Genomic DNA, 54651 nt, shown 5'->3' with positions numbered 1-54651 from the left:
GACGCTGCCAACATCGCCCGCCTGCTGCGGGAGCTGGAGGGTATTCCGGAGGAGGAGAGGCAAGCCCGTTTCGTGTGCGTCCTGGCCCTCGTGGGTCCCCGGGGGGAGAGGTTCCTGGTAAGGGAGGAGTGCGAGGGACGGATAACCGGGGAGCCGCGGGGGGAGGGCGGTTTCGGCTACGACCCGGTCTTCGTTCCCCGGGGATATTCCCGCACCATGGCCGAGCTGTCCCTGGAGGAGAAGAACTCCTTGAGCCACCGCGGAAAGGCCCTTCGACGCCTGCGGGAGCTCCTGGAAAGGGGAGAACCCTCCTGGCTCTTTTTCACTTCCGCTTGATCTTTACCAGCCTTCGCGCCCGGAGGAGCGGGTGAGGGAATCCGTTCCCTGCTCCGGGCAAAAAAATGGAGCGGGAGACGGGCCTCGAACCCGCGACCTAGAGCTTGGAAGGCTCTCGCTCTTCCACCTGAGCTACTCCCGCCCGCATGCGGCCGGAGGATTCCGGCGCAACTAATTTTATCATAACCCTTCGGCGGGGAAGGGAGAGGTTCTCCGGGTGGCAGGGGAGGATGCAAGGAGGGTCGCGTTCGAGGTTTAGGGTTCAGCAGCGATCCCCTGGCCACGGAAGGCGGGGCCCTCATGCTCGCGAAGGGTCTCAGGTGGAGCGAGCCGGGAGCCTCAGGGTTGGACAAGGCTCCACGGTGGGGGATGGGAGAGTTTCCGGTCTCGAAGCAAGGCATGAAGGGGCGGTGCGTTCGGAGTCCCAGGATCGCTAATGGCCCTGCGGGACGGCGTGAGGAGTCCTGCATGGATCGGGGAAGGTGCGGGGGAGGACCTAGAATCGCGGGAAAGGATCGAACCGGAAAGGGGAGCCGACCCTCGTCGTCCCCGCAAGAGGAGTATGCTCGCCCGGCGGCAGGGTCATTCGGGGCCAGGCGCACGGTTCCTTGGGGAGAGGACAGGGACCGCGTGGGAACGCGAAAGGCGAGACCAGACCTTAAAGGCGCCGGGGGTTACTGCTATAATCAACCCGTCGGGGTGTGGCGCAGCTTGGTCAGCGCGCATGCTTTGGGAGCATGAGGTCGGCGGTTCAAATCCGCCCACCCCGACCAGATTTTAACGGGCTTCATGCTCTCTGGACTGGAGCGCGGCGTGGGAGGGTAGCGGAGGAAGGGGGGATAAGGGATGTTGGTGGAGAGGGGCTGGTTCATTCCCACCCTGCAGTTCGGTCCCCACGACGTCTTCCTGGTTGAGGATTGGGAGGACACCCCGGTGGGACCCTATCGTGCGATCTTCCATTTCACCCCGGACGATTTCCGCACCCTCTACGTGAGCGGAGAGGAGAGCGGGGACCTCGTCTCCGGTATCCACCGCTTCGACCGCCGGGTGGTGACCCCCATCGTCTCCCGCCGTGTGGATGGACGCTGGGTGATCGAGGCGGACACGGGCGAGCGAGGGGAGCTGAGGATGGAGGTGGAGTACGGGGAGACCATGCCCCTCCGGGTGGTGAACTCCATCGCGCCGCGCATCCCGGATGGGGTGGCCCGCAACCCGCTCTACTGCCGCCTCCTGCCGCGCCTTTCCGCTCCCCTGCTGGGAACCGATCCCGGGCAGAGGATCGCCGGGGTCACCGAGCTGGGGAGGCGCAGCCGTTTCCGGCTCCACCGCATCTACAAGGTCACCGGGGCCCGGTGCGCCTGGGATGGCCGGGACCTGGGACCGCTGCGCGATTGCCTCTACCGTCATGACATGGGAGACTTCCGGCCCACCTCCAGGGCCGTGGTTAGCTACCTTGAGTTGTACGTGGACTAGGACGAAGGCGGGAGGACAGCCCGGGCGACGCCCCCAGGCCGGAGACGGGAGCCCTTGAGATGACCGCACCTTACCGCGAGGACATCGAGAACATATTCCATTACGTGGGCCTGGTTCTCATCGCCCTGGGCCTGTGCATGGCCGTTCCCCTGGTGGTTTCCCTGGTGGCCGGCGAGTGGGCGAGCGTGCTGGACCTCTTCATTACCCTCTGTATCACCGTGGGGTGGGGAACCTCCTCTTCTTCCTCCTTCGCCCCCGGGGCCGCATCACCTGGAACCAGGGGCTGGTCATCGTAGCCCTCTCCTGGCTGGCAGCCATGCTTTTTTTCCGCCCTGCCCCTGTATTTCAGCGGCCATTACGCTTCCTACCTGGACGCCTGTTTCGAGTCCATGTCCGGGCTGGCCACCACCGGCCTGACCCTGGTCCACGACCTGGACCACATGGCCTACGGGATGAACCTCTGGCGCCACCTGATCATGTTCCTGGGCGGCCAGGGGATCGTGGTGCTGGTGGTCTCCTACTTCATGGCCGGCTCCAGCGCCGCCGCCCAGCTCTACACGGGGGAGGGACGGGAGAACATCCTGCCCAACGTGGTGGAGAGCTCGCGTTTCATCTGGAAGGTAAGCCTGGCCTACCTGGCGGCGGGAATCCTCTCCCTGGGGTTGTGTCTCCTCCTCCAGGGGATGGCCCCGGTGCGCTCCTTCTTTCATGCCGCCTGCCTCTTCATGGCCGGCTTCGACACCGGCGGGTTCACTCCCTAGGCGCAGTCCGTCCTCTACTATCACAGCCTCCCGGTGGAGCTCATAACCATGATCTTCATGGTCCTGGGGATGCTCAACTTCTCCGTGCAGTACGAGGTATGGAGCGGAAAGTTCGGGGAGCTCCGGCGCAACATCGAGACCCGGACCCTCACCCTCACCCTCCTGGTCACCCTGGGGCTGGTGCTGGCGGGACTCACCCTGGCCGGTACCTTCTCCGGCTTCGCCTCCGACCTGCGGCGGGGAGTCTACCAGCTGGTCTCCGCTCACAGCGGGACCGGGTTCATGACCGTGTACGGTCCCCAGATGGGAGCCAGGTGGGGGGACCTGGCCTCATCGTGGCCATGGGCCTGGGAGGCTGTTCCTGTTCCACCTCCGGCGCGGTGAAAGCCATCCGGGTAGGAATCATGGGGAAGGACATCAAGCGCCGTGTCCGCAAGACCCTCTCCCCCTCATCGGCGGTGGTGCTGGAGCGCTTTCACCACATCCGCGATTACACCCTCAACGAGGAGCTGGCCTCCACGGCCTTCCTGGTTACCCTCCTTTACCTGGGCCTGTATTTCCTGGGCACGGTGGTGGGGCTCTTCTACGGGTACGGGCTTACCGCCTCCGCCTTCGAGTCGGTCTCCGCGGCGGGAAACGTGGGACTGACCACCGGGCTCACCTCCTGGACCATGCCCGCCCTGCTCAAGGTGACCTACATCTTCGAGATGTGGGCGGGGAGGCTGGAGGTGCTGGCGGTCCTGGCCATGTTCGTTTTCCTGCTCCGCTTGGGGAGGAGGAGATGAGATGAAGAGGGCGCTGCGCTTGCTTGTGCCCCTGGCGCTCTGCACCTTCTGGGTGCTTTTTCTCCACCCTTCGGCGGCCCTGGGGGGCGTGCCGGAGGAAGTGAACAGCGGGACCCTCCTCCAGGAATGGGAGAGGTACGACGGGCAGGAGGTCGTCTTCCGGGGGGAGGTGGTGGGTGACGTCATGGTGAGGGGGGAGCACGCCTGGGTGACGGTAAACGACGACCATTACAGCCTCAACGCCCTGCACGAGGCGGGAGAACTGCGGGGGGCAACAGCGGCATCGGGGTATGGTTGCCGGCGGAGGAGGCGGAGAAGATCGGTCGCCTGGGAAGGCACGGCAGCATGGGGGATACGGTGGAGGTACGCGGCGTCTTCCACGCCGACTGCGCCGAGCACGGCGGCGACTTTGACATCCACGCCTCGTCCTTGACCGTGCTACAGCCCGGAAGGGAGGTGGATATCTCCCCCGACGCGGAAAGGTACTACGCCGCGGCCCTCTCCCTTCTTTTCCTCCTTTTAACCCTGCTTCCCCTGGCCCGCAGGAGGACGGAGGAGAGGCGCAGCGCGCGCGCCCTCCTTGTGGAGCAGGAGGAGAAATGACGGCCCCCGCGTCTCCCTTTGCCGCTGGTGACCGGACCCGCGGGGTTCCGGGCTGGCGGGATGGGGAGGGAGCATGCGGCTTACCTCCGCGGACAGGACCATAAAAGGGATGACTTTACCGCCTTCCCTGGTCCGAACAGGATTTGGTGAAAAAAATGGGGTGAGGGACGGGACTCGAACCCGCGACCTCTGGGGCCACAACCCAGTGCTCTGCCGATTGAGCTACCCCCACCGCCGATTTCTGGCACGCCTGGGAGGACTCGAACCTCCAACCCACGGATTAGAAGTCCGTTGCTCTATCCATTGAGCTACAGGCGCGTGTTTTCAAGGAGCAAGGTTATTATAGCAACGGCGCACGTTCCGCGCATCGCCCCCGGCCCCCCGGAAAGGCGGATTTATTGCCTTGTCACCTTGCCTGTAGTAGCATGATTTACGCCCCCGAAGACGGGCGAGAGTGGCGGAATCGGTAGACGCGCTGGACTTAGGATCCAGTGGTTCAGACCGTGGGGGTTCGAGTCCCCCCTCTCGCACCAACCATTTAACGTCCCCCACCGGGGAGTGGAATTTTTCCACCCAGAAGCGGGGAGTAAGAGGACGTCGCCCGACGAGGTTCGTGTCCGGAGGAGAACGAGGAAGGAGCGTTGGGGAAGTGACCGTAAAAGCCGAGATGGAGGAAGTGGAGAAAAACAAGGTACGCATACGGGTGGAGGTTCCCGCCGAGGAGGTGAGCAGGGCCATCGATCGCGCCTTCCGTGATATCGCCCGCGAGGTCTTCGTTCCCGGTTTCCGCCGGGGGAAGGTCCCGCGACGCGTGCTCCAGGCCAGGCTGGGCATGGAGCCGGTGTACGAGGAAGTCAAGCAGTCCAACCTACCTGATTATTACCGGGAGGCCCTGGAACAGCTGGACCTCGAGCCCATCGCCGAGCCGGAAATCGACCTGGAGGAGATCGAGATAGAGGAGGGTAAGCCCCTCTCCTTCGAGGCGGTGGTGGAGGTGCGGCCCCGCGTGGAGCTCACCGACTACAAGGGAGTGGTGGTGGAACGCCCCGACGAGGAAGTGACCGAGGAAGAGGTACAGCGGGCCCTGGACAATATGCGGGAAAAGTTCGCCCAGCTGGAGGTGGCCTCGGGCAAGGCGCTGGACGACGGGGATTACGCCCTCATCGACTTCGAGGGCACGGTAAACGGGAAGCCCTTCGAGGGGGGTTCCGCCAAGGACTTCATGCTGGAGATCGGGACGGAGAACATCTGGCCGGAATTCAACCAGGAGCTGCGTGGCAAGCGCAAGGGAGACATCCTGGACATCAAGGTGAAGATGCCGGAGCAGTTCCCGCAACCGGAGATGGCGGGGAAGGTGGCCAGCTTCAAGGTCCTGGTCAAGGAGGTCAAGGTAAAGAAGCTCCCCGAGGCCGACGATGACTTCGCACGGGAGGCCAGCAGGTTCGATACCCTCGAGGAGCTCAGGGAGGACATCCGCAAGCGGCTGCAGGAGATGAAGTCCGAGAGAGCCCGGGAGTCCGTGCGGTTGCAGGCCCTGCGCAAGCTGGCCGACGGCCTGGAGGTGGAGATACCCCGCCGCATGGTGGAGGACTACGTTCAGCGCCGCCGCCGGGACCTTGAGGCGCGCCTGGCCACCCGGGGTATCTCCCTGGAGAGCTATCTCAAGGCGGTGAACTACACCGAGAAGCGCATGGAGGAGGAGTTCGGGGAGGAAGCGGAACGCCTCATTCGCAACGAGCTGGTGCTGGATGCCGTGGCCCGGGCCGAGGGGCTCCAAGTCAGCGACGAGGAGCTGGAGCGGGAGATCGAGAGGCGCGCGGAGATGCTGGGACTGGAGCCGGAGACCCTCCGCTCGGCCATCGAAGAGAGGGAGGGCCTGGAGGACTTAAGGATCGACCTGTTGCGGGAGAAGGCCCTTCAGTTCTTGGGCGAACATGCCGTCTTCGCGGACCAGGGGGAGACGTCGCAGCTGGAGGCGGAAGTCTCCGGGAACGAGGGGAATGCCGGGGAAGCGACCTTGGAGGCGGGAGGCGGGTCCCCGGAGGAGGAAACTTCCCCGGAGGAATAGCTATCCCGCTGTTGGCTCCCGAGAGGCCCCGCGGATGGGTGTAGATAACGGTGGTTCCCGGGGCCGAGCCGACTGCATCGCGCTGGAAATCCTCCGCATGGGTCAAGGGGCGGGGCGTTGGTCCCGGGGGAGGATGGGACCGGAAAGCGTCGGGTATAATAATCCTGGAGTATGGAAAGCTCCTCCCCGGTGTCGAGGGGAGGAGACGCGGTGGGTGGGAAGGTTGGGATACCCGGGGTTTCCCACCCCCGACGTGGAGAGAACTAACCTGGAAAGGAGAGGTCGAGTAGACATGGCCACCAGCCTGATACCCATAGTCATCGAGCAGACCAGCCGGGGAGAGAGGTCCTTCGACATATACTCCCGGCTACTCAAGGACCGTATCATCTTCCTGGGCACGGAGATCGACGACCACGTGGCCAACGTGGTCATGGCCCAGCTTCTGCACCTGGAATCCGAGGACCCGGAGAAGGACATCCACCTGTACATCAACAGCCCGGGAGGGATAGTGACCTCCACCCTGGCCATCTACGACACCATGCAGTACGTGAAGGCCGACGTTTCCACCATCTGTATCGGACAGGCGGCCTCCGGGGCGGCCCTCCTGCTGGCGGCGGGGGCCAAGGGGAAGCGGTTCGCGCTTCCGCACTCGCGGGTGCTCCTGCACCAGCCGGCGGGCGGCGCCAGCGGCCAGGCGGTGGACATCGACATCCACGCCCGGGAGATACTCCGGCTGCGGGATCTGCTGGACAACATCCTGGCCAAGCACACCGGTCAGCCGCTGGAGAAGATACGGGCGGACACGGACCGGGACTTCATCATGACCGCCTATGAGGCCCGGGATTACGGGATCATCGATGCGGTCATCGAGCGCAAGGAAGAGGAGGATTCCAGGACCAAGTGAGCCCGCAGGACCGCGGCCGCAGCGGGACGGGCAAGGGTGGAGCCTGGCGGGCGGGGGGCGTTTCCGGATGTCCCCGGGACGTAGGCATGATGAAGCGAGCTCGCTCGCGGCCCGAGCGCCGGCGTGGTCCGGCCCGGTTGCTTCCGGCGGGGAGCATGTCCTACATAAGGAGGAAGATAAGGGCGGAGGAAGGGCGTGGTCATGGTGTAGGGACGGCTCCGGGACGGAGAACGGGATTTCCCCGGTGCCGCTTGCGGAGGCTGATGTCGGAGGGGGTTAAGGAAAGCGGTCCGGAAGGCGATATAGAAGGCGATGTATGGACGGGACCGACGTCCTTCAGGATAAACATCAGGAGGAAGTGGTTACATGGCCAAGTTCGGTGAGGGCGGCGATCTCCTGAAGTGCTCCTTCTGCGGCAAGAGCCAGCGGCAGGTGAAGAAACTCATCGCCGGCCCCGGCGTGTACATCTGCGACGAGTGCATCGACCTGTGCAACGAGATCATCGAGGAGGAGCTGGCGGAGACCCCCGAGTTGCGCCTGGAGGAGCTCCCCAAGCCGGCGGAGATCTACGCCTTCCTCAACGACTACGTCATCGGGCAGGAAAAGGCCAAGAAGATCCTCTCCGTCGCCGTCTACAACCACTACAAGCGCATCCAGGTGGGGGCCTACTCCGGGGACGACGTGGAGCTACAGAAGAGCAACATCATCCTCATCGGGCCCACCGGTTGCGGGAAGACCCTCCTGGCCCAGACCCTGGCCCGGGTGCTCAACGTCCCCTTCTGCATCGCGGACGCCACTACCCTCACTGAGGCCGGATACGTGGGGGAGGACGTGGAGAACATCCTCCTCAAGCTCATCCAGGCTGCGGACTATGACGTCAAGCGGGCCGAGACGGGCATCATCTACATCGACGAGATAGACAAGATCGCCCGCAAGTCGGAGAACCCCTCCATCACCCGGGACGTCTCCGGGGAGGGGGTGCAGCAGGCCCTGCTCAAGATACTGGAGGGCACGGTGGCCAGCGTGCCGCCCCAGGGAGGGCGCAAGCATCCCCACCAGGAGTTCATCCAGATCGACACCACCAACATCCTCTTCATCTGCGGTGGGGCCTTCGCCGGGCTGGAGAAGATCGTGGAGAACCGCATAGGCAAGAAGGGCATCGGGTTCGGGGCTGACCTGCGCAAGCGGGAGGAGAAGGACATCGGGGAAATCCTGGAGCAGGTTATGCCCGAGGACCTCCTCAAGTTCGGCCTCATCCCCGAGTTCGTGGGACGCCTGCCGGTCATCGCCGCCTTCCACGGGCTCTCCGAGGACGACCTCATCCGCATCCTCACCGAGCCCAAGAACGCCCTGGTCAAGCAGTACAAGAAGTTCTTCGAGTTCGACGGGGTGGAGCTGCGCTTCACCGAGGGGGCCCTGCGCGCCGTGGCCCGCAAGGCCATGCAGCGCAACACCGGGGCCCGGGGCCTGCGGGCCATCCTGGAGGAGTGCCTCCTGGACGTCATGTACGAGCTTCCCTCGCGCAATGACATCATCCGCTGCGTGGTGACCAAGGACACCATCGAGAGGGGAACCGAGCCCACCCTGGTTACCTCGGCTGGCGATTACAAGGACGAGGAGAGCGCCTGAGTTTTCCACCCACTCCCGCCCTGTCTCGCCTATTGCCCCGCCGCGGATCGCGATCTCCTGTGATCACCATTTCCAAAAGCACGGAAAGAAGCGACGACTGGTTAGCTTTTTCAGGATTAACGGTGGTGGAGATCGGGGACGTCTTCCTGCGGTACCTTCCCGGGAAACGGGGCGCGCAGCAGGGGGCTGGAACGCAACTCCTCCAGGGCGTCCAGGATGCCCTTCACCGTTTCCCATTCCAGGCATGAAGTGCCCGGATCAGGACTTGGCGCGGTGTTTACCGATGAAGCGGGCGGCGCGCAGCAGGGGGCTGGAACGCAACTCCTCCACGACGTCCTGGATGTCCTCCACCGATTCTCGAATCCGGTTTACGGTCTCCAGAATGGAGCTCGCGCGCCGCTCCAGGCCCTGCAGTTTCTCGGACAGCTGGGAGGCCATCTCGGAGAAAGAGGCGGCCCAGGCCCGGTAGTCGTCGTAGGCGGCGCTCAGGGTGCGATAGACGAGGAAGGCGGAACGGACCAGGAGGGCGAGGTCCAGGAACCCCGTCCCCAGGGCCACCAGGAACACCACCAGCGCGGCCTTGCCCATGGAAGCACCTTCCCTTTCATATCGGTTAGTGGTCAAAGAATAGCCCACTGCCTCGCCCGCCTCGAGCCTGCCAGCCGACGCTTCTCCCTTTTCCTTCGGGTGGTCCATCAAAGAAATATGCCGATATACCAAGTGCCTCTGTTACGTCCACCGACCTTTCTCCCTTTTCCTGCGGGTGGGCTATCAAAAGGATATCCCGCTGACCTCGTCGCCACAAGCCTTGGAAATAAGGAAGAAACGGTTGCCGGTCCACCCTTCTTTCCACGACGAGGCCTCTCCCTCGTCTTTCGCTCTTACTTCCTGAAGGGAATACATTTGTGCCACTCCCTCCTCCGGTTGCCCTTATCTCCCGCCGGCCCTGATGCCCCGCGCCCGTATCCCCCCGTGCCTCGATATGGCCCGTGGTGCACTTGTGATCCCTATATCCCCAAGTTCCGCATGCCCTCCTGTCACGCGAGCCTTGATGCCCCGCGCCCGCCCCGCCCGCGCCGCAATATGTCCGATGGCCCACGCATATTCCTCATAACTCGGCGTGCCCCCACCGCGCATTTTAAACGGCGTGGAACCTGACGACACATGGTCCCTTGCATATATAATGTCTCATATCGCCGGAAACCGCGGCGGGGGTCGGAGCTCGAGCGGGTGAGCTTCCTGCCCGGGGCGAGGAGGCCGGCCCGCTGTAACGGGAAGGACGGGGACTGGAGGTGAACTGAGGGTTGTCCGAACGCAGGACTGGTGAAGTGGAGGTGGACATCCCCAAGGCCTACGAGCCAGCCGAGGTGGAGTCCAGGTGGTATGCTTTCTGGGAGGAGCGTCGCTACTTCCACGCCGAGCCCAACCCGGAGAAGGAACCCTTCACCATCGTCATTCCGCCTCCCAACGTCACCGGCTCCCTGCACCTGGGACACGCCCTGAACAATTCCCTGCAGGACTTCATCATCCGGCGCAAGCGGATGCAGGGCTACGAGACCCTGTGGCTCCCGGGCACGGACCACGCGGGCATCGCCACCCACGCCGTGGTGGAGCGCCTCCTGGCCGAGGAGGGGACCACCCGTTGGGAGATCGGGCGGGAGGCCTTCCTGGAGCGGGTCTGGCAGTGGGTGGAGAAGTACGGGGGGACCATCATCCAGCAGCTCAAGCGCCTGGGGTGCTCCTGTGACTGGGAGAGGACGCGCTTCACCATGGACGAGGGATGCTCCCGTGCCGTGCGCGAGGTCTTCGTACGGCTCTACGAGGAGGGCCTCATCTACCAGGGATACTACATCGTCAACTGGTGTCCCCGCTGCCTCACCGCCATCTCGGACATCGAGGTAGAACACGAGGAGGTGGAGGGGAAGCTCTGGTACATCCGCTACGACCTCAAGGACTCCGACGAGTACTTCTACGTGGCCACCACCCGTCCCGAGACCATGCTGGGAGACACCGGGGTGGCGGTGAACCCCCGCGACCACCGTTACCGGCACCTGGTGGGGAGGACGGCCATCCTGCCCCTTTTAGGGCGGGAACTTCCCATCATCGCCGACGATTACGTGGACCCCGAGTTCGGCACCGGCATCGTCAAGGTCACGCCGGCCCACGACCCCAACGACTTCGAGATGGGAAAGCGCCACGGTCTTCCGGAGATAAACATCTTCACCCCCGAGGCCCGGGTGAACGAGAATGGGGGGCCTTACGCGGGGCTGGACCGCTACGAGGCCCGCAACGCCGTGGTGCGGGACCTGGAGAGCATGCACTACGTGCAGAAGGTGGAGCCCCACCTGCACGCCGTGGGACACTGTTACCGCTGCCACACGGTTATCGAGCCCTACCTTTCCAAGCAGTGGTTCGTGAGCATGAAGACCCTGGCCGAGCCGGCTATCAAGGCGGTGGAGGAAGGGAGGACGCGCTTCATCCCCGCCCGCTGGGAGAAGATCTACTTCGACTGGATGTACAACATCCGGGACTGGTGCATCTCACGCCAGCTGTGGTGGGGGCACCGTATCCCGGCGTGGTACTGCCGGGAGTGCGGGCAGGTCATCGTGGCCCGCGAGGATCCGGACTGTTGCCCGTGCGGGGGCGAGCTGGAGCAGGACCCGGACGTCCTGGATACCTGGTTCTCCTCCGGGCTGTGGCCCTTTTCCACCCTGGGGTGGCCGGAGGACAACCCGGACCTGCGTTACTTCTATCCCACCTCGGTGCTGGTCACCGCCTTCGACATCATCTTCTTCTGGGTGGCGCGCATGATGATGACCGGGCTCCACTTCATGGGGGAAGTCCCCTTCCGGGAGGTATTCGTCACCGCCCTCATCCGGGACGAGTCGGGGAAGAAGATGAGCAAGTCCTCGGGGAACGTCATCGACCCCCTGGAGATCATCGAGCGCTACGGGGCGGACGCCCTGCGCTTCACCCTGGGGCACATCGCCGTCCCCGGCAGGGACGTCTTCCTCTCCGAGGAACGCATCGCCGGTAGCCGCCACTTCTGCAACAAGATATGGAACGCCTCCCGGTTCGTGCTCCTGAACCTGGGGGACTTCCACCCCGGGGAGGTAAGGGAGGAGGACCTCGAGCTGACCCTGGCCGACCGCTGGATACTCTCCCGCCTGGCCGGGCTCATCGGCACGCTGGACGAATATTTCGACCACTACAACTTCAGCGAGGCCTGCCGGGCGCTTTACGAGTTCTTCTGGAGCGACTTCTGCGACTGGTACGTGGAGCTCTCCAAGCTCAGGCTCTACGGGGAGGACGAGGGAGGTAAGCGCACCGCCCGCTACGTGCTGTGGACGGTCCTGGAGCAGGCCCTGCGCCTGCTGCACCCCTTCATGCCCTTCATCACCGAGGAGATCTGGCAGCGGTTGCCCCACGAGGGGGAGTCCATCGTGGTGGCTCCCTGGCCGACCCCCAGGAAGGAGCACCTGGACCCCGGGGCGGAGGAGGAGATGTCCGTTTTGCAGGAGGTTATCACCTGCCTGCGCCGCCTGCGCTCCGAGATGGGGGTGCGCCCCAACGCCCGGGTGGAGGCCCTGCTGGTCCCCATCCTGGAGGGCAGGAAGGAACTCCTCCTCGAGCACGAGGAATACGTGACCTCCCAGGCGCGCCTCTCGTCCATGCGGGTGGTGGAAGCCGTGGAGGATCCTACTTCCTACGCACGGGGGCTGGCCGCCGGGGTGGAGGTCTTCATCCCCCTGCGGGGAGAGGCCTTCCGGGAGGAGGCGGAGCGTCTCCGGCGCGAGATCGCCCGCCTGGGGGAGGAAGCGCGGCGCCACCAGGCCAAGCTGTCCAACGACCAGTTCCTGGCCAAGGCCCCTCCCGAGGTGGTGCAGAAGGAACGTCGCAAGCTGGCCGACGTGCGCCTCAAGCTGGAAAAGCTCCGCGAACAACTCAAGTTGATAGAATAAAGAGAATAAAGGGGTCAGGTCTTGAATTTTGATACCCCCCCGGGTATATGTGGTCCAGTTGCTTTGACTGTCCGTTGCGATCCTTTGGCGGTTGACTTTAAAGGTTCGAGAGGGATGTGGCTCAACAATTGCCACGTCATCTGTTATAAAAAGCAATTACTTTATATTTCTATAAAGGTCGAAGAGAAAAATTCGTTATTCGATTGGATACCCCCTGGGGTATCAAAATTCAAGACCTGACCCCATGGATTTTCGGGAGGCGGAGGCTTATCTGGACCGGCGGGCGAGGTTCGGCATCAAGCCGGGCCTGGAACGCATAAGGCTTCTCCTCTCCAGGCTGGGCGACCCGCAGCTGGTATTTCCTTCCATACACATCACCGGCACCAACGGGAAGACCTCCACGGCACGCATGGCGGCGTCCATCCTGCAAGTGGGGGGGAGGAAGGTGGGGCGATACACCTCCCCGCACTTGCAGAGCGTGACCGAGCGTATCTGCGTGGACGGGCGCCCGATAACGGAGCGCGAGTTCGCCTCCCTCCTGGAGAGGATCATCCCCGCCGTGGAGGAGACCGACGCCGAGACCGGTGATCCCCTGACCTACTTCGAAGTCACCACGGCCATGGCCTTTCTGCACTTCGCCCGCCGCAAGGTGGACGTGGGGGTCATCGAGGTGGGGCTTGGCGGGAGGTGGGACGCCACCAACCTATTGAGATCCTCCGTCCAGGTGATCACCAGCGTAGCCTACGACCACGTGGCGGAACTGGGGGACACCCTGGAAAAGATAGCCTTCGAAAAAGCGGGAATCATCAAGGAAAAAAGTACGGTGATCTCCGCGGTGGCCCACCCGGGGGCCCTGGAGGTGGTCGCCACCACCTGCGCGGAGAGGGGGAGCGACCTCAAGCTGTATGGAAAGGACTTCCAGCTGATCTATCAGTTAACCTACGGGGTGGAGACGGAGAGGATAGGCCAGGTGGTGGGGATACGGGGCCTGATGCGGGAGTACGCCGACCTCTTCCTTCCTCTGCTGGGCGAACACCAGGGCGTCAACGCCGCCTGCGCCGTGGCAGCCTGCGAGGCCTTCGCCGGCTCTCCGGCGGAACTCTCCGCGGACGAGGTGGCGGCGGGACTCCGCCGGGTGACCTCTCCGGGCAGGCTGGAAGTGGTCTCCCTCCACCCCCTGGTCCTCCTGGACGGGGCCCACAACCCGGACGGGGCGTCCCGGCTGGCCCAGGTCATCCGCAACGATCTGGATTATGACAAGCTGGTGCTGGTCCTGGGCATCCTGGAGGACAAGGACATGCGGCAGATGCTGAAGGTACTCCTCCCCCTGGCGGACACGGTGGTGTTCACCCAGAGCCTCGAGGAGAGGGCCGCCCCAGCGAGGAAACTGGCGCGCATGGCCCGGGAGATGGGTTACGACGGCGTGGTGGTGGAGGACATCGGCGAGGCCGTGAAGTTCGCTCGCACCCTGGCCTCGGTCACGGACATGGTGTGTGTCACCGGATCCCTGTACACGGTGGGGGAGGCCCGCGCCGCCCTGGGGCTTCGCCCGGAATAGCCCTGCCCCGACCCGGCATGGCCCGAGCCCGCAATGGTGTAATATATCTCCCGGAAATCTCCAGGCGTGATATACCATGTCCCAAGGCGAGGCCGGCGGAAGGGGAAAAGAGGCCTGGATGGACATGGAGGTTTAAGCGGCTTAAACGGGAGGAGAAGGGAGGAGCTGGTTTTTCTGCAGGACTTCATGCCTACCGGGGGAGAGCATTGTCTGGAGCTTCATGGAAGGAGAACGGAGGAATCAAGAACATGGCCGTGGAGAGGACCCTGGTATTGGTGAAACCGGACGGCGTGGAGAGGGGCCTGGTGGGGGAGGTCATCTCCCGCTTCGAGAGGCTGGGCATGCGCATCGTGGCCCTGCGCATGCTCCGGGTGGACGAGGACCTGGCCTCCAAGCATTATGCGGAGCACGTGGGCAAGCCCTTCTACCCGGAGCTGGTGGCCTTCATCACCTCCGGGGAGGTGGTGGCCATGGTCCTGGAGGGCGAGGAGGCCATAGGGCTGGTGCGCAAGGTCATGGGCCCCACCAATCCCGTTGATGCTCCTCCGGGCACCATCCGGGGGGATTACGGGGTGGAGATCACCCGCAACATCGTGCACGGCTCGGACGGCCCGGAGAGTGCCGCCCGCGAAATAAGCCTCTTCTTCCCGGAGCTTACCTGACGGCCAGGGGAAGGAGAACGCCTCGGCATGCGGGAAAAAGCGTCGCCTACGTAACGGTCACCATGCCGTTATCTGCCGGTAACCGCCCGGGGGGAAGGCCGGACCCGGAGAGCCCCTGACGGCCGCCCCGGGGATGTTACCGCTGCGTGCGGGGGCGTGTGAATCGGGAGGGACATGGGGAACCAATCTGCCGGTTCGAGCCAGGGAAGATCCCGCCGCGCCCGAGGGAGGGGGAACCGCCCGGCGCGGACCCCCGTCATTAAGCTTGGCGACCAGCACTCCCGCTCCGCCGCGGGGGCGGGGGAAGGAGAACCAGGCCCTTGTGATAAAATTATTAGGATGATGAGCGCGACGCGAAGCGGCCTTCGGGCCGTTAAAAATATGCCGGAAAGGTGAGTGCCATGTTTTCCTCGTGGGAAATGCTGGGAAGGGACATGGCCATCGATCTGGGGACGGCCAACACCCTGGTCTACGTGCGGGGTAAGGGCATCGTCCTCAACGAGCCTTCGGTGGTGGCCATCAATACCTCCAACGGAGCCATACTGGCGGTGGGAGCCGAGGCCAAGCGCATGATCGGGCGCACCCCAGGCCACATCGTGGCCGTCAGGCCCCTCAAGGACGGGGTGATCGCCGATTTCGACGTCACGGAGAAGATGTTGCGCTACTTCATCCAGAAGGTCCACAAGAGGCGCCTCTTCGCGAGGCCCCGCGTGGTGGTCTGTGTGCCCTCGGGGACCACGGGGGTGGAGCAGCGGGCGGTGGAGGAGGCCTGCATCCAGGCGGGAGCCCGCGCGGCCTACATCATCGAGGAACCCATGGCCGCGGCCATAGGGGCGGGCTTGCCCATCCACGAGCCCACCGGGAACATGGTGGTGGACATCGGCGGGGGGACCACCGAGGTGGCGGTGATCTCCCTAGGGGGCATCGTGACCAGCGAGTCCATCCGCGTCGGCGGCGACGAGATGGACGAGGCGGTGGTCAACTACATCAAGAAGGAATACAACCTCATGATCGGGGAGAGGACCGCCGAGGAGCTCAAGATCCAGATCGGCTCCGCCTTCCCCATAGACGACGAGATAAACGCGGAGATAAGGGGACGGGACCTGGTCACCGGCCTGCCCAAGACCATCGTGGTGCTGGCCGAGGAGATAAGGGAGGCCATCGAGGAGCCCGTCTCCGCCATCGTGGACGCGGTCAAGACTACCCTGGACAAGACCCCGCCCGAACTGGCCTCGGACATCATGGACCGGGGCATCGTGCTCACCGGTGGAGGGGCGCTGCTCACCGGCCTGGACGAGAGGATACGCCACGAGACGGCCATGCCCGTGGTGGTCACCGCCTCCCCCCTCTCTGACGTGGCCATAGGTTCGGGGAAATGCCTCGAGGAGTTCGAGATTATGAAAAAGGTGCTCATCTCCTCGTCCCGGCATTGAACCGGGGATGAGAGATCATGCTGGAAAGACGCAACCGCAGACAGCGATTTCTCATCGTCATTCTCATACTGGTGTGCATACTTCTGGTCACCGTCTACTCCCGCGAGAGCGAGAACGGCCTGCTGCACCGCCTGCAGCGTTTTTCCATGGACGTCATCTCCCCCCTGCAGAAGGGGATGAGCAAGGTGCTGAGCCCAGTGCGCGACGGCATCGGCTTCCTGGTGGACCTGGGGCGGGCCCGGGGAGAGAGGGACCGCCTTAAGGACGAGGTAAGGCTTCTGGAGCAGAGGGTCCACGAGCTGGAAGGGATGCGGCGCGAGAACGAGGCCCTGAGGGAGATGATCGCGGTCAAGGAAGCTTACCCGGAACTGGAGTTCCTGGTGGTGGAGGTTATCGGGGCCAGCCCCGACGCCTGGGAGCAGACCATCATCATCGGGGCGGGATACGATGACGGTCTGCAGGAGTACATGGCCGTGCTCAGCGAGGACGGGAGCCTGGTGGGCAGGATAATCACCTGCACGGCGAAGTCCTCGATAGTGCAGCTGATCACCGATGAGAAAAGCGCCGTGGGAGCCAGGCTGCAGCGCAACTCGGAGATGGGCATCCTGCGCGGGGAGGGCGGTGGAAGGGTGCACCTCGAGCTCCTCAACCTGGAGGCTGACGTGCGCACGGGCGACGTGGTGGTCACCTCGGGCATGGGGGGCACCTGCCCGGCGGGCATACCCATCGGCACGGTGACCGAGATAGGGGAGAAGCAGGCGGACCTATCGGTAGGAATCATTATCCAGCCGCGGGCCAACATGACCCGCCTGGACAGGGTCATGGTGGTGATCTCCCCGAAGCCTACCACCGCACCGGGAGTCGCCGAAGGGGGGAGCGGGATATGATAACCGCCCACCGCCGGCTGCTCTTTGCCATCATCATCCTGGTGGCTCTCCTCCTCCAGGTGGCGGTAGCGGGGGAGATAAGCGTGGGGAGTGTAAAGCCGGACCTCCTCCTCACGGCCACCATCTGCTGGGCCCTCTTCGAGGACCCCACCCGGGGAGCCCTCTTCGGGTTCTGGGGCGGCCTGCTTGAGGACGTCTTCACCACCGCCGTCCTGGGGGTGGGGGCCTTCGCCAAGACCCTCATCGGCTATTTCTCCGGTGAGCTCCGGCAGCGCGTGGTCTCCAAGTCCGTGGTCTGGCCCATGCTCATCGTCTTCGCGGGCACCCTCCTCCACGAGCTCATCAAGTTCGCCGCCTGGACCATGGTGGGCCTGGAGCAGAGACCCCCTCTGAACCCCGGGGTGGTCTTCGGGCTGGCGCTGTACAACTCCGTGCTCACCCTGGCCGTCTATCCCCTGCTGGGAAGGTTTGCCGGTCGCGAGGAAAGGGAGATGATGTTCCAGTGAGGTGGGGTCGCCATGCCCGTTAACCCGCAGCAGAAAGGAGCCATGGTCCACCGCTATACCCTTTTCGTCATGTTCATCGGGGTCATGGTGGCCGTACTGGTGGTCAGGCTTTGGTTCCTGCAGGTAGTGCAGGGGGACCGCTACCGGAGCATGGCCGAGGGCAACCGGGTGCGGGAGGTCCCCCTGGAGGCCTCCCGGGGCAAGATACTGGACCGCAACTACCAGATGCTGGTGGGAAACCGCTGGGCTCTCTCCATCTTCGTCCTCCCCACGGAGTTCGAGAAGCTGGAGGACAAGGAAGGTGAGGCCGCCCGCCTGGGAGCCATGCTGGGCATGAGCGGCGAGGAGATCATGAAAAAACTCCAGGGCGAGGGCGTGCAGCCGCACAAGCCGGTGCTCATCAAGAAGGACGTGGACCCCGAGGTCTATTTCTTCATCCAGGAGAGGCAGGCGGACTTCCCCTGGGTGTTCCCCGAGAAGATGCCGGTCCGCGAATACCCTGATGGGGACGAGAGCTTGGCGGCCCACGTTCTGGGGTACCTGGGAGAAATTTCAGAGGAACAACTTAAAGTGCTGAAGGACAAGGGTTACAAGGCGGGGGATATCGTGGGGACCTCGGGGGTGGAGGCCTACTACGAGGATATCCTGCGGGGGGTGGATGGCAAGCTGATCATGGAGGTGGACGCCCGGGGCAGGCCTCTCCAGGAACTGGGGAGGGAGGAGCGAAACCCGGGGAAAACCCTGGTCCTCACCCTGGACAAGGAACTCCAGCGGGCGGTGGAGGAGAGCCTCCGGCAGGGCATGGCCCAGGCACGCACCTACTTCGACCGCGAGCGGGGCAAGAACTACGTGGCCCCGGCGGGAGCGGCGGTAGTCCTGGACCCCCGTACGGGCGAGATACTGGCCATGGCCAGCGAGCCCACCTTCAACCTGGAGGATTTCGTGGGCGGGATTGACGAGGAGGAATGGCAAAGGCTCAACGACCCCCGCAACAACTATCCCCTGAACAACCGGGCCATCGTGGGACAGTACCCACCCGGGTCAACTTTCAAGGTGGTCACCGCCATGGCCGCCCTCCAGGAGGGGATGGTGAGCGCTTATTCCCCCTTCTTCTGCGGGCACGTCTTCAACCGGGGGGAGTTCGCCCAGTTTCCCAAGACCTGCTGGGGTACCCACGGCTCCATCAACTTCATGAGCGCCATCATCCAGTCCTGCGACGTGGTCTTCTATGACCTGGGATACGCTTTCTACGAAAACCGCAACCGGGAAGGTTGGGTCACCCGCCTGCAGGATTACGCCGTCCTGGCCGGGCTGGGCAAGCCCACGGGCGTGGACCTCCCCAACGAGTTCGAGGGACGGGTCCCCACCCCGCAGTGGAAGTGGGAGTTCAATCAGGGGAACCCGGACTACCAGCGCTGGTATCCCGGGGATACGGTGAACATGGCCGTGGGGCAGGGAGACATTCTGGTCACCCCCCTGCAGCTGGCCAACCTGTACGCGGCCATAGCCAACCGGGGCCCATACTTCCGGCCCCACGTGGGGAAGGAGATCCTCACCTACCTCGGGGAGACGGTGGAGACCATCCAGCCCCAGCAGATCGGGGATATCACCGATCCCGACAACGATCTCGGCATCCACGTGGACAAGGACAAGTTGGACGTGGTGCGCAACGCCCTCACCGGGGTGGTAGCCCGGGGAGGAACGGCTGCCGGGGCCTTTGCCGGCTTTCCCATCAAGGCCATCCCCGTGGCCGGGAAGACGGGAACCGCCGAGGTCCAGGGCAAGCAGCCCTGCGCCTGGTTCGCCTGCTACGCTCCGGCCAACGATCCTCGCTACGTGGTGGTGGTGATGGTGGAGGAGGGCGGCCATGGAGGCCTGGTGGCCGCTCCCATCGCCCGGCACATCCTGGAGTATATCTTCGGCATCCCGCGGGGACAGCCGGAGGTCACGGTGACCGAGTGAGGAGGGGGTAGAGGAATTATGCCAACTCGGCTGGGAAGGGTCCTGGCCCCCAAGGTTACGGAGCGGAGGAGGACCGACGAGGTAGCCCGCCGCTTGAGCGGGATGCCCATCCGCCACGTGGACTGGTCCCTCCTGGCGGTTACCCTTTTCCTGGTGGCCTTCGGGATGCTCGTCCAGTACAGCGCCACCCGGGGGGACAACCCGGACAACCCCACCTATTACGTTTTACGCACGGCCCTGAATTTCCTGGTGGGCCTGGTGGTCATGGGCCTCATGCTCAGCTTCGACTACCGCCGCCTCAAGGTGGCCACGCCCTTCATCTACGGTTTCTTCCTCCTCGCCCTCCTGGTGGTCTTTCTCACCGAGGAGGCCATGGGGGCTCAGCGCTGGATAACCCTGGGACCCTTCAGCTTCCAGCCCTCCGAATACTGCAAGCTGGTGCTCATCCTGGTCCTGGCCAACTACTTTTCCGACAACAAGGCGGATCCGGAGTCCCTCCGCAGCTTTGTCGTCCCGACGCTCTGGGCCCTCCCCTTCATGTTCTTCGTCTTCCTCCAGCCCGATCTGGGAACCACCCTGGTGCTGGCGGCCATCCTGCTGGGCATGCTCTACCTGGTAGGCTGCCGCATGCGCTACTGGCTGGGTTTCGTGGGCCTGGGGGTCCTGGGGTTCACCCTGGGGTTCGCCTTCCACCTTTTCCACGACTACCAGGTGGAGCGCTTCACGGCCTTCCTCAAGCAGGGGAGCAGCATCCAGGGGGCCGGTTACCAGCTCATGCAGTCCAAGATAGCCATTGGATCGGGCCAGCTGGTGGGAAAGGGGCTCTTCAAGGGCACCCAGACCAACCTCAAGTTCATCCCCGCCCACCATACCGACTTCGTCTTCGCCGTGGTGGGAGAGGAGCTGGGGTTGATCGGGGCCTTGCTGCTCATCGCGGCCTTCTGTTACCTTCTCTGGAGGGGGGTGCGCATCGCCAACCACGCTCGCGATTTCTACGGGACCATGATCGCCTTCGGCATCGTGACCATGTTCGCCTTCCAGATCATCGTGAACATAGGCATGACAATAGGGATCATGCCCATAACCGGTATCCCTCTGCCCTTCATCACCTACGGAGGATCGAGCCTCATCGTCAACCTGGCGGCCGTTGGCCTGCTCACCAACGTGTACATGCGGAGGTTCTCCCAGATATAGGTATGGCAAAAAATCCCATCTCTTTCGAAGGGTGGGAATTTCCTCCCGCGGGAGCAAGGAGGTCGCGGGATACGGGTAGGTCAAGGCGAGGATGGAGGAGGTCATGTCCGAGGATTCAAGTCCGCAAGGCGCTTACCGCTCGGGGTTCGTGGGCATCATCGGCCGGCCCAACGTGGGAAAATCCACGCTGCTCAACAACCTCATGCATCGCAAGCTGGCCATCATCTCCGAAAAGCCCCAGACTACGCGCAACAAGATCCGCTGCATACTCACCCGGGACGACGCCCAGATAATCTTCGTGGATACCCCGGGTCTGCACAAGCCCCGGAACGCCCTGGGGGAGAGGTTGAACAAGGCGGTCAGGGAGACCCTCTCCGAGGTGGACGTGGTGGTCTTCATGCTGGACGGGACCCAGACCATCGGTAAGGGCGACTTGTTCATTGCCGGGGAGCTGTCCGGCCTGGAGACCCCGGTGGTGGCGGTGCTCAACAAGATAGACAGGTTGAGCCCCGAGCAGGTGGAGGCCCAGCTGGCGGTGGCGGAGAACCTGGGGGATTTCGAGGACGTCATCCCCCTTTCCGCCAAGACCGGCGAGAACGTCCACGCTCTCATCGAGAAGATCGTGGAGCTGCTGCCGGAGGGCCCCAAGTATTACCCTGATGATATGATCACCGACCAGCCGGTGACCTTCATAGTGGCCGAGCTCATCCGGGAGAAGGTCCTACAGCTCACGCGGGAGGAGGTCCCTCACAGCGTGGCCGTGGTGGTTGAGGAGATGGGTAAGCGGGAGGACGGGGAGATAGTGGACATCCAGGCGGTCATCTACGTGGAGAGGGATTCCCAGAAGGGCATCATCATAGGCAGGGGGGGCCGCATGCTCAAGGAGATCGGCACCCGGGCACGCCGGGAGATTGAACCCCTGTTAGGAGAGAAGGTCTTCCTGCAGCTCCAGGTCAAGGTGGAAAAGGACTGGTCCAAACGGCCCCAGCTGGTGCGCAGGATGGGCTACTGATACCTGCACAGGATAAGAGGGAGGCCATGGAGGAGAGAAACCGGGTTCTGGGCGAGACCCTCAAGGACCTTCTCGCGGAGGGGAAGATGGGGGCTGCCCTGGCCCTTCTAGACGGGCTACACCCCGCGGACGCCGCGGAGGTCCTGGAGAGCGTGCCCTACGAGGACCGGATGCGCATCTTCCGTTCCTGGGACGCCGAGGATTCCTCGGAGGCGCTCCTGGAGATGTCCGAAGAGGAACAGGTGAGGGTGGTGGAGGGGCTGGCCCGCAACCTGGCCGTGCGCATCATCTCCGAGATGCCTCCCGACGACGCGGTTGACCTGCTGGCCGACCTTCCCCCCAGGTTAAGGGAGTCCATCCTCTCCGGATTGAGCGCACGGAAGGCCGGGGAGCTGCGTCGCCTCCTGGCCCACGGGGAGCGCACGGCGGGAGGCCTCATGACCCCCGAGGCCATGCGCCTGAGCCAGGACCTCACCGTGGGCGAGGTGCTGGAGAGGCTGCGCGAGGCGCCGGAAAGCGTGGAGATGATCTATTACGTGTACCTGCTGGACGAGCGGGAAAGGCTGGTGGGGGTCACCTCCCTGCGCGAGCTGATCGTCGCCGACCCGGAGGAGCCGGTCTCCCGTATCATGCACCGCGATCTCATCACCGTGGGCCCCGGTGAGGACCAGGAGAAGGTAGCCGCCCTCATCGACCGCTATGACCTGCTGGCCGTCCCGGTGGTGGACGAGGAGGGGAGGCTCCTGGGGATAGTCACCGTGGACGACGTCCTGGACGTCATCGAGGAGGAGGCCCAGGAGGACATCTACAGCCTGGTGGGGAGCTGGGAGACGGAGGAAGGAGCGGAAAGGCATCCCCTGCTGGTCCCCTTCCTGGGCAGGCTGCCCTGGGTTTTCCTCGCCCTGGCTCTGGAGGTCCTGGTGGTGGGGGGCATTCTGCGGGGTTTCTCGGAGGTGCTGAGGAATCACCTGGCCATCATCTTCTTCATTCCCGCCATCCTGGCCATGGGAGGGACGGTGGCCCTGCAGAGCGCCACGCGCGTGACCGTGGACCTCCTCCAGGAGGGAGAAGGGCGGCGGTACGTGCGGGCCGTGGCGAGCGAGGTGGGCATCGGTCTCCTGGTGGCCGCGGCCTCGGGAGGGATAATCGCCGTGGTGGCCTGGTTGATGCGCGAGAACGCCGCCCTGGGAACTGCGGTGGGTCTGGCCATGGCCTGCACGGTTCTCTCCGCCGCCCTGCTGGGGTCCTCTCTTCCCCTGCTCCTGAGGAAGATGGGCCGCGATCCCTCCAAGGCCTCCGAGCCGCTGGTGGCCACGCTCATGGACGCCGTGGGGTTGGCGGTCTACCTCCTGGTGGCCATGGCTTTGGTATGAATGGGGGTGCGAGATGCCCGGAGCGAAACGGGAGGTGACCAGGGAAGAAGTCCTGGAATTGTTTCCCAGTGTGGGGCATCTAACCTACCTCCTGGACGCCACCCTGCTGCGGCCGGAGGCCGATGAACGTGAGTACCTGAGCTTCTTGCGCCAGGCGGCGGATGCGCGCTTCCGGGCCGTTTTCGTGCCCCCTTACTACCTGCCCATGGCGCGCATGGAGCTCCGGGGAAGCGGTGTGGTCCTAGGGGCACCCCTGGGGTTTCCCTTCGGTTACCAGTCCACCGACGCCAAGAGGGCGGAGGCGGTGTTCGCGCTGCAGCAGGGAGCCGGGGAGCTGGACATGGTGATCAACATCTCCGCCCTCCGCTCGGGAAGGTTGGAGAGGGTGAGGGAGGACATCCGGGGCGTGGTGGAGCTGGCGCGCCGTTACGACGCCGGCAAGGGGGAGGGCCACGTGGTGGTGAAAGTGATCCTGGAGACCTGTTACCTGAGTCGGGAGGAGATGCGCCTCGGGGCGCTGCTGGCCAGGGAAGCGGGGGCCGATTTCGTGAAGACCTCCACGGGCTTCGGGCCCGCCGGGGCCACTGCGGATGATGTCCGCTTCCTGCGGGAGGTGGTGGGGCCGGGCTTCGGGGTCAAGGCCAGCGGGGGGATACGCACCCTGGCCCAGGTGATGGAGATGGTGAGGGCCGGGGCCAACCGGATCGGGACCAGCGCGGCTTATGCCATCCTCCAGGAGTACCTCTGGATCTATGGGGTCAGGTCTTGAATTTTGATACCCCGGGGGGTATGTGGGGCGGGAGGCCGCCTGCCAGCCGTATCGCCCTTCTACCTCTTCCGGGGAGGCCGGGGTTAGTGGTCTCGTTCGCCTGGGATCCCTCTTTCTTCCGAAAAACCGGTGGTAGTGGTCTCGCTCGCTGAGACGCTCGCTCCGACTGACCGCTGGCTTTCATGGATGTGCTGTTCTCCCTTGGAGTTCCTTCTTCCGAGGGGCCGGGGTTAATGGTCTCGCTCGCTGAAACGCTCGCTGCGACCAAACACCGGCCCCTTGGGTGGGGTGAGTCGCCGCGAGAATTCCCCCTTGCGGCCTCTTATGGTGCAGCGTGCCCGCTCGCCGGAAGAAACGTTCCGGACGATCCGGTTGGCTCCAGCGAAGAGAAGTGGGTATGTATGAGGAGAGATGGTTGGTGGGTAAGTGCGGTTTGGGGAAAGTTCCCGATAATCCCTACGGATAATAACCATAAATATAAAATATAAAAGAAGTGACCCCAAGTAACCTTTGGTACATCCCTCCGAGCTTCCCTTCCGGCCTCACCTTCCAGCTTACGCCTTCCGGTTCCTCCTTCCGGGTCCCCCGGCTGGACTTCCCTCCAGCTCCTTGGGGTCAAAGTAAATATACCACTATGGTATTAGAGGGTCAATACCCTTTTACCTGGGATTTTATAGATCTTCCCTCGTCGGGGGATTTCGACGACCTAACACTCGGGGAGTATCCAGGAAATAGGGCAGCCATTTACCGGGGAGTTGCCCATGCCACGCTCCACACGGCACGTCCCGCCTCTTTTGTGAAGGTTCGACTACCCCGGGAATCCGCTCCACCGTTTGGGCTACTGTGCTCAACCGGAGGCCAACCTTACGGGTTAGCGAGCGGACCCGCTCCGCGCATCTTTCCCTCCAGGTGCTGGAGGACGATCTGCCGCGACCGCAGGCGCAGTTCCAGGACGCTCTCCGCGTAGGCGAAGGATACCCTTAGCGCTTCCAGGACCAGGCGGGGAGGTTCCTCGAACCGGGCCACCGCGGCCATTTCCGTCCCTAGGAGGCGCCGCATGAGTTCCAGGCCCTGCGTGCTGAGATTGAAGGTTCGGGAGGAGCCCCCCGCGCACTTGGCGCAGGCGATCCCCCCCTCGGAGGGGTCCAGGCGCCAGGATCCCGTGGATGCCTCCCTACCGCAGTGGAGGCAGCGGTCCAGGTGGGGCCGGTATCCGATGAGCGCGCAGGCCTTCAACTGGTAGGCGGCTAGCAGGAGGGCGCAGTCTCTCACCTCGCCCTCCAGCACCCCGAGGGTCACCCGCAGCAGGTCGAAGAACCTGGGGATGGCCTGGTTTTCCCGCAGGGACCTCTCCGCCAGCTCCAGCATGGCCTCCCCGCAAAGGTACTTCTCGTAATCGGAGCGCAGCGGGGCGTGGGCGTGGACGGTGTCCGCCTGGGTTACCGTGTCCAGGTTCCTCCCCTCGTGGAGGACTATCTTGAGGTGGGTGAAGGGTTCCAGCCGGGCCCCGAAACGGCTCGCGGTGCGCTTGACCCCCTTGACCACCGCCCGGCGCAGGCCGTGCCCAGCGGTGATCAGGGAGACGATTCGGTCGGCCTCCCCGAGGTCATGGGCGTGCAGGACGATGGCCTCATCCTTGAGGGTGGCCAACGGAAACCCTACTCCTCGCGGATGGCGCCGAAGCGCCTTTCCCTCCTCTGGTAGTCCCGGATGGCCTCCGCCAGGTGGCGACGGTCGAAATCCGGCCAAAGCACGTCGGTGACGTATATCTCGGTGTAGGCCAGCTCCCAGATCATGAAGTTGCTGATGCGCATCTCCCCGGCGGTGCGGATGAGGAGGTCGGGGTCCGGGAGGTCCGGATGGTAGAGGTAGGAACGGAAGCGCTCCTCGTCCACCTCGGCGGGGTCCACCCTGCCCGCCGCCACGTCGGCGCTAAGCGCCCGGACGGCGTCCACCAGCTCGGCCCTGCCGCCATAGTTGAAGGCGATGTTCAGGGACATCCCGGTGTTGTCGCGGGTCAGCGCCACGGCATCGTCGATGGCCTTGAGGGTGGAGGGCGGGATGCGGTCCCGCCGTCCCAGGTGCCTGATGCGGATGTTCCGCCGGTGAAACTCCTGTACCCTGTTGTTGAGCAGGTTGCGGTTGAAGCTCATGAGGAACCGGACCTCGTTCTCCGGGCGGTTCCAGTTCTCCGTGGAGAAGGCGAAGAGGGTGAGGGCCCCGATGCCCCACTCGGAGGCGGCCCGGACGACGTCGGTGATGGACCTCTCTCCGGCCTTGTGTCCAGCGATGCGCGGCAGGTCGCGCATCTTGGCCCAGCGGCCGTTACCGTCCATGATGATGGCAATGTGGAAGGGAAGTTCTCCTTCCGGCCTGGGGACCTCCATCTCCGACATGTGCGCTACTCCCCCTTCACCTCGACGTTTTACGATACCGGGACCCGGGCGGGGAGCGGAACGCTGGAAGTGACCTCCGGAGCGTCCGCCCCCCTTACTGCGAATATTATCCTTCACCGCTTCGAAGGGATAAAGCCGGAAAAGCTCCCGCACCTCGACCCTTTACCCGCCGGTCACGCCTCGCGCCGGCGTTCAACGCCGCAGCGGGACGACCCTGCCCCTGGACATCTTTCCCTTCCACCGCGGATGCGGCCTCATGTCCGGCGTCGAGATCGCCTGGAGGACGGAAGGTCCTTCCCCCCGCGCGGATGCGAATTGGAGATCGCCCCCCGCTCCTCGACGGTGCTGGGTCCCATTTCCCGGCCCCTTCCAGCGCCGTTTATATCGGTGCGTCCTCGAGGGTCAGCCCGCCCTGAAGGCCGGCGTTGCGGGGTATCCACTTCCCCGGTCAGGGGGATTCCCGGTCACTCCCTTCCGCTTCTCCCCCGGATACCTTCCCCGACTCCTCCTGCTGTTTGAATATTATCCTCTGCAGGGCGTACACCCCCAGTATGGAGATGGCGCAGCTCTTCTGGGCGGGCATCTTGGAGGTGGGGATATACAGGGCGCATTCGTCATTGCAGGGGGAAAGGGCGCCCGCGATGGCCGATACGCGGAAAGGGCAGTAAGCTCCGGGGACGTTTCCCATTTCAACCTCCTCTTCTTCCCCTGCGCGGAAGATCCCGCCTGCCACCCTGGTTTAACCGGGTGGATCCGGGATGGGCAGGATTCCGGCCTCCGCCGATCCCGCAGGGCAGGCGCCGCGTTCCCCTGCGCCTGGCGCCGCCTCTCCTGTCCGGACCCGATCCCCGGGTGCCGCTCAACAAGATGCTATCACAACGGCCCCTCGGGCGCGATGCACCTCAACGAGCGGCCGGTAAGGTGATGACCGTCTTCGGCGAGTAGATCGAATATGTTCGGAGAAGCCCTTTCCTCGGTGGTTTTCCGCCGCACCATGTCCCTCCCGGAAGGGGTCGACGACGGACCCGGTCGGTGTTCCGGCGTTGACAGGTCGGTCGATCGCGCCGTCCCGCATCCCGCGAGGGCTTACGCCGGGTCCCGTGTCAGGTGTTTCTGCGGTAACCGGAGACCCCGGGCGGTGTTTATAATAAAGGGTGTGAAGCGGAAAACCCGAGAAGGGGAGGTGAGCTTGGAAGCGGGTGGTGACGGAGGCCGGGAGCTCTGCCACGAGGACAGGGTCCTGGTGCAGCGGGCCCGGGAGAAGAGGGATGCCTTCGAGGCCCTATACACCAAGTACCTCCGCAAGATTTACACCTACGTCTATTACCGGGTAGGCAACGCGGAGGACGCGGAGGACATAACGGAGAGCGTTTTCCTCCATGCCCTGGTGCACCTGGACCGCTACCAGGACCGGGGGATTCCCTTCTCCGCCTGGCTCCTCCGCATAGCCCACAACCTGGTGGCCAACTGGCACCGCAGCGCTTCCAGGAGGCGTCCAGTATCCCTGGAGGCGGTGGAGGAGCTGCATTACGAGGGCCTATCGCCTGAGGAAGCCCTGGAGAGGGCGGAGGAAATAAGACGCCTGCGGGAGGCGCTGGCTTCACTTCCCGAGGAGAGGCAGCAGGTGCTCATCCTCCGTTACGCGGAGGGAATGAGACACCGCGAGATCGGGCAGGTGATGGGGAAGAGCGCCGGGGCGGTGAAGGTCCTGGTTCACCGCTCGCTGATAAGCCTGCACCGGCGCCTCTCCGAGATGGAGGAGGAGGAGAAATGAGCGGATGGAGGAGACGGGGGAACAAGATGGTGAAACGCGGATACCGGCACACGGTGAGGTTGCTCAAGAGCTACCTCCATCCCGTGGATCCCGATCCCGCCTTTTCCCGACGCCTGGAGGACCTCTGCCAAGGGTTGGGGGCGGACGACCTCCTGGTGGCCGAGTCGGAGCCCGCGGGCTACTTCTCCGGCCGCCGGGGGATGATCATCGGCGGAGCGATATTCTCCGCCCTTCCCTTTCTGGGGGTCGCCGCCTATGCTATTAACAAGCATCTTACCAGGCGGAGGGCCGTGGCCCTGGGCGTCTGAGAAGGGGCGGAGATGAACCGGGAAGAGATTTTCGCGGTGGTGCGCGCCGCGCTGGCGGAGGCGTTGGAGCTCCCCGAGGAGGATATAAGGGAAGATTCCCGCTTCAAGGAGGACCTGGAGGCGGATTCCCTGGACCTGGTGGAGCTCCTCCTGGAGATGGAGCGCGTTTACGGCTTCAAGGTCAGCGACGAGGAAGCGGCGGAGATAAACACCGTGGGTGACGCCGTGGACCTCATCCTCCAGAAGGCAAGGGCTTGAGAACCGGGGGGTCCCGATGAGGGTGGGAATACCCGGCGGCCTGCTCTATTACCGTTACGGGAAGTTGTGGACTTCCTTCCTCCGTGCCCTGGGCGCGGAGGTGGTGGAGTCGGGGGAGACCACCCGCTCCATCCTCTCCTCCGGGGTAAGCAAGGCGGAGAACGAGAGCTGCCTGCCGGTGAAAGTCTTCTACGGGCACGTGCTCGCCCTGCGGGACAAGGTGGACGCCATCTTCGTCCCCCGCCTGGTGAGCGTGAAGAGGGGAACCCACACCTGTCCCAAGATGCTGGGCCTCCCGGACCTGGCCCGGGCGGCGGTGGAGGATAAGGTGCCCATCCTGGCCCCTACCATTAATTTCCAGGAGGGGATGTGGGCCAACTACCGCGCCGTCTATTCCCTTGGGAGCCTCTTCACCCGCAACCCTATTCGCATCATCCGGGCAGGCCTGGAGGCCTGGCGGGAGCACCGCCTGTACCTGGAGCGCCTGACCCTGGGCCTGGACCACAGGAGCGCCCTCAGGGGGGAGGCGGAGGACCTTCTCTGCGAGGGGCGGGAATTGAGGATAGGGGTAATCGGCCATCACTACAACGTTTACGACACCTTCACCACCATGTCCCTGCTGGACCGCCTGAGCTCCATGGGGGTGGACGTGGTCACCGCGGACATGGTCCCCGAGGAGCTCAAGGAGCGGGAGCTGAAGCGCCTGCCCAAGGACATCTACTGGAGCTACGAGCAGGAGGTGGCGGGTGCCATACTGGCCTGCACTCGCTACCGTCTGGTGGACGGGATAATATTCATGATCTCTTTCCCCTGCGGGCCGGACTCCATCATCCGCGTCCTCTGCGAGCAGGAGAACCGGCGCATGGGAGGGGTCCCCATGCTTAGCCTGGTCATCGACGAGCACACCGGGGAGGGCGGTTTCCTCACCCGCATCGAGGCCTTCGTGGACATGCTCCGCAGGCGCAAGGGAATCGCCCCGGAGGTGCGGGAGGCGGTGGCGATATGAAGATCAGCTGGCCCCACATGGGGAGCCTGGAGTTCGTGCTGAGCAGCGTGTTCGAGGAGTTGGGGTTGGATTACGTGCTTCCGCCTCCAAGTTCCCAGCGCACCCTGGAGCTGGGCACGCGTTACGGGCCGGAGTTCGCCTGCTTCCCCCTCAAGTCCACCCTGGGGAACTTCATCGAGGCCATCGAGGCGGGAGCGGACACCCTGATCATGGTGGCCGGAAAGGGGCCCTGCCGCTTCGGTTTCTACGCCGAGACGCAGAGGCGTATCCTGGAGGACGCCGGCTATGAGTTCCGCATGGTCCCCCTGGAATTCGAGCCGAGCAAGATCCCGGCCACCGTACGGAAACTACGGGAGCTGAAGCAGGGCCGGCCCTGGAGGTCCGTGGTGCGGGCCATCAAGTTTGCCCTGAGCAAAGCCTATCTCATCGACCGGTTGGAGCAGCAGGCGTTGCACCAGCGCTGCCTGGACCGGGATCGGGGAGCGACCACCAAGGCGTTGGAGAAATGCTACCGCATGGTGTGGAAAGCGGATTCCTACGCCGCCTTGCGCAGGGTGGAGGAGGAGGCTTTCGGGCTCCTATATTCTGTTCCCCGGGTGGAGCGGGAGACGGTGAGAATAGGGATCGTGGGGGAGTTCTACCTGGTCTTGGAGCCCTTTTTCAACCTGGGAGTGGAGGAGCAACTGGGGAACCTGGGAGCCTTCGTGGAGCGCAGCGTCTACCTCACGGACTGGCTGCGTCCCTCGGGGAACAACCCGGTAGCCGGGCAGCACGATCGCGAGATCGAGGAGGCGGCACTGCCCTATCTCACCCACTTCGTGGGCGGCGAGGGGCTAAGGTCGGTGGGGGCGACGGCCCTCTATCACCGCCACGGTTACGACGGCGTGGTGCACGTCATGCCCTTCACTTGCATGCCGGAGACCATCGCCAAGAGCATCCTGCCCAGGGTATCCCGCGACCTGGGGATTCCCGTCCTCTCCCTGGTCATAGACGAGATGACCGGGAAGGCCGGCGTGGCCACCCGGCTGGAGGCCTTCGTGGACCTGGCCCGCTTCCGGAGGAGGGCCAGGGACGCCGGGATGGACTACTCCCTGCAGCCCGCTTTCTGAGGAGTTGGTTTCCGCCTGAACGACGCCGTCTCAGTTGATGCCGCGTGTTTTAACGGGCGCCTTCGGGGCTGGAGAAGGCTGGGAGACCACCCCATCATCCCAGTGAGACAGGAAAACGGAGGAAAAGGGTGATCTCGCCTTGTTCAATCTTGATCCCCGGGGCGAAAAAACCCGGTGTGGGGGTATAATGTATAAGGTGTCAGAAGGGAAACGAGAAGGAGGTTTGTCGATGGCCAACGAGAAAGAGGAGCTGTTGAACCAGGAGATCGCCTCCTACGAGGAAGAGCTCAAGGTGCTGGCGAGCAAGCTGCAGGAACTGGCCGGAGTGGACTGTTCCTTCGGGGCCTGCGTCTTCGATCCCGAGATGGAGGACGTGGAGTCCAAGCTCGCCGAGTTGCAGAAGAGGAAGAAGGTCCTCGCCGAGGTGATGGAATCCCTCAAGCAGTGCGGCATCGAATGACCTGAAAACGACGAACCTCGAGGGGCTTCCCGGGAAGCCCCTCGTTTTATGCCCTTTCCAGGTCGCCAGGAGGCAAAGGCCCGCTTATACCCCGAACCTATTCCACCTCGAAGAACTTGTCCTCCGGCGCTCCGCATATGGGACACTTTTCCGGTATGACGTCGTCGGCCACGTACCCGCACACGCTACAAACGTAATAATTGGGAATCTTTTCCGCCACCAGGTGTTGCAGGGCTCCCTCGTAGAGTTTGACATGGCGTTCCTCCACGTCGCGGGCGTAGGCGAACATGGTGGCCGCCACCCTCTCGCCCTCCGCCTCGGCGTCGGCGATGAAGGAATCGTAGCTAACCTGTGCGATCTTCTGCTCCGAGGCCAGGGCCTCCTCCAGGTTGGTCTCGGTGTCCTTTATCTCCCGCAGCAGGCGGAGGTTGTTGTAGGCGTGGATGCTCTCCGACTCCGCCACCGCCCTGAAGAGCTTGGCGATAACCGGGTAATCTTCCTCCTCGGCCTTCCTGGCGAAGGCCTTGAGCCTCACCGCCGCCTTGGACTCGCCCGTATAGGCGTCATAGAGGTGCTTCCTGGTTTTCTCTCCCATAGGTCCCCCTTTCCTCGATACCCGAGCCGTGAACTAGAGGGTTCCCGTCGGCGCGCCCGCGGATCCTCAGTTTCCCTTCTTGCGCACGAAGACGTGGTATTCCCCGTCCCTTTCCTCGATGCCCAGGAACTCGTGCCCGGTCTTGGCGCACCAGGCGGGCATGTCGTTCTTGATGCCCTGGTCGTCGGCGATGACCTCCAGGATCTCCCCCTCCTGGAGGTACTTCATCTCCTGGGAGGTCCTGACGATGGGCATGGGACAGTAAAGTCCTACACAGTCCACGGTCCTATCCGCCTTCAACTTTCATCACCTCCCGACATGGATAACAGGCGGCCTTCTTCGGTGCCGGGTGGCCCGGGAGTGCTTCCGGCGCGCGGTTTCCGGTCGCTCGTCGAAGATGTTACCCTCTTTCGCTTGACGTTAACCGTTTCCTTTCCAAAGTCCTCAGTTGAAGGGGTCGTTCATATCCCTCGTTCCGATTCCATCGACATCCTTGCCTCTCCTTCCCCGGCGGCCCTCAGATGAAGAGATTGATGGCCGAGCGGGAGGCCCGCTCCACGTAGGTGGCCGCCCCGGCGAAGTCCTCCACCTCGGGGATGAAATCCTCCTCCGTCAGGCCCATGAGGGCCATGGAAGTGGTGCAGGCTATGAAGTGTACTCCCAGTTCCCTGGCCAGCCCGATCATCTCCTCCAGAGAGGGCATGCGGAATTGCCGCATGAGGAGCTTCATGGCCGCCCTGCCGCCCCCCAGCATGTGCAGGCGGGAGAGGCGCAGGCGCCGCGAGCCTCCCCGGTTCATGAGGCCCAGCATACGCTGCAGGGGCGTCTTGCGGCCTCCTCCGCCCCTTTCCCTGCGCACCACGTTGAGCCCCCAGAAGGTGAAGAACATGGTCACGTCCATGCCCATGGAGGCGGCGGCGGTGGCGATGTTGAAGGCTGCCAGGGCGCGGTCCAGCTCACCGCTGAAGACCACGATGGTGGCACTATCCTGGCTTTTTTCCCACCTTATATCACCCTGCGTTTCCATCCTCTTACACCTGCCCCTTCTTTTCATCCGCTCTCAGTACGGTCTCTGCTCGCCCGCTATCCCCATCGAATAAACAGCTCCCGGGTCGCCGCATGCTTGTGGGAATTAGCTTTTCCTGGCTTGGATCTTCCGCACAACCAGGGCGTGAGAGACCTCACCGTCCGCGGTCTCAACCCGCCGGGTTGCGAAGGTGGCTTGCACCGCTCTTCCCGACGCTCAGCCCAAGTCACCCCCGCGCCTCGAGGGGTTCGCCACAATGGGGGCATTCCTCGGACCCTTCCCGGGCTGCCCCGCCGCAGGCGGCGCAGGTGACGATGACTATCTGGCAGGGTTGGCAGAAGGCAGGCATGTCCACCGCCGCCTCTATCTCCGCCTCGCAGTAGGGGCACCGGCAGACCTCGGTCCTTTCTTCCTTCCTCTCCTCCATCTCATCTCTTTCCTTTCTTTTCCAGGTAGTCCTCGATGGCCTTGTGCAGGGCGTCCGCGCCCAGGTTGGAACAGTGCATCTTGTTGGCCGGGAGACCTCCCAGCTCCTGGGCCACGTCGTCCCGGGTTATCTTCAAGGCCTCCTCGATGGTCTTGCCCTTGGCCATCTCGCTCACCATGCTGGAGACAGCGATGGCCGCGCCGCAGCCGAAGGTCTTGAATTTCACGTCCGACAGCCGACCTTCGTCGTCCACCTTGATGTAGAAGGTCATCATGTCCCCGCAAACCGGGTTGCCCACCTCTCCCACCCCGTCGGCGTCCTCTATCTCGCCCACGTTGCGGGGGTTGGTGAAGTGGTCCATGACCACGTCGCTGTACTGGGCCATGTTCTCACCCCCTTTCCTTGAGGTACTTAGCGTACAGCGGCGACATTTGCCGCAAGCGCTCCACTATGGGCGGGAAAACCTCCAGGACGTATTCCACGTCCTCCATGGTGTTCTGGGGCCCGAAGCTGAAAAGGATGGACCCTTGGGCCTTCTCCGGGGGGATGTGCATGGCGGTGAGCACGTGAGAGCCCTTAAGGGCCCGGGAGGTGCAGGCTGAGCCGCTGGATACGGCCACCCCCCGCTGGTCCAGGAAGAGGAGCATGCTTTCTCCCTCGATGAATTCCACCACGAAGCTGGCGTTCCAGGGCAGCCTCTCCACGGGGTGCCCGGTGAGCTGGATATGCTCCACCCGGGAGGTCAGCCCCGTGATAAGAGCATCACGGAGCCCGGCGAGATAGGTGCTCCGTTCCCCCATGCGTTTCCGTGCTAGCTCCGCAGCTTTTCCCATCCCCACGATTCCCGGTACGTTCTCCGTTCCGCCACGTCGGCCCCCTTCCTGGATTCCGCCGTCCAGGAGGGGGATGAGGCGAACCCCTCGTTTCACCCACAGGGCTCCCACTCCCTGGGGACCGTAAAGGAGGTCGGAGGAGATGGAGAGGGCCTGCACGCCCAGCTCCTTGACGTCGATGGGGAGATGAGCGGCGGCGGCCACGGCATCGGTGTGGAAGGGGATTTCCCTTTCCGCTGCCAAGCGGGCGGCCTCGGCCACCGGTTGAATGGTCCCCACCTCCCCATTGGCCAGCATTACCGATACCAGGATGGTATCCTCCCGTAACAGGGATCCCAGTTCCTCAAGGTCAATCCGCCCGTGTTCGTCCACCGACACCAGGTCCAGCTCGTACCCCTGTTTCTCCAGGGTCCTGGCGGCGTGGAGAACGGAGAAGTGTTCCACCGCGGAGACTACGATGTGTTTTCCCTTGCGCCGGGAGCCCGCGGCGATGCCCTTCACAGCCAGGTTGTTGGCCTCCGTGCCGTTGGAGGTGAAAATGATCTCCGAGGGCTCTGCCCCGATGAGGGCGGCTACTTTCTCCCGTGCCTCTTCCACCGCCTCCCGGGCGGCATCGCCCCAGCTGTGCAGGGAGGAGGGGTTGCCGTACCTTTCGCCCAGGAAGGGGAGCATGGCCTCCCTCACCTCGGGAAGGAGAGGCGAAGCGGCGTAGTTGTCCAGGTATACCTCTTTCATCTATCTATTCCTCCTTGCCAGGTCCTTTCCCGCCCGCGGCTGAGTTCCCTCCCGTCTCCTTCCGCTCCGTTGCGGTATCCTTCGCAAGTGGGACCCCGCCCTTTTTGACCCTTTCTATTATTCCCGGCCGAATCCCCAGGTATGCAGCCGCTTCCTCCACATTCACGGTGCGTAGCAGGCAGGAGTTCTCACCGCAGATCTCGGCCCCCGGCCTGGTTTCTCCCTCCGCCTCCTCCCGGGGTAGGGGGAGGAACAGGGTCCGGTGGTCGGGGGAGAGCTCCCGGGCGACTCGGAAAAGGCGCCGACGGTTCTGGTCGCCTCCCCACCACCTCACTACCAAGGGGCCTTCCAGCAAAAGATCCAGGGAGAGGGCGAAGGGGGAGGCGTGGTAGCCGTAGCGGAGGACATCACCAGCCACCGAGGAGAGCAGCTTTTGCGCCCTTTCCTTCCATCCTTCTTTCCCACCGAGGAAGGCCTGACGCAGGAAGGCCTCCGAAGCCCGGGAGACGGAGATCGGGTCGGCGGGCTCGGGGAGCAAGCCGGGTGGCAGGAAGTCCGGCAAGGCGTCCAGGAGAAGCCCGCTCTCCCGGTCCCGAAATTCGTCCTCCACAAGGTGGAGCAGCTCCCCGGCTCTTTCCAGGTAAATGGTGTCGCCGGTGGAGGAGAAGGCCTCCTGCAGGGAAAGGGCCGTTTCCACCTGGTCGGCTAGCAGGCCGTGACGGTGGGGGGCGTGATGGTGGTAGTGGGCCATCCCGCCCCGGGGATGGAAGCATTCCCGCCAGGCGAAATCCAGGAAGCGCAGGGAAAGCCGGCCGTATTCCTCCCGTCCCAGGACCTCCGCCGCTCCCAGCAGCGCTCCCGCGGCCCGGGCGGAGGCATCAATGTAGACGGTTTCGTCGACCGGGGGGACGGGACGCGTCCGCCTTGCGGCGGCATCGAGGAGGTAATACTCCTCGTCCGCGTCCTGGCTCCCGAAGAAGCGGTGGTCGCCGTCGCTCAGGGTGCGGTGGATGTAGGAGGCGGTTTCCGCGGCCGCCTCGAGGAATCCCTCCTCTCCCGTGCCTCCGTAAGCCCGCAGGTAGACGGTGAGGAGGCGGGCGTTGTTGTCAAGCATCTTCTCGTAATGGGGAATCGACCAGTCCCGGGTGACGGAGTAACGGAAGAAACCTCCCTCCACGGGGTCACGCAGCCCGCCCCGGGCCATGGCTTCCAGGTATTGCAAGGCAAAGTCTAGGAACCTCGCCTCTCCCTTCCGGTGCATGCGCAGGGCAAGGAGGACGGCCTCGGGGTGGGGGAACTTAGGTTCCCCGCCCAGCCCCCCGTATTCCCGGTCCCAGGCGACGAGTAGGGAGGAGGCTACCGCGTCCATCAGGGAGGGATCCAAGGGTCCGCCGCGACCGCCGGGGGAGACTATCTCCGGAGGAGCGCTCTCTATTTGGCTCCGGTTCTCCGCGTACAACTGGGAGATCCTCCGCAACACCTTGCGCATGGTCTCCGGCGGGACATAGGTGGTTCCCGCAAGCAGCGCCCCGTTGGGGGAGAGGAAGGCGGTAGTGGGCCAGCCTCCCTGGTTGTAGCGACGGTTGATGTCCGGGTTGCGGTCGTTGTCCACGCGGACCGGGATATAGAGGGAGTTGATGAGCCGGATGACCTCCTCGTCCGAATAGGTGGTCTCATCCATGACGTGGCACCAGTGGCACCATACCGCGGATATGGAAAGGAGTACCGGCTTGCCTTCCCTGGCCGCTCGTTCGAAGGCCTCCTTTCCCCAGGGAAGCCAGTTTATCTCCCGCGCCCGATTGGGCCGGGGCGAGAAGCGAAATTCCTCCCCGGTTCCTCGGGTATCGGCTTTCCTGGCCTCGCCCATCACGGTCCATCTCCTCGGGTAAGGATGGTCAGGCTATTTCCTCTTCCCATACGGCGGCACGGCTCGGATCTCCCGCTCCACCGCCGGGGTGAAAGCGACTGCCCCTTTCGGCCTGCGCCGATTAAAAGATTTAATGGGTACGGCAACCCTTTCCTTCCCTTGCTCGGCCGGGATTCCACCGCGCCCCGGGCGACCCGGTTTCGGCATCCCTCCGGGGCGGACGGCGGACCCCCTGCCGCATCGCGCTTTCTTCCCCCAGCGGCGAGGAGGGCGGACCTGCCGCCCTCCTCCGGATGTACAACCCTCACCTGCCGGGGACCCGGGTCGTCAACCCCCTTGGCAGGATGGCGGGAGAACCGTCATTCCCGACCCTTTCCCGAACCTTCCTTCTTACCTGTTTCCGTCCCCTTGCGCATCTGTTTCTCCATGGTCACGCAGGGAAACTTGGAATCCGCGCAATGAGGGCAGCAGAGGCCTCCTCTTTCCAGTGACTTCGCCTTGCTCATGTCAGCCTCTCCTTTCTCGTGGTCTTCAGTCCCGCTTCGTTTCCTGGCATTAAAATATCAGTCCATCAGCCCGGAGGACATGACTTCCGTCAGTGCCCGCCTTCCCCCGTGAAGAGTCTCGCCTCAAGCCCTCCGGCACATGGAAAGTAAGCGTGACGGCGGGCAAAAAGGGCGAAATGCACGGGAACCACCCTTCATTCGAGGGCGGGCTTAAGAAAGGCCGTCGAAGTACTGGAGCAGGGCGCCTTTGTCCTTCACCACCAGGAGCTTGCCCTCGGAGGAGATGATCTCGGATTTCTTGAGCCGGCTCATGATGCGGGAGACGGTCTCCTCGGTGGACCCCACCAGGCCCGCGATGTCCCGGTTGGTGAGGGGGGTGTTGATGACCAGTCCGCACTTGTCGGTAATCCCCACCTCGTCCACCATCTTCAGGAGCACGCAGGCGATGCGCTTCTCCACCTTCTCCCCGGCGATGCAGCGTTCTTTGTAATAGGCCTGGTCCAACTTCATGACCACGCGGCGGGTCAGGTAAAGTGCGAAAAGGGGGTCCCTTGAGGCCAGCCACTGCAGGTCGTCCCAGCTTATCCGCCAGACGCGGGATTCCTCGCGCGCCACCGCGGAATAGGAGTAGATCCCCTCCTCGTAGAGGGCCCCCTCGCCGAAGAGGTCCCCGGGGTAGAGGAAGTTCAGGATGTACAGCCTGCCGTCGCCGTGGACGATATTGGCCTCCACGGTACCTTCCTCCACCACGTAGAGGTGGGTGGCCTCGTCTTGGTCTATGAATATGTACTGCTCGCGGTCGAACCACTCCGGCTTGAAAAGGTCCCGGGCTTCCTCGCGCAGGCCCCCCTCCAGGTGGTTGAGGAACTCCCGCAGGAAATGGTCTTCCACCGTGCCTCTCCTTCCCGAGTCTCCTGAACGCGAACAGGATGATTATACCAATCCGAGGTCTCGTCGGCATCATGTCCCGTGGACCGCACGGGGGGCTTGCGTGCCCAAAAGGAAGGGACGCCCACTTTTCGTCCAGGCCGCGGCCTGAGAGTCCTCGTTTGAGGAAGGGAATCGCATTGTGGGAAGAGGGGGCCGTTTACGGTACTCGTGAGAGCACGAATTATAATTGACATATGCCCATTATAATATTAATATAAGAGATCGATGGGGGGAGACATGAAGGATCGAGAACCGGCCCCCGAGGGAATGGGCACGGTGGTGACGTGAAACGCCGAGCGCGGCGGAAAGGAGGTGAATAGGATGCCGGGTTACGGGTATCGCAACATGTACCGGCTGACGGGCCTCCCGGGGTGGATGAGGTTCGGCTACAGCCCGGGCTGGGTGGGGAGGAGCCCCAGCGGCCTGGGGCCATGCGCCGAGTACCTCGTGACCGGGAGATGGCCCACCCCGCAGACGGCCCAGGCCTGGCAGGCCGGTCCGGCATCGGGTTTTGCAGCCGGGACTGGTTTCGCGGGAGGGCCAGAGCAGGAGCTGGAGTTCCTGAAGTCCAGGGCTGATTTTCTCTCCCGGCAGTTGGACGCCATACGCAAGCGCATCGAGGAGCTGGAGAAGAAGTAATCCCCGGTTCCGGGGATTGCCGCGAGGAGGCCGGGAAACGTCCCGGCCGTTCAACTACCCGTACCGCTTCCAGGTCCTGCGGGAATCGCTCTTTGCCTTGCCAGGGTTGGTATCATGGTCACCAATTACTTGCCGCCATCCAACCCGCTCCTTCTCCTGCGAGGGATCGCCCCACGACCTGCGAACGCACTTCCGGGGGAAATACTGGAAAAGATTGGCAGGGAGCCCAACAGTTTTTTTAGCCTGGCTTTTCTTTTCCGTCCGGTTCGCGGAAGCGTATCCCCCGGATGAGGTCGATGCGGGTGACCACGCCCACCATCTTGTTCTCCTCATCCGTGACCACCAGGAAGCGGGTCTGGTCGGTGAACATCTTCATGATGGCGTTCTGGATGGAATCCTTGAGCCCTATGGTCAGGGGCGGCTTGTGCATGATGTCCTCCACCCTCCTGTACATCCGGCTGGCGGGGTCCCTTCGGGCGAAGATGGCGGTGATGTCCGTGTCCCTGACTACGCCCACCAGCCTGTCTTTATCATCCAAGACGGGCAGGCCGTGGAACTTGTAGGTCTTGAACATTTCCACCAGCCTCTCCAGGTCGTCGTCCTTGCGGGCACAGATGGGCTCCCTGGTCATCACGTCCTCGACCTTCCCCTCCAGGTAGATGTGTTTTTCGCCCTCCATATCCCTCACCTCGATCCCGTCAGACTCTGGCCTCTCCGGCTTTGAATATAGCGTAGCGGGTGAACGGGGGCCCGATGAGCTGAAAGAAAAGGGTGGTGGCGGCGATGACGCTGATGGCCATGGTCCCCAGCTCCACCCCGGCGGGCCCGAATTTCCCTCCCCCCAACTCGAGCATGGTCTGGATGGAGAGGCCGATGGCCACCCCGGCCTGGGAAAAAAGGCACAGGCCCAGGTACTTGCGGACGTTCTCGGGAGCCCTGGATATCCTCCCTCCAAGGGAGGCCCCCGCCTGCTTCCCCAGGGAGCGGAAGAGGATATACAGCAGGCCTATCCATCCCAGCTGGAGCAGCTTTCCGGTCATCAGCTGCGAACCCACCACCACGAAGAAGATCACGAAGAGAGGCTGGGTTATGCCCCGCATGATCTCGAAGAGGTCCTCCCTACGCCATTTGGTGAGGTTGACCACGACCATCCCCATGGACATGTTGGCCAGGATGAGGGAGAAATGTAGGGCATTGGCCAGCCCGGTGGTGAGGACGATGGCTCCCAGGGTGAGCACCAGGAGTCCCCGCCGGGCGGTGTAGTTGCGTACCAGGAAAAGGAAAAGAAGGCCTACCGCCGACCCGAGGGCCATGGCCCCCAGGATCTCCCCGAAGGGGCGCAGCACGGCCTCCGCCACGTGCACCTCGCTTCCCGTGAGAAGGAACTTGGCCAGGAAGATGGCGAAGGCGTAGATGATGATGGCGAAGGCGTCGTCGATGCCCACCACGGCGAAGACGGTGGTGGTCAGCGGTCCCGAGGCCTGGTATTCCCGCAGCACGTCCACGGTGGCCGCCGGCGCCGTCGCCGAGGCCAGGGCGCCGAACACCAGCGCCAGGGGGAGGTTGCGGGAGTATATATACAAGGCGAGGGTCACCAGCACGGTGGCCCCCAGGGACTCGAGCACGGAAATCCAGAGGATGGAGTTCCCCAGGTGCCGGAGCTTGCGGAAAGCCAGCTCCCCCCCGATGTCGAAGCCGATGCAGGCCAGGGCCAGGTAGGTGAAATAGACCAGCCCACCGAAGTTGTCGTCGTGGAAGATCCCCAGGACGGACTTACCCATGAAGATGCCCACCAGGATGTATCCCACCACCATGGGAACCTTAAAACGTCGGCAGAGAAGACCCGCTCCCCATCCCAGCAGGAGGGCCAGGCCGACCATGGTGACCAGGAAATGGGGGCTCTCGGGTATGAGGTCCTTGAGCATCGGGAATCAGGCTTCCTCCTTCGTCCTCAGGTAGGCGGAAACGAATTCCCGCAGGGATTCCTCCAGGTGGCGGCGCGCCGTCGGGTTCATTTCCTCAAGGATCCTCTCCAGGTGCCTCTTGCGGCGGGCGTTTACCTGACGCACGAGATGCTCGCCCCGCTGGGTTAAGGCCAGCTCCACGCGGCGCCGGTCGTCGGTACCCGGCCGGCGCCGGAGGAGGCCCTTCTCCTCCAGGCGTTCCAGGAGGGAGGTGACCGCCGAGGGGGAAATGCCGAGCATGACGGCTATCCTGGCCGGTTTATCGTTGAGGTTGTATACCATGTCCAGGACCCGGAACTGGGGGACGGTGATCTGTTCTTCCCCCTCCTGTAACAGGGATTCGGCGAGGATATTGACCATGATGCGGGAGGCGTTCAGTATGTGCTCCTCGAGCCTCGGTGGCGAAACATCCGCCGCGACCCGCTGGACTTTCCCCATTGCTGCCTCCTGTCACGTTATTCCGGAAACCTCCTGTCGCGTTAGTCTGGAAAAGTTAAATATTTTAATAATTAAATTATCGAAATGTTCATACTCGGGGTCAAGCGGATACGCCTTGAGACACACTGGCTGGTGGGCTGAACCCAATCTCTTGCGGAATCAGGGGAGACTTGGTCGCGGTGCTCGAAGGGACCCTGGAAAACATGTCCACCTGCCCGGGAGCGTCCGAGCCGGCGGCACCTTCGGTTTCCCTGGAGCGCCGGGCGCCTCCGCGTGGGACGGGAATCAGCGGTGGTCCGGGCACTTGTCGAAGAACGACCTGTCCTTGCCCGTCCTCTTCACTATCCAATCCACCTGAGCTTCGGGGATGTAAGGCGTACCGCAGACGCTGCACCTGACCATCTTGAAATCCTTGTGCCATATGTGGCGCACGCCGTTCTCCTCCTTAAGCTGGATGGCTCCGGTGGGGCAGGCGTAGGCGCAGGCGCCGCAGCCGATGCACACGTCCGACGGCTTATTGTAAGGGGTGGCGGGTTTCTTGTCCGCCCCGCGTCCCACCATGGCTATGGCGTGCACGCCCACCACCTCGGCGCAGACGTTGGTGCACAGCGCGCAGGCGATGCACTTGTAGCGCTCGTTCTCGCCCTCGTCCTTGCGGAAGCGCACCCCGGTGACGCCCTCGGCGGCGGCCATCTCCCTTATCACCTCTGAATCCGGCACGCGCGCCAGGAGCAGCTCCAGAACGCCCCTACGGATCCTACGTACTAAGGGGGTGTCCGTCTTTATCTCCAGGCCCTTGCGCACCGGGAAGTTGCAGGCCGTGACCAGTCTCATCCTGCCCCGCTGGTGGGCCTCCACCAGGCACACGCGGCAGGAACCGCCGCTCGACGTCACCTCGCTGTTGTAGCAGAGCGAGGGGATGTGGATGCCGTTCTGGCGCGCCACCTCCAGCACGCAGTAGTCCTTTTCGGCCTCGAAGGTCCTCCCGTCTATGACCACGCTTATCTTTTCCATGTTACGAAATCCTCACCGCGTCGAATTTGCATACGTCCTTGCAGACGCCGCACTTTATACACTTGGAGGTATCGATAACGTGGGCCTCCTTGCGCTTCCCCGTGATGCAATTCTGCGGGCAGTTCTTGGCGCACAGGCGGCAGCCGGTGCACGCCTCGGGGTCTATGGAATAGGTGATGAGCGCCTTGCATACCCCGGCGGGACACTTCTTGTCCCTAATGTGGGCCTCGTATTCCTCGCGGAAGTACTTGATGGTGGAGAGCACCGGGTTGGCGGCCGAGGTCCCCAGGCCGCACAGCGCCCCCCAGGTCAGCAGATCGCACAGCTCCTCCAGCATGGCCACGTGCTCCTCCCTGCCGCGCCCCTCGGTGATCTCGGTGAGCAGGTCGAGCATGCGCGGCAGGCCGTCCCGGCAGGGGGTACACTTCCCGCAGGACTCCTCCACCAGGAACCCGGTGAAGTACTTGGCGACGTCCACCATGCAGGTGTCCTCGTCCATGACGATGATACCTCCGGACCCCATCATGGACCCGGCCTTGGTGAGACTGTCGAAATCGATGGGCAGGTCCGCAAGGCGTTCGGGTATGCAGCCGCCGGAGGGGCCACCGGTTTGCACCGCCTTGAACTTCTTGCCCCCCAGGACGCCCCCGCCGATGTTCTCCACCAGCTCGCGTATGGAGATGCCCATGGGCACCTCCACCAGGCCGGTATTGTTGACCTTGCCCACCAGGGAGAAGACCTTGGTGCCCTTGGAACCCTCGGTGCCCATGCTCGCGTACCATTCCGCGCCCTTGAGGATGATCTCGGGCACGTTGGCCCAGGTCTCGACGTTGTTGAGGACGGTCGGCTTATTGTAGAGGCCCCTCTCTACCGAACGGATGTACTTGGCGCGCGGCTCACCCACGTTGCCCTCGACCGAACGCATGAGGGCCGAGGACTCGCCGCACACGAAGGCACCACCGCCGCGGCTGATCTTGATGTCGAAGGAAAATCCGGTCCCCAGGATGTTCTCGCCCAGCAGGCCCTTCTCGCGCGCCGCCTCGAGGGCCAGGGTGAGGTTCCGCACTGCCAGGGGGTACTCGTCACGCACGTAGATATATCCCTGGTGCGAGCCCACGGCGTAGGCGCCTATGATCATGCCCTCGATCACCGCGTGCGGGTCGCCCTCCATGATGGAGCGGTCCATGAAGGCGCCCGGGTCTCCCTCATCGCCGTTGCACATCACGTAGCGGACGTCGCTCTCCACCGCCGCACAGGAACGCCACTTGGTCCCGGTGGGGAAACCGGCACCACCGCGCCCGCGCAGACCCGAGCGCTCCACCTCGGAGATGATGTCCTCGGGCTTCATGGTGAGCGCCTTGGCCAGCCCGGCGTAGCCGCCCACCAGTATGTAATCATCGATGCTGGTGGGGTCTATGGTTCCGATATGCCTCAGGGCGATACGGTGCTGGTGCTTGTAGAAGGGGATCTCGCTGTAGTGCGGGACGACCTCGTCGGTGACCTTGTCCCGATAGACCAGCCGCTCCACGATGCGGCCGCCCTTGATGGATTCCTCCACGATCTCCGGCACGTCCTCTGGTCTCACCTTAAGGTAGAGGATGTCCTGGGGCCGGAGCACTACTAGCGGACCGTTCTCGCAGTACCCGTGGCACCCGGTGGTCTTGAAGCCGATGTTCACGTCCACCTGGAGCCCCTGCTCCTTGATGGCCTCCATGAAAGCCTCCGCCACCCGCCTGGAGCCGTGAGCCTGGCAGCCGGTACCGAAGCATACCAACACCGTGGGCAGGTCGGGTTTGGCCGCTGCCGCGAGCTCCCGGCGGTAGGCCTCCAGTTCCTCTATGGAGTTGATGGCTCCCATATCCCTAGCTCCCAACCTGTTTCTTGACCATATCCACGACCTTGGAGGGGCGGGTCTGCCCGTGATACACCTCGTCGACCAGGACCACCGGCGCCATGGCGCAGGCCCCCACGCAGTTGACGCATTCCAGGGTGAACTCCCCGTCCTCGGTGGTCCCGTTGCGCTTCACCTTCAGCTCCCGCTCCAGCGTATCCAGGATCAGGGGCGCGCCCTTGAGGTGACACGCCGTCCCCGTGCAGACCTTGATGGTGTGCCGGCCGCGAGGGGTGAGGGAGAGGGCCTTGTAGAAGGTGCCCATGGCGTAGATCTTGCTCGCCGGGACCCCCATGACCTCGCTCAGGCGGCGTATGCCCTCCTCGGGGACGTAGTGGAACTCGCGCTGGAAGTCCTGCAGGATGGCCAGCAGCGATTCCTCCGACCTCTCGTAACGCTCTATGATACGGTCGAACCGGCTCACGTCCTGGGTCATCTCCGTCATCTCATCAACCCTCTTCGCTGAGCTTCACCAGTTTCTCGTACTCCGCTGTGGTGCGTTCCTGGATGGCCTCGATGTCCTCGGGCGTCAGGTGCCGGAAGCGGCCCTGCCCCTCGATGTATTCCCGCACGGGCAGGACAGGGTCCGGCCGGTAGGTGAGGCGGTACTTTCCGTACTCGTATTCGTAGAGTGGAAAAACGCAGGTGTTCACGGCCAGGCGCCCGTACCTGATGGCCTCCTCCGACGGGATGCGCCATCCCGTAGGGCACACGGACAGGATGTGCAGGTACGCCGGACCCTCGATGGCGGCCGCCTTCTTCACCTTCTCCATGAGATCGAAGGGGAAGCTGGGGCATGCCGTGGCCACGTAGGGGATGTTGTGGGCGATGGCGATCTTGGGCAGGTCCTTCTTCTGGGTGCGCTGGCCCTTGGACAGCTTGCCGGCCGGGCTGGTGGTGGTGCTGGCGCCCCAGGGAGTGGCGCTGGAGCGCTGGATGCCGGTGTTCATGTAAGCCTCGTTGTCGTAGCACACGTAGATGAAGTCGTGCCCGCGCTCCAGGGCCCCGGAGAGCTGGCCCATGCCTATATCGGCGGTGGCCCCGTCGCCTCCCATGGCCACGAAGTTGATCTTCTTCGGGAGTAGCTTTCCCTTGCGCATCATGGCCTTCATGCCCGACTCGCAGCCGGTGATCACCGCCGAGGCGTTCTCGAAGGCCACGTGGATCCAGGGCACCTCCCAGGCCGTGGTGGGAAGGGGCGAGGAGACGATCTCCATGCAACCCGTGGCCATGGCCACTATGGTGTCGCGTCCCAGGGCCTTCATGACCAGGCGGACGGCCAGCGCCTCGGCGCAGCCCTGGCAGGCGCGGTGGCCGGGGGCGAAATATTCGCCCTTTTCGACCAGTCTCGCCGAATAAACCGAGAACTTGTCCATGTCCAACTCCTCACTCGCGCACGCCGTACAGCGTGAACCCGGCCGTGTCGCCCGCGGCGGCCTTGGCCTTTCCTCCCAGGATGATGGCCTTGAAGTCCTCCACCCTCACGTCCCTGCTCGCCAGTCCAGCCACGTAATTCACGACCGCCGGAGCCTGCGGCCTGCGGTACATGGCACTTCTCACCTCCAGGGCCACCGGGCCGCCGGGGCCGCCGAAGCTTATGGCCCGGTCCAGCACGATCAGGGCCGCCTTTCCCTCTGCCGCCCGGTAGAGGTCCTCGAAGGGGAAGGGGCGCCACAGCCGGATCTTAATCGCTCCCACTTTCTCCCCTTGCTCCCTCAGCTCGTCCACGGCCACCATGGCTGTCTCCCCGAGAGAGCCCATGGTCACTATGCAGTATTCGGCGTCCTCTGCCCGGTAGGTCTCCACGGGATGGTATCGCCTCCCGGTGAGGGCGGCCCACTCCTCCCACGCCTTGAGGCAGGTGACATAGGAACCCACCAGGGCCTTTTCGCGGGCCATCTGCGTCTCCGTGTATATCTCCGGCATGCCGAAACACCCCATGGAAACCGGTTTTTCCGGGTGCAGGGCGTTCTCCAACTTGTACTCAGGAATGTAGCGTTTGATCAGCTCGTCGTCCTCGAATTCGATGGGCTCGATCATGTGGGTCAGAATGAAGCCATCGATGTTTATGGCCACCGGCAGGCGCACCGCGGGGTCCTCGGCCACGCGGAAGGCCCAGAAGACATGGTCGTACGCTTCCTGCCCGTTCTCCACGAACACGTGTATCCAGCCGCCGTCACGCACCATCATGGTGTCGGTGTGGTCGTTCCAGATGGACAGCGGCGCGGAGAGAGAGCGATTGGCCAGGGCCATGACCACGGGGAGGCGCATGGCCGAGGCGATGAAGAATATCTCGGCCATCAGGGCCAGCCCCTGTGAGGACGTGGAGGTGAAGGTACGGGCTCCCACGGCGGCCGCGCCGCAGCACACGCTCATGGCCGAGTGCTCGCTCTCCACGGGCACGAATTCCGCGTCCAGGTGACCGTCGGCCACCATCTCGGCGAGGTGTTCCACGATATGGGTCTGCGGGGTGATGGGGTAGGCCGCTATGACGTCGCAATCCGCTTGCCCTACCGCCTCCGCTACCGCCAGCGATACCTCGATTCCCCTGCGTTCCTTGGGCATGTCAGCCTTCCTCGATCTCCATGCTTATGCATCCCACTGGGCATTCCCTGGCGCAGATACCACAGCCCTTGCAGTACTCCAGGTCGGCCTGGAAATGGCCCTCCACGGACCTCTCTATGGCCGCGTCCGGGCAGAAAAGCCAGCAGACGCCGCAGCGGATGCACTGTTCCTTGTCCACCACCGGCCGGAGCGAACGCCAGCTCCCTGTCTTGTATTCCCTGGAGCTCCCGGGGTCGCTGACCGTCGCCCCTATTTCCAGGTCCTGCCACCTGATCTCTTCCATCGGTTTAGCCACAGCCCTTACTCCTTCAATACCAGCTCGTTATAGGACCGCTCCAGGGCCCTCATGTTCTTCTCCCCCAGCTTGGGACCGAAGCGCTCTAGCATGGGTCCGCGCATATCCTCGACCCCCAGCAGTCCGGTTGCCCTTAAGACTGCCCCCAGCATGGTGGTGTTCACGATGACCCGCCCCAGCTCTTCCCGTGCTATCTGGTCGGCGTTGACCGTGCCCACCCGGCAGGAGAAACGGCACTCATTCATTATCTCCTCGTAGGACTTCTTGGTGTTGATGATGAGTATGCCGTCCGGCTTTAGGCCTTCGACCGGATCGATAAGGGTGAGGAGCCCCGAATCCAATATGACCACTACATCGGGCTCATATATCTTGTCGCGGAGCAGAATCCTCTTGTTGTCCAACCTGCAGAAGGCCACCACCGGGGCCCCCCTGCGCTCGGGCCCGAAGCTCGGGAAGGCCTGGGCATACATCCCTTTGTTGATGGCCGCCACGGCGAGCAGCTCGGCCGAGGTGACCGCTCCCTGGCCTCCCCTGCCGTGAAACCTGATCTCCAACATGCGGGAAGCTCCTGTTTGCCTTTGATCCTATCCTTTACAGCTCTTTTTCCGCAAAAAGTTTCTACATATTATATCCAAATCCTCAACTGGTTCAACCGACCGCTCTCCTTTTATGTGGAGATTTACCTAAGCCTACCTATTCTTTACACGAACTGCATCGGCTACGACCTCAAAAAGATATGGAGATACAGGCCTGAGGCAAAAGCGCATCCACGCGCCCTTGCATGCGGTAAGGGAGAAGAGAAAAAGCCCTTCTTGCCGGATGACAAAGGGGCGTTTTTAATTCCCACCCCTTTGGGGCGAAGGGCCGTGATATCCTAAGGCTTGTATACATTCTCGGTCAGCCCGTCAGGACCTGAGCCAGTGAGGAGGAAGGGATACATGAGGAGATATTACGAGCGGTTGTTCGATCCCCGGTCCATAGCCGTGGTGGGGGCCTCCAACCTGCCCGGCAAGTGGGGGTTCAACATGCCCATGAACATCATTGGCGGGGGTTACCGGGGGAAGCTCTTCATGGTCAACCCCCATGAGAAGCGGGTGCTGGGATTTCCCGCCTATCCTTCCATCGGGGATATCGAGGAGGAGATCGACCTGGTGGTGGTGGCTATCCCGGCGCGCAAGGTACCCGACGTTATAGCGCAGGCGGCGGAGAAGGGGGTCAAGAACGCGGTCGTCGTCTCCTCCAACTTCAGTGAGGTGGGGGAGGAGGGTGCCCGCCTAGAGCGGCAACTGGCGGAGATCGCCAACCGAGCGGGCATGACCATCGTAGGCCCCAATACCATGGGGATCTACAGCAAGACCAGCTCCCTGTGCTGCTTGGGGGCCCCAGTCTTCCCCCTCAAAGGCGGGGTGGGCTTCATCTCCCAGAGCGGGAACCTGGGGGTGCAGCTCATGACCTGGGGATACCGCAAGGGGGTGGGCTTCAGCCGCTTCATCGGGAGCGGCAACGCCGCCAACACAGACATCAGCGACTGGCTGGAGTACCTGGGCGGGGACCCGGAGACGGAGACCATCATCCTCTACATCGAGGGGGTGAAGGACGGGAGGAAATTCCTGGAAGTGGCCCGGCGCATCACCCCCCACAAGCCGGTCATTGCCCTCAAGGCGGGCAAGGGCCGCCAGGGGCAGCGGGCGGTCCTCTCCCACTCCGGCTCCCTGGCGGGCCCCTACGAGCTCTTCCGCGGGGCCATGGAGCAGGCGGGCATCATCGAGGCGGAAACCACCGAGGAGCTGGTGGACCTGGCCGCGGCCTTCTCCTCCCTTCCCGTGCCCCGAGGCTCCCGCACGGCGGTGATGACCCTGGGCGGAGGCTGGGGGGTAGCCGCCGCCGACTACTTCGACCGCGAGGGCCTGGAGATGGCCGAACTCCCGGAGGAGGTCATCGAGGAGCTGGACCGCTACCTCCCCGCCTTCTGGAGCCGCCGCAACCCGGTGGACATCGTGGGCAACGTGCAACGCTCCAACCATTTCCGGGTCATCGACGCCCTGGCCCGCTGCCCGGAGGTGGACATGGTCATCAGCATGGGCACCCTCATGGGCCGGGACTTCTGGCTGGAGAACATGTTCAAGACCGCGGTGCGACCCTTTTTCAACATGCTCTTCCGGCGCACCCGCCTCCTTCCTTTCTTCCAGCTCTCCATCTGGAAGGGCTTCCGGGATTCCCTGCGCAAGCGCGGCGGGCGCACCCGGGAGGGGAGCGGGGGCATCGATCCTACGGAGACCTTCCAGTGGACGGACCTGGCGGTGGTGCGCCGCATCAAGCGCCTCATGAGGGAGGAGGGAAAGCCCATCATCGCCGTGGCGGTGAACGAGGGGGAGCGCTCCGCCTCCTTCCGCATGCGCGACTCCGGCGTCTTTACCGCCTCCACCCCGGAGAGGGCCGTGCGCGTGGCTGGGAAACTGGCCTGGTACTCTCGTTTTCTAGGGGATCGCGGTAGCGATTGAGAGCCGCTGGCAAGGCGATCGGAACGATGCCGACGATCGAACTTACGACGTGCCGGCCAGGGAATCCACCCCGTGAAAGCGACACCGGGATCCACTCCTCTCCGGGTTCGTGTGCCCTGCATTACCACCGGTGGCGACGGCGGGAAATGCGGCCGTTCCGTATTGACAAGGTATGAGGCCGGGAGTAAAAAGAATAAATAATCTCGGGGGAAAGACGCGAAAAGACCTGGGACTTGGGCAAGGACGTATCCCATGCGGGTCATCATCACGGGTTGTGGAAGGGTGGGCGCCCAGCTTGCCCAGCTGCTTTCCTATGAAGGTCACGACGTTGTAGTCATCGATCGGGACGAGGAATCCTTCCACCGCTTGCCGGCTGGCTTCAACGGCATCACCATGACCGGCGTCGCCTTCGACGAGACGACCCTCCTGGAGGCGGGGATAAAGTTCGCTGATGCTGTGGCGGCAGTGACCAATTACGATAACACCAACCTGATGGTGGCTGAGATAGCCACGAACCTTTACGATGTGCCTACGGTCATTGCCCGCCTCTACGACCCGGCGAAAAGGAGGGTCTTCGAGAAGCTCGGGGTGAATTACGTCTGCGGCACCACCCTGGTGGCGGAAAAGATGATGCATAAGCTCCTGCAGCGGGACGTCGTCATCCATCAGGAACGGTACGATCCGGGGGTCAGGGTCTTGGAGTTCAAGGTGCCCTGGCTGGCCAGGAAGATGACGGTGGGTGACCTTGAGATCAACGAAGACACCCGCGTCCTTGCCCTGCAGCGTTCCGGTCGTCAAATACGCTGGGAAAAGGATATGCGGCTGTTGGTGGGAGATACGGTGGTAATCGCTGCCAAAAGGGCTGCATGGAAAATATTGGAAGATATCCTGGGAAACCTCGGCCTGCAGGTTTGAGCCCTTGTGTCCGTAAAGCCGCATTACGGGTGGAGATGAGCAAGGATGAGGATAATCATTGCCGGTTGCGGGCGCGTAGGTGCACAACTTGCGGAGATGCTCTCCCTGGACAACCAAGAGGTCGTGGTCATTGACCGGGACAGTTCCGCCTTCGACCGCCTGTTCAAGCTCTTCCCGGGAGAGGTCGTACAGGGGGTGTCTTTCGACAGCAGCACGTTGAAGAAGGCAGGGGTCGAGAAGGCCGACGCCCTAGCGGCGGTGACCAGTTACGACAACGCCAACCTGATGACCGCGGAGGTGGCCAAAAACGTATACGGCGTTCCCCGGGTGGTGGCCCGTATCTACAACCCGGATAAGGAAGAGACCTACCGCGCCCTGGGGATCGATTACGTCATCGGGACCGAGATAGTCGCCAGGTCCATCATGGAGATCATCGCCAGGCCCATGATAAGGCGGAGGGCCAGATGCTGTCAGGGTAGCCTCAACCTCCTGGAGTTCGATTGCCCGCCGAGGTGGGCGGGACAGACCATGGAGTGGTGCGAGAGGCAGGTGCCGATATGGATAGCTTACCTGGTGAGGGAGGGCAACGTTGTTTTCCCTGACCGGCATACCATTCTGGAGGAGGGGGACGAGATAACTGCTCTGGCCTCAGACCGTGTCCTGGGCAAGCTGGAAGTATACCTGCGCCGAAAGGCCGGAAGTAGAGGTTGAAACCATGTACGTCGTGATCGGCGGCGGGGGGAAAGTGGGGTCTTTCCTGGCCGAAAAGCTGATGGACAGGAAGCATGCCGTGGCGGTCATAGAGAAGAACGAGAAGGACTGCCAACGGCTGGCCCGGGGCCTCAATGTGCTGGTGATTCACGGGGATGCTTGCGATTACCATTCCCAAGAAGAGGCCCAGACGTTCAGGGCTCACGTGTTCGCCGCCGTAACCGGCGACGACGACGATAACCTCACCGCCTGCCAGCTGGCCAGGACCTCTTTTGGGGTTCCTCGCGTGGTGGCCCGGGTGAACGATCCCGCCAACGAGGAGATCTTTAACCTGATGGGAATCGACGCCATATCCAGCACGACCATAGTGGCCAGGCTTATCGAAAGCGTCAGCACGGTGGAGGACATCATCACTCTTCATGCCCTGCGCAAGGGCAAGATAGTTGTAGTGGAGGTGGACATACCCCCGGGCGGAAGCCAGGCCTGCTATCGCAAAATCAAGGACCTTGGCCTGCCCCCGGGGTGCGTGCTCATCTCCATGATCAGGGGAGAGCAGGTCGTAATCCCGCGCGGTGAGGACATCCTGCGCCCCGGGGATTCGGTGATCGCCGTGACCGCGGTGGACAAGGAAGAGGAGCTCCGCCGCCTCCTCCTGACCGGAAGGCCGCACACGGACAAACGAGGGGTGGAGGGAGGATGAAGAAGTTAAAGGAAGGGAGAAGAGTAAACGGGAGGAAAAGCCACGGCCGGGTCGTACTGGGTTACGCCAGGGGGATGCTGGTGGAGGTGCTGGCGGTGGCAGCACTGTCCTCCACCGCCCTTCTCCTCATGTTCCTGGTCAAGGCACTCCATCCGTGATTTAAGGTGCTCCAGTTATGATCCTCAAGCCATCTAGAGCGGACGTCAAGCTCATAGCCTGGGCCATCGGGAGGGTCATCCTGGGAGTCGGGCTGATAATGCTCGTGCCCCTCCTGGTCTCCGTAGCCTGTTCGGAGTGGAATGTAGTCCTGGATTTCCTCATCGGCATCGTCGCCTGCGTCCTCTTCTGGCTGGTAACGGAGAACACCTGCCGAACGGAGAAGGACCTGCGGTGGTTCCACGGGCTCATCGTGGCCTCCGCCGGCTGGCTGACGGCCATGGTCTTCGGGGCCATTCCTCACTATCTCTCCGGGCATTTCAAGTCCTTCCTGGATGCCTGCTTTGACCTCATGAGCGGTTACACCACCACTGGCCTTTACCTCCTCCAGGACCTGGACCACTGTTCGCATGGCCTGAACATGTGGAGGCACCTCCTGACCTATGCCGGAGGACAGGGGATTATCGTTATCGCCCTGACCTTCCTCTTCGCGGGCACGGCGGGGGCCTTCAAGATCTACGTGAGCGAGGGTAAGGAGGAGAAGCTGTTGCCCAACGTGATCAACACCGCGCGGGCCATCTGGATGATCAGCCTGAGCTACCTCGTGGTGGGGAGCGCCTTTCTATGGGCGGCTCTGGTGAAGGAGGGCATGCCGTTAGGAAGGGGTTTCCTGCATGCCATGTGGCTTTTCATGGGCGCTTGGTCCACTGGGGGTTTCGCCCCCCAGAGCCTGAACCTCCTCTACTACCACAGCCTGACGGTGGAACTCATTACCCTAGTCATCTTCGTCATAGGGTCCTTCAATTTCGCCCTGCATTACTCGGTTTGGACGGGGGACGTGAAGGAGATATACCGGAACGTGGAGACCAGGTCCTTCACCTTCACCCTGATGCTGACCACCCTCCTCCTTTCCCTGGGCTTCGGGAAGATTGGGGTCTTCGGCAGCCTTATGGAATTCTTCCGCAAGGGTTTCTACAACCTCGTGAGCGGGCACACCACCACCGGCAACAGCACCATATATTCCGTTTCCTTTTACCGGGATTTCGGTCCCCTGGCCATGTGGGCGATAATCCTGGCCATGGCCATCGGCGCCAGCGCCTGTTCCACGGGAGGTGGGTTCAAGGGGCTCCGCATGGGCATACTGTATCGGTATTTCCGGAGCGAGCTGAGGAGGCTGGCATCCCCGGAAAGAGCGGTGGTCGCGGAGAAGATACACCATATCAGGGACATATGGCTGGAAGACGCCATGATAAAGGGGACCCTCTTCATCCTTCTCTGTTACGTCCTCGTCTATTTCGCCGGTGGAATTATGGGGATCCTCTTCGGGTACGAGCCCTCGGTGGCCTTCTTCGACGCCGTGTCCGCGGGCAGCAACACGGGGTTGTCCGCCGGCCTCACCAGCCCGCTTATGCCCACGGCCATGAAGGTCTACTACATATTCGCCATGTGGGCAGGGAGGCTGGAGTTCATGTCCGTCATAGCCCTCCTGAGCTTCTTCGGGGCCTTGGTCCGGGGAAGAAGGGGGAGGTAACCACGATGAAAAGCCTCCACCTTCAACTCCTACCCTGGCTCTTGGCCCTGGCCCTGGCGATCGCCTTCCCTCTCGCTTCCTCGCCGCGAGCCTGGGGCGCGGACGGACTGGTGACCGTACAGGAATTGGTGGAGAGGGCGGAAGAATATGACGGCCAGGAAGTGGTCATCGAGGGGGAAGCAGTTGGGGACGTGATGATACGGGGAGAGGAAGCTTGGATAACCGTCAATGACGACCCCTACAGTCGGCGAAGCCTGGAGGAGGGCGGCGAGTTCGCCGGGCTCAGCAACTGTGGAATAGGGGTCGTTCTTCCTCGCAAAGAAGCCGAAAAGGTGAAGGTTCTGGGGAGCTACAAGCATCACGGCGACCGGGTGAGGGTGAGAGGGATCTTTCACCGGGCGGATCCCTCCCATGGGGGGGACACGGTTATCGAGGGGAGATTCCTTGAGGTGGTAGAGCCGGGCTATCCCATAAAACACCCGTTCTCCTACGGGAAATTGGCAGTGGGCTTGTCCCTAGCGCTGGTGGCGTTATTTCTTGGGAGCCGGTTACGTAAGAAGAAGGAAGCTTCCGTTTTCTGAAAATTGGTCGCCCGCCTCACTTGCTTGGATGCTGGTTACGGGTGATCTTCCAATCCGATCCTTGGTTCTTTTTCCACATCCGCACAGAACGATGCAAACGGAACCGCCTTTCCGCCCTCCCTATCTTGAGAATAAACTTTTAGACGATGGTGCCGGGATTCCATCGATGCGGTTCCGGGAGCGAGACGACCCGATAAAGATCATGTTCTCGTTCTAGATAGCGGAATGCCGAGCAATGGCGTTGATACCCGCAGGAACAGGGACATGATAATATTTCACCCAATGAGGAATGAATAGGCAGAAAGGTAAGCGATACGATGCAGGATGCGAAGACCATTTGCAGGCTGGATCCCCAAGAGGTCTATGCCTTGCTGGGGACCTCTTCCCAGGGCCTCAGCGAAGAGGAAGCAGGCAAGCGCCTGGAAAAATATGGTCCTAACGAGATAAAGAAGATCAAGGGCGTCCCTCTCTGGAAAAGATTTCTTATTCACTTTACCAACTTCTTCGCCATACTGCTGTGGATCGGGGCCCTCCTAGCCTTCATCGCCGACCAGGCTCCCCTGGCCTGGGCCATCATCGGGGTCATCGTGGTCAACGCCGTGTTCACCTTCATCCAGGAGTACAAGGCGGAGAAGGCCACCG

60 protein-coding genes and 5 tRNA genes (2 of these 65 cut by a window edge) are annotated in these 54651 nt (G+C 63.2%); 39 read left to right on the top strand and 26 right to left on the bottom strand.

Going from position 1 to position 54651, the window contains the following annotated elements:
* Nucleotides 1–336: the 3' portion of an XTP/dITP diphosphatase gene (locus tag QME84_02905; GenBank protein ID MDI6873222.1), read on the top strand. 282 nt of this gene lie to the left of the window's left edge; 336 of the gene's 618 nt are visible here — the last part of the coding sequence; its start codon lies off the left edge, out of view; the stop codon is at nt 334–336.
* A gap of 66 nt (nt 337–402) precedes the next feature.
* On the opposite strand, the gene QME84_02900 is transcribed toward QME84_02905, so the two are convergent.
* Nucleotides 403–478, bottom strand: a tRNA-Gly gene (locus QME84_02900).
* A gap of 553 nt (nt 479–1031) precedes the next feature.
* Between QME84_02900 and QME84_02895 the strand changes: the two genes are divergently transcribed.
* From QME84_02895 to QME84_02860, 8 genes are all read left to right on the top strand, one after another.
* Nucleotides 1032–1109, top strand: a tRNA-Pro gene (locus QME84_02895).
* A gap of 73 nt (nt 1110–1182) precedes the next feature.
* Nucleotides 1183–1809: a hypothetical protein gene (locus QME84_02890; GenBank protein ID MDI6873221.1), complete on the top strand. Its 627-nt coding sequence runs from the start codon at nt 1183–1185 to the stop codon at nt 1807–1809.
* A gap of 59 nt (nt 1810–1868) precedes the next feature.
* Nucleotides 1869–2105 carry a hypothetical protein gene (locus QME84_02885; protein ID MDI6873220.1) on the top strand — a complete coding sequence of 79 codons (237 nt, stop codon included), beginning with the start codon at nt 1869–1871 and terminating at the stop codon, nt 2103–2105.
* A 42-nt stretch (nt 2106–2147) separates the two neighbouring features.
* Nucleotides 2148–2570 (top strand): potassium transporter TrkG, encoded by a 423-nt coding sequence (locus QME84_02880; protein MDI6873219.1) that lies wholly within the window; start codon nt 2148–2150, stop codon nt 2568–2570.
* Between the two features lie 48 nt (nt 2571–2618).
* The gene (locus QME84_02875) at nt 2619–2954 is read left to right on the top strand and encodes a hypothetical protein (GenBank protein MDI6873218.1); all 336 of its coding nucleotides are present in this window, start codon (nt 2619–2621) and stop codon (nt 2952–2954) included.
* A complete protein-coding gene (locus tag QME84_02870; GenBank protein MDI6873217.1) occupies nt 2885–3355 on the top strand; it encodes a potassium transporter TrkG in 471 nt (156 codons plus the stop codon). The genes QME84_02875 and QME84_02870 overlap by 70 nt, the downstream gene beginning before the upstream one ends.
* Before the next feature lies 1 nt (nt 3356).
* Complete coding sequence (locus QME84_02865) at nt 3357–3788, top strand: hypothetical protein (protein MDI6873216.1); 432 nt, start codon at nt 3357–3359, stop codon at nt 3786–3788.
* A complete protein-coding gene (locus tag QME84_02860) occupies nt 3701–3958 on the top strand; it encodes a hypothetical protein (GenBank protein MDI6873215.1) in 258 nt (85 codons plus the stop codon). The genes QME84_02865 and QME84_02860 overlap by 88 nt, the downstream gene beginning before the upstream one ends.
* A 156-nt stretch (nt 3959–4114) precedes the next feature.
* Here QME84_02860 and QME84_02855 read toward each other — a convergent pair.
* Both QME84_02855 and QME84_02850 read right to left on the bottom strand, forming a co-directional pair.
* Nucleotides 4115–4190, bottom strand: a tRNA-His gene (locus QME84_02855).
* 10 nt (nt 4191–4200) lie between these two features.
* A tRNA-Arg gene (locus tag QME84_02850) sits at nt 4201–4276 on the bottom strand.
* Between the two features lie 130 nt (nt 4277–4406).
* On the opposite strand from QME84_02850, the gene QME84_02845 reads away from it, so the two are divergent.
* The 4 genes from QME84_02845 (at nt 4407) to clpX (ending at nt 8559) form a co-directional block, all read left to right on the top strand.
* Nucleotides 4407–4491, top strand: a tRNA-Leu gene (locus tag QME84_02845).
* 116 nt (nt 4492–4607) lie between these two features.
* A complete protein-coding gene (gene tig, locus QME84_02840) occupies nt 4608–6026 on the top strand; it encodes a trigger factor (protein MDI6873214.1) in 1419 nt (472 codons plus the stop codon).
* Between the two features lie 292 nt (nt 6027–6318).
* Entirely contained in the window at nt 6319–6930 is a 612-nt protein-coding gene (gene clpP / locus QME84_02835) for an ATP-dependent Clp endopeptidase proteolytic subunit ClpP (protein MDI6873213.1), read from the top strand.
* Nucleotides 6931–7296: 366 nt separating this feature from the next.
* Nucleotides 7297–8559, top strand: a complete 1263-nt coding sequence (gene clpX, locus QME84_02830) for an ATP-dependent Clp protease ATP-binding subunit ClpX (GenBank protein MDI6873212.1) — start codon at nt 7297–7299, stop codon at nt 8557–8559.
* 258 nt (nt 8560–8817) lie between these two features.
* On the opposite strand, the gene QME84_02825 is transcribed toward clpX, so the two are convergent.
* The gene (locus QME84_02825) at nt 8818–9147 is read right to left on the bottom strand and encodes a hypothetical protein (protein MDI6873211.1); all 330 of its coding nucleotides are present in this window, start codon (nt 9145–9147) and stop codon (nt 8818–8820) included.
* Nucleotides 9148–9863: 716 nt separating this feature from the next.
* Between QME84_02825 and QME84_02820 the strand changes: the two genes are divergently transcribed.
* The 11 genes from QME84_02820 (at nt 9864) to deoC (ending at nt 23877) form a co-directional block, all read left to right on the top strand.
* Nucleotides 9864–12521, top strand: a complete 2658-nt coding sequence (locus QME84_02820) for a valine--tRNA ligase (protein MDI6873210.1) — start codon at nt 9864–9866, stop codon at nt 12519–12521.
* Nucleotides 12522–12765: 244 nt separating this feature from the next.
* On the top strand, nt 12766–14079 hold the full coding sequence (locus QME84_02815; protein ID MDI6873209.1) for a folylpolyglutamate synthase/dihydrofolate synthase family protein: 1314 nt from the start codon (nt 12766–12768) through the stop codon (nt 14077–14079).
* A 248-nt stretch (nt 14080–14327) separates the two neighbouring features.
* Nucleotides 14328–14741, top strand: coding sequence for a nucleoside-diphosphate kinase (ndk, locus tag QME84_02810; GenBank protein ID MDI6873208.1), 414 nt, complete (start codon nt 14328–14330; stop codon nt 14739–14741).
* Between the two features lie 401 nt (nt 14742–15142).
* Complete coding sequence (locus QME84_02805; GenBank protein ID MDI6873207.1) at nt 15143–16174, top strand: rod shape-determining protein; 1032 nt, start codon at nt 15143–15145, stop codon at nt 16172–16174.
* Nucleotides 16175–16191: 17 nt separating this feature from the next.
* Nucleotides 16192–17061 (top strand): rod shape-determining protein MreC, encoded by an 870-nt coding sequence (gene mreC / locus QME84_02800; protein ID MDI6873206.1) that lies wholly within the window; start codon nt 16192–16194, stop codon nt 17059–17061.
* Entirely contained in the window at nt 17058–17567 is a 510-nt protein-coding gene (gene mreD / locus QME84_02795; GenBank protein ID MDI6873205.1) for a rod shape-determining protein MreD, read from the top strand. Before mreC ends, mreD begins: the two co-directional genes overlap by 4 nt.
* A 12-nt stretch (nt 17568–17579) precedes the next feature.
* Complete coding sequence (gene mrdA, locus QME84_02790; GenBank protein MDI6873204.1) at nt 17580–19529, top strand: penicillin-binding protein 2; 1950 nt, start codon at nt 17580–17582, stop codon at nt 19527–19529.
* 18 nt (nt 19530–19547) lie between these two features.
* Nucleotides 19548–20723: a rod shape-determining protein RodA gene (gene rodA / locus QME84_02785; GenBank protein MDI6873203.1), complete on the top strand. Its 1176-nt coding sequence runs from the start codon at nt 19548–19550 to the stop codon at nt 20721–20723.
* A 103-nt stretch (nt 20724–20826) separates the two neighbouring features.
* Nucleotides 20827–21735: a GTPase Era gene (era, locus tag QME84_02780; protein MDI6873202.1), complete on the top strand. Its 909-nt coding sequence runs from the start codon at nt 20827–20829 to the stop codon at nt 21733–21735.
* Nucleotides 21736–21761: 26 nt separating this feature from the next.
* Nucleotides 21762–23108, top strand: coding sequence for a magnesium transporter (gene mgtE, locus QME84_02775; protein MDI6873201.1), 1347 nt, complete (start codon nt 21762–21764; stop codon nt 23106–23108).
* Nucleotides 23109–23121: 13 nt separating this feature from the next.
* Nucleotides 23122–23877 carry a deoxyribose-phosphate aldolase gene (deoC, locus tag QME84_02770; GenBank protein MDI6873200.1) on the top strand — a complete coding sequence of 252 codons (756 nt, stop codon included), beginning with the start codon at nt 23122–23124 and terminating at the stop codon, nt 23875–23877.
* Nucleotides 23878–24741: 864 nt separating this feature from the next.
* Here the strand turns inward: deoC and recO are convergent.
* From recO to QME84_02755, 3 genes are all read right to left on the bottom strand, one after another.
* Nucleotides 24742–25527, bottom strand: a complete 786-nt coding sequence (recO, locus tag QME84_02765) for a DNA repair protein RecO (protein ID MDI6873199.1) — start codon at nt 25525–25527, stop codon at nt 24742–24744.
* Between the two features lie 8 nt (nt 25528–25535).
* A complete protein-coding gene (locus tag QME84_02760) occupies nt 25536–26273 on the bottom strand; it encodes an isoprenyl transferase (GenBank protein MDI6873198.1) in 738 nt (245 codons plus the stop codon).
* Nucleotides 26274–26721: 448 nt separating this feature from the next.
* Nucleotides 26722–26961, bottom strand: coding sequence for a hypothetical protein (locus tag QME84_02755; GenBank protein MDI6873197.1), 240 nt, complete (start codon nt 26959–26961; stop codon nt 26722–26724).
* 501 nt (nt 26962–27462) lie between these two features.
* On the opposite strand from QME84_02755, the gene QME84_02750 reads away from it, so the two are divergent.
* From QME84_02750 to QME84_02725, 6 genes are all read left to right on the top strand, one after another.
* Nucleotides 27463–28047 (top strand): sigma-70 family RNA polymerase sigma factor, encoded by a 585-nt coding sequence (locus QME84_02750; protein MDI6873196.1) that lies wholly within the window; start codon nt 27463–27465, stop codon nt 28045–28047.
* Complete coding sequence (locus QME84_02745) at nt 28044–28355, top strand: hypothetical protein (GenBank protein MDI6873195.1); 312 nt, start codon at nt 28044–28046, stop codon at nt 28353–28355. The genes QME84_02750 and QME84_02745 overlap by 4 nt, the downstream gene beginning before the upstream one ends.
* A gap of 12 nt (nt 28356–28367) precedes the next feature.
* Nucleotides 28368–28613 (top strand): acyl carrier protein, encoded by a 246-nt coding sequence (gene acpP, locus QME84_02740; GenBank protein ID MDI6873194.1) that lies wholly within the window; start codon nt 28368–28370, stop codon nt 28611–28613.
* A 16-nt stretch (nt 28614–28629) separates the two neighbouring features.
* Complete coding sequence (locus tag QME84_02735) at nt 28630–29619, top strand: acyl-CoA dehydratase activase-related protein (GenBank protein ID MDI6873193.1); 990 nt, start codon at nt 28630–28632, stop codon at nt 29617–29619.
* Complete coding sequence (locus QME84_02730; GenBank protein ID MDI6873192.1) at nt 29616–30728, top strand: CoA protein activase; 1113 nt, start codon at nt 29616–29618, stop codon at nt 30726–30728. The genes QME84_02735 and QME84_02730 overlap by 4 nt, the downstream gene beginning before the upstream one ends.
* Nucleotides 30729–30957: 229 nt before the next feature.
* Nucleotides 30958–31188: a hypothetical protein gene (locus tag QME84_02725; protein ID MDI6873191.1), complete on the top strand. Its 231-nt coding sequence runs from the start codon at nt 30958–30960 to the stop codon at nt 31186–31188.
* A 97-nt stretch (nt 31189–31285) separates the two neighbouring features.
* On the opposite strand, the gene QME84_02720 is transcribed toward QME84_02725, so the two are convergent.
* From QME84_02720 to QME84_02680, 9 genes are all read right to left on the bottom strand, one after another.
* Entirely contained in the window at nt 31286–31783 is a 498-nt protein-coding gene (locus QME84_02720; GenBank protein MDI6873190.1) for a rubrerythrin family protein, read from the bottom strand.
* Nucleotides 31784–31849: 66 nt separating this feature from the next.
* Nucleotides 31850–32083 carry a sulfurtransferase TusA family protein gene (locus tag QME84_02715; GenBank protein MDI6873189.1) on the bottom strand — a complete coding sequence of 78 codons (234 nt, stop codon included), beginning with the start codon at nt 32081–32083 and terminating at the stop codon, nt 31850–31852.
* Between the two features lie 217 nt (nt 32084–32300).
* Complete coding sequence (locus tag QME84_02710) at nt 32301–32810, bottom strand: DsrE/DsrF/DrsH-like family protein (GenBank protein MDI6873188.1); 510 nt, start codon at nt 32808–32810, stop codon at nt 32301–32303.
* A 226-nt stretch (nt 32811–33036) separates the two neighbouring features.
* Entirely contained in the window at nt 33037–33237 is a 201-nt protein-coding gene (locus tag QME84_02705; protein ID MDI6873187.1) for a hypothetical protein, read from the bottom strand.
* Nucleotide 33238: 1 nt separating this feature from the next.
* Nucleotides 33239–33622: a Fe-S cluster assembly scaffold protein NifU gene (gene nifU, locus QME84_02700; protein MDI6873186.1), complete on the bottom strand. Its 384-nt coding sequence runs from the start codon at nt 33620–33622 to the stop codon at nt 33239–33241.
* Nucleotides 33623–33626: 4 nt separating this feature from the next.
* Nucleotides 33627–34805, bottom strand: coding sequence for a cysteine desulfurase family protein (locus tag QME84_02695; GenBank protein MDI6873185.1), 1179 nt, complete (start codon nt 34803–34805; stop codon nt 33627–33629).
* A gap of 4 nt (nt 34806–34809) precedes the next feature.
* Complete coding sequence (locus tag QME84_02690; GenBank protein ID MDI6873184.1) at nt 34810–36672, bottom strand: DUF255 domain-containing protein; 1863 nt, start codon at nt 36670–36672, stop codon at nt 34810–34812.
* A gap of 359 nt (nt 36673–37031) precedes the next feature.
* Nucleotides 37032–37178: a hypothetical protein gene (locus QME84_02685; GenBank protein MDI6873183.1), complete on the bottom strand. Its 147-nt coding sequence runs from the start codon at nt 37176–37178 to the stop codon at nt 37032–37034.
* 210 nt (nt 37179–37388) lie between these two features.
* Entirely contained in the window at nt 37389–38069 is a 681-nt protein-coding gene (locus tag QME84_02680) for a Crp/Fnr family transcriptional regulator (protein MDI6873182.1), read from the bottom strand.
* A 360-nt stretch (nt 38070–38429) separates the two neighbouring features.
* Between QME84_02680 and QME84_02675 the strand changes: the two genes are divergently transcribed.
* On the top strand, nt 38430–38747 hold the full coding sequence (locus QME84_02675) for a DUF5320 domain-containing protein (GenBank protein MDI6873181.1): 318 nt from the start codon (nt 38430–38432) through the stop codon (nt 38745–38747).
* 238 nt (nt 38748–38985) lie between these two features.
* Here the strand turns inward: QME84_02675 and QME84_02670 are convergent, their stop codons facing one another.
* The 10 genes from QME84_02670 to QME84_02625 form a co-directional block, all read right to left on the bottom strand.
* A complete protein-coding gene (locus QME84_02670; protein ID MDI6873180.1) occupies nt 38986–39426 on the bottom strand; it encodes a CBS domain-containing protein in 441 nt (146 codons plus the stop codon).
* A gap of 19 nt (nt 39427–39445) precedes the next feature.
* On the bottom strand, nt 39446–40672 hold the full coding sequence (locus QME84_02665; protein ID MDI6873179.1) for a cation:proton antiporter: 1227 nt from the start codon (nt 40670–40672) through the stop codon (nt 39446–39448).
* A gap of 6 nt (nt 40673–40678) precedes the next feature.
* On the bottom strand, nt 40679–41149 hold the full coding sequence (locus QME84_02660) for a MarR family transcriptional regulator (GenBank protein ID MDI6873178.1): 471 nt from the start codon (nt 41147–41149) through the stop codon (nt 40679–40681).
* A 285-nt stretch (nt 41150–41434) separates the two neighbouring features.
* The gene (locus QME84_02655; GenBank protein ID MDI6873177.1) at nt 41435–42163 is read right to left on the bottom strand and encodes a 2Fe-2S iron-sulfur cluster-binding protein; all 729 of its coding nucleotides are present in this window, start codon (nt 42161–42163) and stop codon (nt 41435–41437) included.
* Between the two features lies 1 nt (nt 42164).
* A complete protein-coding gene (locus QME84_02650; GenBank protein MDI6873176.1) occupies nt 42165–44021 on the bottom strand; it encodes an NADH-quinone oxidoreductase subunit NuoF in 1857 nt (618 codons plus the stop codon).
* Nucleotides 44022–44025: 4 nt separating this feature from the next.
* Nucleotides 44026–44499: an NAD(P)H-dependent oxidoreductase subunit E gene (locus tag QME84_02645; GenBank protein MDI6873175.1), complete on the bottom strand. Its 474-nt coding sequence runs from the start codon at nt 44497–44499 to the stop codon at nt 44026–44028.
* Between the two features lie 4 nt (nt 44500–44503).
* Nucleotides 44504–45430, bottom strand: coding sequence for a pyruvate synthase subunit PorB (gene porB, locus QME84_02640; GenBank protein MDI6873174.1), 927 nt, complete (start codon nt 45428–45430; stop codon nt 44504–44506).
* A gap of 10 nt (nt 45431–45440) precedes the next feature.
* Nucleotides 45441–46619, bottom strand: coding sequence for a transketolase C-terminal domain-containing protein (locus QME84_02635; GenBank protein ID MDI6873173.1), 1179 nt, complete (start codon nt 46617–46619; stop codon nt 45441–45443).
* Nucleotide 46620: 1 nt separating this feature from the next.
* Entirely contained in the window at nt 46621–46902 is a 282-nt protein-coding gene (gene porD / locus QME84_02630; GenBank protein ID MDI6873172.1) for a pyruvate synthase subunit PorD, read from the bottom strand.
* Between the two features lie 17 nt (nt 46903–46919).
* Complete coding sequence (locus tag QME84_02625) at nt 46920–47471, bottom strand: 2-oxoacid:acceptor oxidoreductase family protein (protein MDI6873171.1); 552 nt, start codon at nt 47469–47471, stop codon at nt 46920–46922.
* Between the two features lie 381 nt (nt 47472–47852).
* On the opposite strand from QME84_02625, the gene QME84_02620 reads away from it, so the two are divergent.
* The 8 genes from QME84_02620 to QME84_02585 form a co-directional block, all read left to right on the top strand.
* The gene (locus tag QME84_02620) at nt 47853–49415 is read left to right on the top strand and encodes a CoA-binding protein (protein ID MDI6873170.1); all 1563 of its coding nucleotides are present in this window, start codon (nt 47853–47855) and stop codon (nt 49413–49415) included.
* 252 nt (nt 49416–49667) lie between these two features.
* Complete coding sequence (locus QME84_02615) at nt 49668–50330, top strand: TrkA family potassium uptake protein (protein MDI6873169.1); 663 nt, start codon at nt 49668–49670, stop codon at nt 50328–50330.
* 45 nt (nt 50331–50375) lie between these two features.
* Nucleotides 50376–51041 (top strand): TrkA family potassium uptake protein, encoded by a 666-nt coding sequence (locus tag QME84_02610; GenBank protein MDI6873168.1) that lies wholly within the window; start codon nt 50376–50378, stop codon nt 51039–51041.
* Nucleotides 51042–51045: 4 nt separating this feature from the next.
* The gene (locus QME84_02605) at nt 51046–51741 is read left to right on the top strand and encodes an NAD-binding protein (GenBank protein MDI6873167.1); all 696 of its coding nucleotides are present in this window, start codon (nt 51046–51048) and stop codon (nt 51739–51741) included.
* Nucleotides 51738–51899 carry a hypothetical protein gene (locus QME84_02600; GenBank protein ID MDI6873166.1) on the top strand — a complete coding sequence of 54 codons (162 nt, stop codon included), beginning with the start codon at nt 51738–51740 and terminating at the stop codon, nt 51897–51899. Before QME84_02605 ends, QME84_02600 begins: the two co-directional genes overlap by 4 nt.
* 17 nt (nt 51900–51916) lie before the next feature.
* Nucleotides 51917–53428, top strand: coding sequence for a potassium transporter TrkG (locus QME84_02595; GenBank protein ID MDI6873165.1), 1512 nt, complete (start codon nt 51917–51919; stop codon nt 53426–53428).
* A gap of 5 nt (nt 53429–53433) precedes the next feature.
* A complete protein-coding gene (locus QME84_02590) occupies nt 53434–54009 on the top strand; it encodes a hypothetical protein (GenBank protein ID MDI6873164.1) in 576 nt (191 codons plus the stop codon).
* 317 nt (nt 54010–54326) lie between these two features.
* A protein-coding gene (locus tag QME84_02585; GenBank protein MDI6873163.1) for a cation-transporting P-type ATPase crosses the window boundary here: on the top strand, nt 54327–54651 show its 5' portion. The gene runs 2474 nt beyond the window's last position; the window shows 325 of its 2799 coding nt (coding positions 1–325); its start codon is at nt 54327–54329; its stop codon lies beyond the right edge, outside the window.

Source organism: Actinomycetota bacterium (assembly GCA_030019255.1).
Lineage (GTDB): Bacteria > Actinomycetota > Geothermincolia > Geothermincolales > RBG-13-55-18 > Solincola_A.
Note: the sequence above shows the minus strand (reverse complement) of the source record. Positions and strands in the feature narration are given on the sequence as shown.

What these genes read in the sequence shown, in the direction of transcription:
- QME84_02890 (MDI6873221.1), top strand. Translation starts at nt 1,183, where the DNA reads ATGTTGGTGGAGAGGGGCTGGTTCATTCCCACCCTGCAGTTCGGTCCC.
- QME84_02885 (MDI6873220.1), top strand. Translation starts at nt 1,869, where the DNA reads ATGACCGCACCTTACCGCGAGGACATCGAGAACATATTCCATTACGTG.
- QME84_02875 (MDI6873218.1), top strand. Translation starts at nt 2,619, where the DNA reads ATGATCTTCATGGTCCTGGGGATGCTCAACTTCTCCGTGCAGTACGAG.
- QME84_02865 (MDI6873216.1), top strand. Translation starts at nt 3,357, where the DNA reads ATGAAGAGGGCGCTGCGCTTGCTTGTGCCCCTGGCGCTCTGCACCTTC.
- QME84_02860 (MDI6873215.1), top strand. Translation starts at nt 3,701, where the DNA reads ATGGGGGATACGGTGGAGGTACGCGGCGTCTTCCACGCCGACTGCGCC.
- clpP (MDI6873213.1), top strand. Translation starts at nt 6,319, where the DNA reads ATGGCCACCAGCCTGATACCCATAGTCATCGAGCAGACCAGCCGGGGA.
- clpX (MDI6873212.1), top strand. Translation starts at nt 7,297, where the DNA reads ATGGCCAAGTTCGGTGAGGGCGGCGATCTCCTGAAGTGCTCCTTCTGC.
- QME84_02825 (MDI6873211.1), bottom strand. Translation starts at nt 9,147, where the DNA reads ATGGGCAAGGCCGCGCTGGTGGTGTTCCTGGTGGCCCTGGGGACGGGG.
- QME84_02815 (MDI6873209.1), top strand. Translation starts at nt 12,766, where the DNA reads ATGGATTTTCGGGAGGCGGAGGCTTATCTGGACCGGCGGGCGAGGTTC.
- ndk (MDI6873208.1), top strand. Translation starts at nt 14,328, where the DNA reads ATGGCCGTGGAGAGGACCCTGGTATTGGTGAAACCGGACGGCGTGGAG.
- QME84_02805 (MDI6873207.1), top strand. Translation starts at nt 15,143, where the DNA reads ATGTTTTCCTCGTGGGAAATGCTGGGAAGGGACATGGCCATCGATCTG.
- mreC (MDI6873206.1), top strand. Translation starts at nt 16,192, where the DNA reads ATGCTGGAAAGACGCAACCGCAGACAGCGATTTCTCATCGTCATTCTC.
- mreD (MDI6873205.1), top strand. Translation starts at nt 17,058, where the DNA reads ATGATAACCGCCCACCGCCGGCTGCTCTTTGCCATCATCATCCTGGTG.
- mrdA (MDI6873204.1), top strand. Translation starts at nt 17,580, where the DNA reads ATGCCCGTTAACCCGCAGCAGAAAGGAGCCATGGTCCACCGCTATACC.
- rodA (MDI6873203.1), top strand. Translation starts at nt 19,548, where the DNA reads ATGCCAACTCGGCTGGGAAGGGTCCTGGCCCCCAAGGTTACGGAGCGG.
- era (MDI6873202.1), top strand. Translation starts at nt 20,827, where the DNA reads ATGTCCGAGGATTCAAGTCCGCAAGGCGCTTACCGCTCGGGGTTCGTG.
- mgtE (MDI6873201.1), top strand. Translation starts at nt 21,762, where the DNA reads ATGGAGGAGAGAAACCGGGTTCTGGGCGAGACCCTCAAGGACCTTCTC.
- deoC (MDI6873200.1), top strand. Translation starts at nt 23,122, where the DNA reads ATGCCCGGAGCGAAACGGGAGGTGACCAGGGAAGAAGTCCTGGAATTG.
- QME84_02760 (MDI6873198.1), bottom strand. Translation starts at nt 26,273, where the DNA reads ATGTCGGAGATGGAGGTCCCCAGGCCGGAAGGAGAACTTCCCTTCCAC.
- QME84_02755 (MDI6873197.1), bottom strand. Translation starts at nt 26,961, where the DNA reads ATGGGAAACGTCCCCGGAGCTTACTGCCCTTTCCGCGTATCGGCCATC.
- QME84_02745 (MDI6873195.1), top strand. Translation starts at nt 28,044, where the DNA reads ATGAGCGGATGGAGGAGACGGGGGAACAAGATGGTGAAACGCGGATAC.
- acpP (MDI6873194.1), top strand. Translation starts at nt 28,368, where the DNA reads ATGAACCGGGAAGAGATTTTCGCGGTGGTGCGCGCCGCGCTGGCGGAG.
- QME84_02735 (MDI6873193.1), top strand. Translation starts at nt 28,630, where the DNA reads ATGAGGGTGGGAATACCCGGCGGCCTGCTCTATTACCGTTACGGGAAG.
- QME84_02730 (MDI6873192.1), top strand. Translation starts at nt 29,616, where the DNA reads ATGAAGATCAGCTGGCCCCACATGGGGAGCCTGGAGTTCGTGCTGAGC.
- QME84_02725 (MDI6873191.1), top strand. Translation starts at nt 30,958, where the DNA reads ATGGCCAACGAGAAAGAGGAGCTGTTGAACCAGGAGATCGCCTCCTAC.
- QME84_02720 (MDI6873190.1), bottom strand. Translation starts at nt 31,783, where the DNA reads ATGGGAGAGAAAACCAGGAAGCACCTCTATGACGCCTATACGGGCGAG.
- QME84_02710 (MDI6873188.1), bottom strand. Translation starts at nt 32,810, where the DNA reads ATGGAAACGCAGGGTGATATAAGGTGGGAAAAAAGCCAGGATAGTGCC.
- QME84_02705 (MDI6873187.1), bottom strand. Translation starts at nt 33,237, where the DNA reads ATGGAGGAGAGGAAGGAAGAAAGGACCGAGGTCTGCCGGTGCCCCTAC.
- nifU (MDI6873186.1), bottom strand. Translation starts at nt 33,622, where the DNA reads ATGGCCCAGTACAGCGACGTGGTCATGGACCACTTCACCAACCCCCGC.
- QME84_02695 (MDI6873185.1), bottom strand. Translation starts at nt 34,805, where the DNA reads ATGAAAGAGGTATACCTGGACAACTACGCCGCTTCGCCTCTCCTTCCC.
- QME84_02690 (MDI6873184.1), bottom strand. Translation starts at nt 36,672, where the DNA reads ATGGGCGAGGCCAGGAAAGCCGATACCCGAGGAACCGGGGAGGAATTT.
- QME84_02685 (MDI6873183.1), bottom strand. Translation starts at nt 37,178, where the DNA reads ATGAGCAAGGCGAAGTCACTGGAAAGAGGAGGCCTCTGCTGCCCTCAT.
- QME84_02675 (MDI6873181.1), top strand. Translation starts at nt 38,430, where the DNA reads ATGCCGGGTTACGGGTATCGCAACATGTACCGGCTGACGGGCCTCCCG.
- QME84_02670 (MDI6873180.1), bottom strand. Translation starts at nt 39,426, where the DNA reads ATGGAGGGCGAAAAACACATCTACCTGGAGGGGAAGGTCGAGGACGTG.
- QME84_02665 (MDI6873179.1), bottom strand. Translation starts at nt 40,672, where the DNA reads ATGCTCAAGGACCTCATACCCGAGAGCCCCCATTTCCTGGTCACCATG.
- QME84_02660 (MDI6873178.1), bottom strand. Translation starts at nt 41,149, where the DNA reads ATGGGGAAAGTCCAGCGGGTCGCGGCGGATGTTTCGCCACCGAGGCTC.
- QME84_02655 (MDI6873177.1), bottom strand. Translation starts at nt 42,163, where the DNA reads ATGGAAAAGATAAGCGTGGTCATAGACGGGAGGACCTTCGAGGCCGAA.
- QME84_02650 (MDI6873176.1), bottom strand. Translation starts at nt 44,021, where the DNA reads ATGGGAGCCATCAACTCCATAGAGGAACTGGAGGCCTACCGCCGGGAG.
- QME84_02645 (MDI6873175.1), bottom strand. Translation starts at nt 44,499, where the DNA reads ATGACGGAGATGACCCAGGACGTGAGCCGGTTCGACCGTATCATAGAG.
- porB (MDI6873174.1), bottom strand. Translation starts at nt 45,430, where the DNA reads ATGGACAAGTTCTCGGTTTATTCGGCGAGACTGGTCGAAAAGGGCGAA.
- QME84_02635 (MDI6873173.1), bottom strand. Translation starts at nt 46,619, where the DNA reads ATGCCCAAGGAACGCAGGGGAATCGAGGTATCGCTGGCGGTAGCGGAG.
- porD (MDI6873172.1), bottom strand. Translation starts at nt 46,902, where the DNA reads ATGGAAGAGATCAGGTGGCAGGACCTGGAAATAGGGGCGACGGTCAGC.
- QME84_02625 (MDI6873171.1), bottom strand. Translation starts at nt 47,471, where the DNA reads ATGTTGGAGATCAGGTTTCACGGCAGGGGAGGCCAGGGAGCGGTCACC.
- QME84_02620 (MDI6873170.1), top strand. Translation starts at nt 47,853, where the DNA reads ATGAGGAGATATTACGAGCGGTTGTTCGATCCCCGGTCCATAGCCGTG.
- QME84_02615 (MDI6873169.1), top strand. Translation starts at nt 49,668, where the DNA reads ATGCGGGTCATCATCACGGGTTGTGGAAGGGTGGGCGCCCAGCTTGCC.
- QME84_02610 (MDI6873168.1), top strand. Translation starts at nt 50,376, where the DNA reads ATGAGGATAATCATTGCCGGTTGCGGGCGCGTAGGTGCACAACTTGCG.
- QME84_02605 (MDI6873167.1), top strand. Translation starts at nt 51,046, where the DNA reads ATGTACGTCGTGATCGGCGGCGGGGGGAAAGTGGGGTCTTTCCTGGCC.
- QME84_02600 (MDI6873166.1), top strand. Translation starts at nt 51,738, where the DNA reads ATGAAGAAGTTAAAGGAAGGGAGAAGAGTAAACGGGAGGAAAAGCCAC.
- QME84_02595 (MDI6873165.1), top strand. Translation starts at nt 51,917, where the DNA reads ATGATCCTCAAGCCATCTAGAGCGGACGTCAAGCTCATAGCCTGGGCC.
- QME84_02590 (MDI6873164.1), top strand. Translation starts at nt 53,434, where the DNA reads ATGAAAAGCCTCCACCTTCAACTCCTACCCTGGCTCTTGGCCCTGGCC.